This is a genomic window from Longispora sp. NPDC051575, from assembly GCF_040681875.1.
Taxonomy (GTDB): domain Bacteria; phylum Actinomycetota; class Actinomycetes; order Mycobacteriales; family Micromonosporaceae; genus Longispora.
This window is the reverse complement of record NZ_JBFAZP010000015.1, coordinates 56,409-100,483: the sequence shown is the minus strand read 5'-3', so window position 1 is coordinate 100,483 and position 44,075 is coordinate 56,409. Positions and strand designations below refer to the sequence as shown.

The 44,075-nt window shown below is 68.7% G+C and carries 44 protein-coding genes and 3 pseudogenes; 30 read left to right on the top strand and 17 right to left on the bottom strand.

Translation table 11 applies throughout. From position 1 onward, the window contains the following. Positions 1–241, bottom strand: a 241-nt coding sequence (locus tag AB0M43_RS36160) for a glycosyltransferase (protein ID WP_363731543.1), incomplete at its 3' end; no start/stop codon positions are given. A gap of 215 nt (positions 242–456) precedes the next feature. Between AB0M43_RS36160 and AB0M43_RS36155 the strand changes: the two genes are divergently transcribed. Genes AB0M43_RS36155 through AB0M43_RS36135 form a run of 5 tightly spaced genes read left to right on the top strand, consistent with a single transcriptional unit; the run spans position 457 to position 4,833 of the window. After that, complete coding sequence (locus AB0M43_RS36155) at positions 457–1,485, top strand: NAD-dependent epimerase/dehydratase family protein (protein WP_363731540.1); 1,029 nt, start codon at positions 457–459, stop codon at positions 1,483–1,485. Between the two features lie 5 nt (positions 1,486–1,490). Then, entirely contained in the window at positions 1,491–2,627 is a 1,137-nt protein-coding gene (locus AB0M43_RS36150) for a molybdopterin-dependent oxidoreductase (RefSeq protein WP_363731548.1), read from the top strand. Then, positions 2,624–3,199, top strand: coding sequence for a hypothetical protein (locus AB0M43_RS36145; protein ID WP_363731538.1), 576 nt, complete (start codon positions 2,624–2,626; stop codon positions 3,197–3,199). The genes AB0M43_RS36150 and AB0M43_RS36145 overlap by 4 nt, the downstream gene beginning before the upstream one ends. Then, positions 3,192–4,640, top strand: a complete 1,449-nt coding sequence (locus AB0M43_RS36140) for a glycosyltransferase family 87 protein (protein ID WP_363731535.1) — start codon at positions 3,192–3,194, stop codon at positions 4,638–4,640. Before AB0M43_RS36145 ends, AB0M43_RS36140 begins: the two co-directional genes overlap by 8 nt. Positions 4,641–4,665: 25 nt before the next feature. Next, positions 4,666–4,833 (top strand): hypothetical protein, encoded by a 168-nt coding sequence (locus tag AB0M43_RS36135; RefSeq protein WP_363731533.1) that lies wholly within the window; start codon positions 4,666–4,668, stop codon positions 4,831–4,833. Between the two features lie 650 nt (positions 4,834–5,483). On the opposite strand, the gene AB0M43_RS36130 is transcribed toward AB0M43_RS36135, so the two are convergent. Both AB0M43_RS36130 and AB0M43_RS36125 read right to left on the bottom strand, forming a co-directional pair. Continuing rightward, on the bottom strand, positions 5,484–6,440 hold the full coding sequence (locus AB0M43_RS36130) for a sporulation protein (protein ID WP_363731532.1): 957 nt from the start codon (positions 6,438–6,440) through the stop codon (positions 5,484–5,486). 86 nt (positions 6,441–6,526) lie between these two features. After that, positions 6,527–6,931: a MerR family transcriptional regulator gene (locus AB0M43_RS36125; RefSeq protein WP_363731530.1), complete on the bottom strand. Its 405-nt coding sequence runs from the start codon at positions 6,929–6,931 to the stop codon at positions 6,527–6,529. 162 nt (positions 6,932–7,093) lie between these two features. Here AB0M43_RS36125 and AB0M43_RS36120 point away from each other — a divergent pair, with 162 nt between their 5' ends. The 3 genes from AB0M43_RS36120 to AB0M43_RS36110 all read left to right on the top strand — a co-directional run bounded on the left by AB0M43_RS36120 (position 7,094) and on the right by AB0M43_RS36110 (position 10,894). Next, the gene (locus AB0M43_RS36120) at positions 7,094–8,443 is read left to right on the top strand and encodes a hemolysin family protein (protein ID WP_363731529.1); all 1,350 of its coding nucleotides are present in this window, start codon (positions 7,094–7,096) and stop codon (positions 8,441–8,443) included. After that, complete coding sequence (locus AB0M43_RS36115) at positions 8,440–9,513, top strand: hemolysin family protein (RefSeq protein ID WP_363731526.1); 1,074 nt, start codon at positions 8,440–8,442, stop codon at positions 9,511–9,513. Before AB0M43_RS36120 ends, AB0M43_RS36115 begins: the two co-directional genes overlap by 4 nt. A 295-nt stretch (positions 9,514–9,808) precedes the next feature. Further along, complete coding sequence (locus AB0M43_RS36110; RefSeq protein WP_363731524.1) at positions 9,809–10,894, top strand: sporulation protein; 1,086 nt, start codon at positions 9,809–9,811, stop codon at positions 10,892–10,894. Positions 10,895–11,008: 114 nt separating this feature from the next. Here AB0M43_RS36110 and AB0M43_RS36105 read toward each other — a convergent pair whose 3' ends face one another. Beyond that, positions 11,009–11,164, bottom strand: coding sequence for a hypothetical protein (locus tag AB0M43_RS36105; RefSeq protein ID WP_363731522.1), 156 nt, complete (start codon positions 11,162–11,164; stop codon positions 11,009–11,011). A gap of 200 nt (positions 11,165–11,364) precedes the next feature. Between AB0M43_RS36105 and AB0M43_RS36100 the strand changes: the two genes are divergently transcribed. From AB0M43_RS36100 to AB0M43_RS36090, 3 genes are all read left to right on the top strand, one after another. Continuing rightward, positions 11,365–12,261 (top strand): cation diffusion facilitator family transporter, encoded by an 897-nt coding sequence (locus tag AB0M43_RS36100; RefSeq protein WP_363731520.1) that lies wholly within the window; start codon positions 11,365–11,367, stop codon positions 12,259–12,261. Positions 12,262–12,362: 101 nt separating this feature from the next. After that, positions 12,363–12,890, top strand: coding sequence for a hypothetical protein (locus AB0M43_RS36095; protein ID WP_363731518.1), 528 nt, complete (start codon positions 12,363–12,365; stop codon positions 12,888–12,890). A gap of 163 nt (positions 12,891–13,053) precedes the next feature. Continuing rightward, positions 13,054–13,557, top strand: a complete 504-nt coding sequence (locus AB0M43_RS36090; RefSeq protein WP_363731516.1) for a hypothetical protein — start codon at positions 13,054–13,056, stop codon at positions 13,555–13,557. Positions 13,558–13,894: 337 nt separating this feature from the next. On the opposite strand, the gene AB0M43_RS36085 is transcribed toward AB0M43_RS36090, so the two are convergent. From AB0M43_RS36085 to AB0M43_RS36075, 3 genes are all read right to left on the bottom strand, one after another. Further along, positions 13,895–14,620: a LamG domain-containing protein gene (locus AB0M43_RS36085; RefSeq protein ID WP_363731513.1), complete on the bottom strand. Its 726-nt coding sequence runs from the start codon at positions 14,618–14,620 to the stop codon at positions 13,895–13,897. A 72-nt stretch (positions 14,621–14,692) separates the two neighbouring features. After that, positions 14,693–15,709 carry an acyltransferase gene (locus AB0M43_RS36080; protein WP_363731510.1) on the bottom strand — a complete coding sequence of 339 codons (1,017 nt, stop codon included), beginning with the start codon at positions 15,707–15,709 and terminating at the stop codon, positions 14,693–14,695. 108 nt (positions 15,710–15,817) lie between these two features. After that, positions 15,818–16,258 carry a hypothetical protein gene (locus AB0M43_RS36075; RefSeq protein ID WP_363731508.1) on the bottom strand — a complete coding sequence of 147 codons (441 nt, stop codon included), beginning with the start codon at positions 16,256–16,258 and terminating at the stop codon, positions 15,818–15,820. A 209-nt stretch (positions 16,259–16,467) separates the two neighbouring features. Here AB0M43_RS36075 and AB0M43_RS36070 point away from each other — a divergent pair. The 6 genes and pseudogenes from AB0M43_RS36070 to AB0M43_RS36045 form a co-directional block, all read left to right on the top strand. After that, a pseudogene (locus AB0M43_RS36070) lies at positions 16,468–16,689 on the top strand (ArsR family transcriptional regulator); the annotation flags it as partial. A gap of 4 nt (positions 16,690–16,693) precedes the next feature. Then, positions 16,694–16,951: an alkylmercury lyase gene (locus AB0M43_RS36065; RefSeq protein ID WP_363731506.1), complete on the top strand. Its 258-nt coding sequence runs from the start codon at positions 16,694–16,696 to the stop codon at positions 16,949–16,951. Positions 16,952–17,413: 462 nt separating this feature from the next. Further along, on the top strand, positions 17,414–17,719 hold the full coding sequence (locus tag AB0M43_RS36060; RefSeq protein WP_363731503.1) for a metalloregulator ArsR/SmtB family transcription factor: 306 nt from the start codon (positions 17,414–17,416) through the stop codon (positions 17,717–17,719). After that, positions 17,719–18,394: pseudogene (locus tag AB0M43_RS36055) on the top strand (MIP/aquaporin family protein); the annotation flags it as partial. The gene AB0M43_RS36060 and the pseudogene AB0M43_RS36055, both read left to right, overlap by 1 nt. A gap of 71 nt (positions 18,395–18,465) precedes the next feature. After that, positions 18,466–19,122, top strand: coding sequence for a three-helix bundle dimerization domain-containing protein (locus AB0M43_RS36050; protein WP_363731502.1), 657 nt, complete (start codon positions 18,466–18,468; stop codon positions 19,120–19,122). Next, positions 19,119–19,535 carry an arsenate reductase ArsC gene (locus tag AB0M43_RS36045; protein ID WP_363731499.1) on the top strand — a complete coding sequence of 139 codons (417 nt, stop codon included), beginning with the start codon at positions 19,119–19,121 and terminating at the stop codon, positions 19,533–19,535. Before AB0M43_RS36050 ends, AB0M43_RS36045 begins: the two co-directional genes overlap by 4 nt. A gap of 1,296 nt (positions 19,536–20,831) precedes the next feature. Here AB0M43_RS36045 and AB0M43_RS36040 read toward each other — a convergent pair. Beyond that, on the bottom strand, positions 20,832–21,719 hold the full coding sequence (locus AB0M43_RS36040) for a slipin family protein (RefSeq protein ID WP_363731498.1): 888 nt from the start codon (positions 21,717–21,719) through the stop codon (positions 20,832–20,834). A gap of 670 nt (positions 21,720–22,389) precedes the next feature. Between AB0M43_RS36040 and AB0M43_RS36035 the strand changes: the two genes are divergently transcribed. Beyond that, positions 22,390–22,881: a general stress protein gene (locus tag AB0M43_RS36035; RefSeq protein WP_363731495.1), complete on the top strand. Its 492-nt coding sequence runs from the start codon at positions 22,390–22,392 to the stop codon at positions 22,879–22,881. Positions 22,882–23,019: 138 nt separating this feature from the next. Here AB0M43_RS36035 and AB0M43_RS36030 read toward each other — a convergent pair whose 3' ends face one another. Next, positions 23,020–24,726 carry an acyl-CoA dehydrogenase family protein gene (locus AB0M43_RS36030; RefSeq protein ID WP_363731493.1) on the bottom strand — a complete coding sequence of 569 codons (1,707 nt, stop codon included), beginning with the start codon at positions 24,724–24,726 and terminating at the stop codon, positions 23,020–23,022. A 519-nt stretch (positions 24,727–25,245) separates the two neighbouring features. After that, a pseudogene (locus tag AB0M43_RS36025) lies at positions 25,246–26,516 on the bottom strand (IS701 family transposase). A gap of 2,114 nt (positions 26,517–28,630) precedes the next feature. On the opposite strand from AB0M43_RS36025, the gene AB0M43_RS36020 reads away from it, so the two are divergent. Beyond that, positions 28,631–28,987, top strand: a complete 357-nt coding sequence (locus tag AB0M43_RS36020) for an HPF/RaiA family ribosome-associated protein (RefSeq protein WP_363731491.1) — start codon at positions 28,631–28,633, stop codon at positions 28,985–28,987. A 65-nt stretch (positions 28,988–29,052) separates the two neighbouring features. Here AB0M43_RS36020 and AB0M43_RS36015 read toward each other — a convergent pair whose 3' ends face one another. Then, positions 29,053–30,861, bottom strand: a complete 1,809-nt coding sequence (locus tag AB0M43_RS36015; protein WP_363731489.1) for a glycoside hydrolase family 15 protein — start codon at positions 30,859–30,861, stop codon at positions 29,053–29,055. 605 nt (positions 30,862–31,466) lie between these two features. Here AB0M43_RS36015 and AB0M43_RS36010 point away from each other — a divergent pair. Continuing rightward, a complete protein-coding gene (locus AB0M43_RS36010; RefSeq protein WP_363731487.1) occupies positions 31,467–31,976 on the top strand; it encodes a DM13 domain-containing protein in 510 nt (169 codons plus the stop codon). Positions 31,977–32,002: 26 nt separating this feature from the next. Here the strand turns inward: AB0M43_RS36010 and AB0M43_RS36005 are convergent, their stop codons facing one another. The 3 genes from AB0M43_RS36005 to AB0M43_RS35995 form a co-directional block, all read right to left on the bottom strand. Next, a complete protein-coding gene (locus AB0M43_RS36005; protein WP_363731484.1) occupies positions 32,003–32,584 on the bottom strand; it encodes an SRPBCC family protein in 582 nt (193 codons plus the stop codon). 2 nt (positions 32,585–32,586) lie between these two features. Then, the gene (locus AB0M43_RS36000) at positions 32,587–33,294 is read right to left on the bottom strand and encodes a Crp/Fnr family transcriptional regulator (RefSeq protein WP_363731481.1); all 708 of its coding nucleotides are present in this window, start codon (positions 33,292–33,294) and stop codon (positions 32,587–32,589) included. Positions 33,295–33,464: 170 nt separating this feature from the next. Further along, positions 33,465–33,950: a hypothetical protein gene (locus tag AB0M43_RS35995; RefSeq protein ID WP_363731479.1), complete on the bottom strand. Its 486-nt coding sequence runs from the start codon at positions 33,948–33,950 to the stop codon at positions 33,465–33,467. A 108-nt stretch (positions 33,951–34,058) separates the two neighbouring features. Between AB0M43_RS35995 and AB0M43_RS35990 the strand changes: the two genes are divergently transcribed. From AB0M43_RS35990 to AB0M43_RS35965, 6 genes are all read left to right on the top strand, one after another. Continuing rightward, on the top strand, positions 34,059–34,511 hold the full coding sequence (locus AB0M43_RS35990) for a MauE/DoxX family redox-associated membrane protein (RefSeq protein WP_363731477.1): 453 nt from the start codon (positions 34,059–34,061) through the stop codon (positions 34,509–34,511). Next, positions 34,508–34,810, top strand: coding sequence for a DUF427 domain-containing protein (locus AB0M43_RS35985; RefSeq protein WP_363731475.1), 303 nt, complete (start codon positions 34,508–34,510; stop codon positions 34,808–34,810). Before AB0M43_RS35990 ends, AB0M43_RS35985 begins: the two co-directional genes overlap by 4 nt. Next, complete coding sequence (locus AB0M43_RS35980) at positions 34,807–36,429, top strand: radical SAM protein (protein ID WP_363731472.1); 1,623 nt, start codon at positions 34,807–34,809, stop codon at positions 36,427–36,429. The genes AB0M43_RS35985 and AB0M43_RS35980 overlap by 4 nt, the downstream gene beginning before the upstream one ends. Continuing rightward, positions 36,426–37,259 carry a methyltransferase domain-containing protein gene (locus AB0M43_RS35975; protein WP_363731469.1) on the top strand — a complete coding sequence of 278 codons (834 nt, stop codon included), beginning with the start codon at positions 36,426–36,428 and terminating at the stop codon, positions 37,257–37,259. Before AB0M43_RS35980 ends, AB0M43_RS35975 begins: the two co-directional genes overlap by 4 nt. A 124-nt stretch (positions 37,260–37,383) precedes the next feature. Continuing rightward, a complete protein-coding gene (locus AB0M43_RS35970; protein WP_363731466.1) occupies positions 37,384–37,935 on the top strand; it encodes a redoxin domain-containing protein in 552 nt (183 codons plus the stop codon). After that, positions 37,935–38,771, top strand: coding sequence for a cytochrome c biogenesis protein CcdA (locus tag AB0M43_RS35965; protein ID WP_363731464.1), 837 nt, complete (start codon positions 37,935–37,937; stop codon positions 38,769–38,771). Before AB0M43_RS35970 ends, AB0M43_RS35965 begins: the two co-directional genes overlap by 1 nt. A gap of 215 nt (positions 38,772–38,986) precedes the next feature. Here the strand turns inward: AB0M43_RS35965 and AB0M43_RS35960 are convergent, their stop codons facing one another. Further along, positions 38,987–39,433 carry a hypothetical protein gene (locus AB0M43_RS35960; RefSeq protein ID WP_363731463.1) on the bottom strand — a complete coding sequence of 149 codons (447 nt, stop codon included), beginning with the start codon at positions 39,431–39,433 and terminating at the stop codon, positions 38,987–38,989. 382 nt (positions 39,434–39,815) lie between these two features. Beyond that, positions 39,816–40,091 carry a hypothetical protein gene (locus AB0M43_RS35955; RefSeq protein WP_363731462.1) on the bottom strand — a complete coding sequence of 92 codons (276 nt, stop codon included), beginning with the start codon at positions 40,089–40,091 and terminating at the stop codon, positions 39,816–39,818. Positions 40,092–40,537: 446 nt separating this feature from the next. On the opposite strand from AB0M43_RS35955, the gene AB0M43_RS35950 reads away from it, so the two are divergent. Continuing rightward, on the top strand, positions 40,538–41,119 hold the full coding sequence (locus tag AB0M43_RS35950) for a PRC-barrel domain-containing protein (RefSeq protein WP_363731460.1): 582 nt from the start codon (positions 40,538–40,540) through the stop codon (positions 41,117–41,119). Between the two features lie 19 nt (positions 41,120–41,138). After that, positions 41,139–41,540 carry a PRC-barrel domain-containing protein gene (locus AB0M43_RS35945; RefSeq protein WP_363731458.1) on the top strand — a complete coding sequence of 134 codons (402 nt, stop codon included), beginning with the start codon at positions 41,139–41,141 and terminating at the stop codon, positions 41,538–41,540. A 250-nt stretch (positions 41,541–41,790) separates the two neighbouring features. On the opposite strand, the gene AB0M43_RS35940 is transcribed toward AB0M43_RS35945, so the two are convergent. Continuing rightward, on the bottom strand, positions 41,791–41,994 hold the full coding sequence (locus AB0M43_RS35940) for a hypothetical protein (protein ID WP_363731456.1): 204 nt from the start codon (positions 41,992–41,994) through the stop codon (positions 41,791–41,793). A gap of 254 nt (positions 41,995–42,248) precedes the next feature. Here AB0M43_RS35940 and AB0M43_RS35935 point away from each other — a divergent pair, with 254 nt between their 5' ends. Both AB0M43_RS35935 and AB0M43_RS35930 read left to right on the top strand, forming a co-directional pair. Continuing rightward, positions 42,249–42,710, top strand: coding sequence for a hypothetical protein (locus AB0M43_RS35935; RefSeq protein WP_363731454.1), 462 nt, complete (start codon positions 42,249–42,251; stop codon positions 42,708–42,710). Positions 42,711–43,332: 622 nt separating this feature from the next. Further along, the gene (locus AB0M43_RS35930) at positions 43,333–43,866 is read left to right on the top strand and encodes a hypothetical protein (protein ID WP_363731452.1); all 534 of its coding nucleotides are present in this window, start codon (positions 43,333–43,335) and stop codon (positions 43,864–43,866) included. Positions 43,867–44,075: the final 209 nt, after the last annotated feature.

Genomic DNA, 44,075 nt, shown 5'->3' with positions numbered 1-44,075 from the left:
CGTCGGCGTCCAGGAAGCACACCACCTCGGACGTGGCCGCCTCCAGTCCGGCGTGCGCGGCGGCGCCGAAGCCGCGTCGGGGCACGTGCACGACGCAGGCCCCGTACTCGGCGGCCAGCAGCGCGGAACCGTCGGTCGAGCCGTTGTCGGCGACGATCGCGCGGTAGCCGGCCGGGAGCCGGGTCAACACCCAGGGCAGTGCCTCAGCCTCGTCGAGGCAGGGCAGGATCACATCCACCATGGCCATGACCGTACGGCCGTGAGCTGCGCCGGAACCTTACGAACCGGAAACGCCGCGCCCACCTTACGAGATGGTTACCGGCCTTGACGCCCCGTCCGCATTGTGCAGTTGTGCCGGTTCTTACGAATCCGTGACAGCCACCCGCGAAACGGCTCGGCGGACCGTCCGCTGGCCTACGGTCGGCCCTGAGACCTCGAAGACCACAGGTGGTGACCATGCATGTGCTCGTGACCGGCGGGGCCGGCTTCATCGGCTCCCAGGTCGTGTCCGCGCTCCGTTCCGAGGGCTGCGACGTGTCCGTTCTCGACAGCCTGCACCCGGCCGCGCACGGACCCGGCCCGGCCCCCGACGGCGTCACCGTCGGCGACGTGCGCGACCCGGCCGTGGTGCGGGCCGCGCTGCGCGGGGTGGACGCGGTCGTGCACCAGGCGGCCCTGGTGGGGCTCGGGCTGGACCTGGCGGACCTGCCCGAGTACGTGGGCTGCAACGACCTGGGCACGGCGGTCCTGCTCGCGGGGATGGCCGCCGCCGGGGTACGCGACCTGGTCCTCGCGAGCTCCATGGTGGTCTACGGCGAGGGCCGGTACGCCTGCGCCGCGCACGGCCCGGCCCGCCCCGGTCCGCGCGCCGTCGCCGACCTCGACGCCGGCCGGTTCGAGCCGACCTGCCCCCGGTGCGGGGCGGTCCTGGCGTGGCAGCCGGTGGACGAGGACGCGCCGGTCGACCCGCGCAGCGTGTACGCGGCCACCAAGCTCGCCCAGGAGCACCTCGCCTCCGCGTGGGCCCGGGGCTGCGACGGCCGGGTGGCGGCCCTGCGCTACCACAACGTGTACGGCCCCGGGATGCCGCGCGACACCCCGTACTCCGGCGTCGCGGCGATCTTCCGGTCCGCCCTGGAACGGGGCGAGGCGCCCCTGGTGTTCGAGGACGGCCGACAGACCCGCGACTTCGTGCACGTCACGGACGTGGCGGCGGCGAACGTGGCCGCGCTGCGCGGACTGCGCCCGGGCCTGCGCGCGTACAACGTCTGCTCCGGGCTGCCCAGCACGGTCGGCGACGCGGCGACGGCGCTGGCGGCGGCGTTCGGCGGCCCCGGACCGGTCGTCACCGGGGAGTACCGGCTCGGCGACGTGCGGCACGTGGTCGCCTCCCCGCGACGGGCGGCCGAGGAACTCGGGTTCACCGCCCGGGTGGACGTGACGGCGGGGATGCGGGAGTTCGCCTCCGCCCCGCTGCGCGGGTGAGCGCCATGTGGCCCGAACGGCTACGGGTCGGCCCGTTCCGCCGGGGGGCGTTCACCTCCCGGCTCCGGTCACCGCGCCTGACCAGCCAACTCGGCCTGCTGCTCGCCGTCGCGTTCGGGGTGTGCTTCCTCACCGGGCTGCTCAGCCACCTCATCCAGCACCCGCCGTCCTGGTTCTGGTGGCCGTCGCGCCCCGTGTGGCTGTACCGGGTCACCCAGGGCCTGCACGTCGCGACCGGACTGGCCGCCGTGCCGCTGCTGGCCGCGAAGCTGTGGTCGGTGTTCCCGAAACTGTTCGCCTGGCCGCCGTTCCGCGACCCCGTCCACGCCCTGGAGCGCCTGTCGGTCCTCGTACTGGCGTCCTCGGCCCTGTTCCAGCTCGTCACCGGGGTGCTGAACATCGCCCGCTGGTACGACCCGATGCCGTTCGGGTTCGTCGCCGCGCACTACTGGACCGCGTGGCTGGCCATCGGCTCCCTGATGGTGCACATCTCCGTGAAGCTGCCGATCGTCCGCCGGGCACTGGGGGCCACGCCCCGGCCGACGCCCGGCGACGGACTCAGCCGGCGCGGGCTGCTCACCGCCGTCGCGGCCACGGCGGCGGCCGTCACCGTGGCCACCGTCGGGCAGACCGTGCGGCCGCTGCGGGACCTGTCCGTACTGGCCCCGCGCCGCCCCGACACCGGCCCGCAGGGACTACCGGTGAACACGTCGGCCGCCGCCGCACGGATCGTCGTACCCGTCGACTTCCGGCTCCTGCTCGTCGGCCCCCGGGCCCGGCACACCCTGAGCCTGGCCGACCTGGCCGCCCTGCCGCAGCGCACCGTGTCGCTGCCCATCACCTGTGTGGAGGGCTGGAGCGCCGACGCGACGTGGACCGGGGTGCGCGTCGCCGACCTGCTCGCCCTGGTCGGTGCGCCGGGCGAGGAGGTACTCGTCGAGTCGTTGCAGCAGGACAGCCCCTACCGGTCCTCCGTCCTCGCCCCGCCACACGCCCGCGACCCGCTGACCCTGTTGGCGTTGCGGCTCAACGGCGAGGTGCTGCACCCCGACCACGGCTACCCGTGCCGGCTCATCGCCCCCAACAGGCCAGGCGTCATGCAGACCAAGTGGGTGTCGTCCATGACGGTGGTGACCCCGTGATCCGCAGGGTCCTGCTCGCCGTCGGCGTCCTCGTCATGGGGTACGCGGTCTACGGAGCCCTCACCGACCCGGCCGCCCGCCCCGTGGGCCAGGTCGTGTTCCTGGCCACGGTGCTCGGCACCCACGACCTACTCGTCATGCCAGCCGCGATCGGCGTCGGCTGGCTGCTCAGCCGACTACTTCCCGGCTGGGCGCGCGGGCCGGTCCAGGCCGGGCTGTTCACCACGGCCGTGCTCACCACCATCGCCCTGCCCTTCCTGATCGGCAACGGACATCCGCCGGACAACCCGTCGGCCCTGCCGCTCGACTACGGCCGGGGACTGGCGATCGTCGTGGCGGCCGTGTGGGTGGTGGTGGGCGGGCTGGTCCTGCGTCGGCTCGTGATGGCGCGGACCCAGGCGGCCGTCGGTCCGGTGCCGCGAACGTCTGACCGTCCGGCACCGCGAGGCGCTGGCGGCTCGACACGGCGAGCGGCGAACCTCCCGGTACCGCCACGGACCGGCCGTCCGTCGCCTCGAGGTGCCAGCGGACCGGGGCCCGGCGGATCCGGGGCGGAGCACGCCGATGACTGACCGTCCCGCCGGCCGATGGTGGGCGGTCGGCGCGGCCGTCGCCGTCACCGCCCTGGCCCTGCTCACCTGGCTGGTGACCTCCGGAATGCTGCCCCAGCGGGTGGTCGTGCCCCTGGTCGGCGCGTCGTGGCTGGTGTTCGCCGGAGCGGTCCGGCTGGTCCTGCGCGCACCACGCCGGACGGCCATCGCCCTGATCCTCCTCGGCGGCGTGGTTCTCCCGGTACTCGCCGCGTCCGCGCCCCCGCGCAGCAGCGACGACCTGTACCGCTACGTCTGGGACGGCCGGGTACAGGCCGCAGGCGTCGACCCCTACGCCCACCCGCCGGCCGACCCCGCACTGCGCGGGCTGCGCGACGGCTTCCTGTGGCCGGCGGACGCCCCCTGGTGTCTGCCGGACGGGACGTGCACCCGGATCAACCGGCCGACCGTGCCCACCATCTACCCGCCCGTCGCGCAGGCCTACTTCCTGGGCGTGCACGTCCTGTCGCCGGCCGGCAGCCGTACCCGGCCCGTCCAACTCGCCGCCGCGCTGATCGCCGCCGCGACCGCCCTGCTCCTGGTGCGCGCGCTGCCCCGCTTCGGCCTGAATCCCCGGTGGGCGGCACTGTGGGCCTGGTGCCCGACCGTCTTCCTGGAGGCCGGCAACAACGCGCACGTCGACGTCCTGGCGACCTTCCTCGCCGCCGCCGCGCTCACCACCCTCGCGGGAGGGGGCGTCCTCGCGGGCAGGAGCGGCCGGGGCCGGGCGGTGTGGGGCGGCGTGCTGCTGGGGCTGGCCGTCGCGGTCAAGCTCACCCCGGGCCTGCTCGCCCCCGCACTGCTGCGCCGCCGGCCGGTCCTGGTCGCCCTCGCCGCCGCCGGCACGGTCGTCCTCGGTTACCTGCCGCACATGTGGGCCGTCGGCGCCGACGTGCTGGGCTACATCCCGGGCTACCTCACCGAGGAGGGCTACGCCTCCGGGCAACGGTTCGCCCTGCTCACCCTGGTGCTCCCGGTGGTCTGGGCACCCGTGGCCGCCGGGGTGGTCCTGGTGGCGGCGGCCGGGTGGACCGCGTTGCGGGCCGACCCCGACCGGCCCTGGGACGCGGCCGTGACGATGGTCGGCACGGCCCTGCTGGTGGCCACCCCCGGCTACTCCTGGTACGCGCTGCTCCTGGTCGTCCTGGTCGCGCTGTCCGGGCGGGGGGAGTGGCTGGCCGTCGCCGCCGCCGGGCACCTCGCGCTGTACGCCGCCGACCTGCACCTGGCCCCGGCCACCGGCCAGCGGCTCGGCTACGGGCTGGCGCTGGTGGCCGTGATAGCGGTCGCGGTGCGCCGGCAAACACGGCGGGGGTCCCCACGGGGCGCTGAAGGTGTGGGACCAGGGTGGAGCCTCCGGTGGCCCCCGCCGGACCAGGTCAGCGGGGTGCGGGCGAACACCCCGGGCAAGGATCGACCCTGATGACTGTGGGCGTTACCATGTCGCCATGGACGAACTCGCGCGTACCGAGGACGACCCCGAGGCGTTCGCCCGGGTGATGCGCGGGCGGATGCGCGAGAACCGGTGGGGCTTCGCGGAGTACGCGATGGCCTTCACCGCCGCCTCCTCCGTACTCGTCCTGGGACTGGCCATCGCAGCAAACCTCACACGGTGACCCGGTACCGCAGCCGACGGAGGCGGTAGGCGTCCCTGGACTTCAGCGAGATTCTGCCCGCTACCTAGCCCGGCTGAGCTGTCCCCTGTTTCAACGGCCGCTCTTGGGCCATCATGGAAGTGCTCCACCTCCAGCGGAGCAGGGGCGGTCCGTATCCGTGGAAAGCTGCGGACCGCCCCGCCAGGAGATTTGGGGGCCGCCGACGCGCCGACACTCCACCGCCACGCTTGGCCTGTGCGATGGCGGCCTCCCACACGTCGTTGGTGGTGCCCGTCGCGACACAGAGGTACTGAATCAGAGCGTTGCCTCTTGCCCGCCCCGCCACGGACAATGGCCGTCCAAGGTCGACTCGGCCTGCCCAGAGCCGCTGGCGGTCAGCGGCACAGTGGTGACGTCGGTAGCGTTCGTGCCGAGCCATACCACGACGATGGGTGGCGGGGAGGCATGGGCGCCACGGCTGCGGCTGCGGCGGGCACGATCTGGCGGTGGTGCGGCTCGACCCAGGGGTAGAGGCGCTGGCGGTACCCGTCGGTGACGGGCATGCTGATCGCCGGGGGCGCTAGTCGTTCGGGGCCGCGCCGTTGCCGCAGACGGGCAGAGCACTGGCGGTTCCGGCAACTGCCGTGGCCGGAACCGCCAGTGCCGTGTGGCTAGAAGTCTTCGTCGCCGCCGTCGAACATGTCGTCCATGATCTCCCCGGCCACGTACCCGCCGACGAGGCCCGCCGCGACGCCGCCGACGACAGCCCCGGCTCCCATGCCGCCCCGGTGACCATGACCGTGGCTGCCGTGCCCGCCGTGGCGGTAGCCGTGCCCACTGTGCCCGTAGGCGCCGTGGGCGGGGACGTGGGACAAGATCTTGCTCTGCAGCCAGGAGTCGATGTGGGCCGCCCAGTCGGTGCCGCTGTCGGAGTGGGGGACGTGGAGGTTGAAGTACACGTCGTGTCCGCCGGAGAACAGGCCGCCGCGTTTGTCGACCTCGACGACCACGTCCACGCCGGCGGTGCTGGTGATGAACGTGACCTCGACCTCGTTCAACGCGTGCGCGTAGGCGGGGCCGGCGTAGTACTCGATCTCCTGGTAGAACGGCAGCGTCTGCTGCGTGCCGCGGATGCGGCCGGCCTCCAGGTCGGCTTTCTTGAACCGGAAACCCAGCTGGCCGAACGCGTCGAGGATCGCCTCGTGCGCGGGCAGTGGGTGCACGCTCATGTCGTCGAGGTCGCCCTTGTCAATCGCACCTGCGATCGCGAGTTCGGTGCGTACGCCCATCACCATGCCGTGCAGGCGCTGCCCGCCGTGCACGTGGGTGATCGGGGTCTCCCAGGGCACCGGCAACTGGAACGGGATGGACTGCTTCTCCCCGGCCTTCAGGGTGAAGCGGCCGGTGACGGGCAGGCGGTGGAACTCCACCGTGCCGGAGTGATCGCCCCGGTCGACGCGGGTGACCAGGCTCAAGGTGACGTGCTCGATGTCGGCGTCGACGGTCCCGCCGACGATGTTCACGTGTCCGTCCAGGCTGAGGCCGGGGCGGGTGTTGGGGTTGGTCAGAACAGTGTCGACGGTCGGAGCGCCGACGCCGAGCTTGGAGAGCATCTTCTTAAAGACCACGAGCGTGTTCCCTCTCAGACAGCGGTTGTGTGCCGGGTTGTGGTGCGGGTGCGGGTGCGGGCTGGTGGCGGGGTGTCGGGCCGGGGTCAGGGGTCGGGGGCGGCGATGATGAGGTCGATGGCGGCCTGGATGAGGCCGTGGGCGCGGGCGGTCATCGCCGCTACGAGGCCGGCGATGTCGTCGGCGGCGTTGTCAGCGAGGTCGCGCAGGCTGCGGATGTCGCGGTCGATCTTGGCGAGGTCGTCGGTGAGGACGCCGGTGCCGGGTCGGGTGAGGGCGGCGGCGATGTCGTCGAGGCTGGCGCCGTGGGCTTCGAGTTGGCGGATCGCGGCGATGCGCTCGACCGTGGCCGGGTCATAGAGCCGGTATCCGGAGTCGGTGCGCTGGGCGGGGCTGATCAGGCCGAGGGTGGTGTAGTAGTCGACGGTGCGGGGGGAGACCCCGGCGTGGGCGGCGAGCTGCCCGATCTTGAGGAGCTTGTCCAACATCATCTCCTCTCCGGTCCCCGCCAGCTGACCCCAAGCGTACAGTGGGGCGTGCTACTTTTGGGACATGCCTGAGTGTTGCAGTATCGGGCCGGGCTTGGCCCGGCTGAGCGTTGTCGCGTCGTCGCCGCTGATGGCGACCACCCGGGGTGAGGGTGTGAGCGGCGCGTGTTGATTCTTTCCGGCGTGGCCGTGATCGTCGTGTTGACGGTGGCGACGGGCTGGTTCGTGGCGCAGGAGTTCGCGTTCATCGCCGTCGACCGCAACCGGCTACGCCAGCTCGCCAGCACGGGTGACGCGGCGGCGGAGCGGGCGTTGCGGGTGACGGGCCGGTTGTCGTTCATGCTGTCCGGGGCGCAGTTGGGCATCACCGTCACCGCCCTGCTCGCCGGCTACGTCGCCGAACCTCTGCTGGGTGAGGGCCTCGCGGCCGTGCTGGGGACGGCCGGGGTGCCGAAGGCTGCGAGCCTGTCGATCGCCTTCGCCGCGGCCCTCGTCTTCGCCACGGTCGTGCAGATGGTGCTCGGGGAGTTGGCGCCGAAGAACTGGGCGATCGCCAAACCCGAGACCCTCGCCAAAGCCCTGTCGCGTTCCACCCTGATCTACCTGGCGGTGGCAGGTCCGTTGATCCGGCTGTTCGACGTCGCCGCGACCCGGTTGTTGCGTCGGCTTCGGGTGGAGCCGGTGGAGGAGCTGCCTCAGGGCGCCACGGCGGAGGACTTCGGGCACCTGATCGCCGACGCCCACGACGGCGGGCACCTCGACGCTGACACCTACCGGCTCCTGGACCGGGGCCTGGACTTCCGTGCCCTGACCGCCGGCGACGTGATGGTCGCCCGCCCCGTGGTGACCACGATCGCCGCGACCGCGCCTGCGTCGCGGGTCATCGAACTCCTCGACACCGGGCACTCCCGGTTCCCGGTCACCGGCGCCAGCGTCGATGACATCCTCGGTGTCGTCGGCCTGGCAGAAGTCCTCGCCGTCCCCGTCGCAGACCGCGCGTCCACGCCGGTGGGGCGGATCGCAGGTCGGGCCGTCGTCGTCCCGGAGTCACTGCGCGTGCCGCGGGTGTTGGAGCGGCTGCGCACCGCCCACCGCCAACTCGCCGTCGTCGTTGACGAGTACGGCGGCTTCGCCGGTGTCGTCTCGCTGGAGGACATCGCCGAGGAACTCGTCGGCGAGATCCTCGACGAGGACGACCACGCAGAACCTACCGCCGTCCGGCAGGAGGACGGTTCGTGGCTGCTGCCCGGCCGGTTCCGCCTGGACGAGGCAGAAGACGCCACCGGCCTCGGGCTGCCCGACGACGAGGCGTATGAGACTCTCTCCGGCTTCGTCCTCGCCCGCCTCGGGCACGTCCCGTCGGTCGGCGAGGAGATCACGGTGCGGCTGCACGGGCCGTCGGACGTCGACACGGGCGAGCCGGGGCCGGTGACCGTGGTGCTGTTGACCGTCGTGTCGGTGACCCGGCACGTCCCGGACACCGTCGCCCTGCGCGTCGTGGACGGTGAACGATGAGCACGACCTGGGCTTTGCTCGTCTCCCTGGTGCTGCTGGCGGCGAACGCGTTCTTCGTCGCCGCCGAGTTCGCCCTCGTCGCCTCCAAACCACACCGCCTCGAAGCCGCCGCTGAACAAGGTTCCCGCGCCGCCCGTGCGGCACTTGCCGGGTCACGGGAGCTGTCGTTGATGCTCGCTGGTGCCCAGCTCGGCATCACGCTGTGCACTCTGGGCCTGGGCGCACTGGCGAAACCGGCACTGGCCGATCTGCTGTCCCCGCTGTTCGGGGCGCTCGGGATGCCGGATGCCGCCGCGTACACGGTGGCGTTTGTCCTGGCCCTGTCGGTGGTGGTGTTCCTGCACATGGTCGTCGGGGAGATGATGCCCAAGTCCTGGGCCATCACCCACCCCGAAGACTCCGCCCTGCTCCTCGCTCTGCCGTTCCGCGCGTTCGCCAGAGCCTCACGGTGGGCGCTGCGCGGCCTCAACGCGTGCGCGAACGCGATCCTGCGGCTCATCAAGGTAGAGCCCCAGGACGCGCTCGCCCATGCCCACGGCCCCGACGAACTGCTGCTACTGCTGGAAGCATCGCGTGAGCACGGCACGCTGCCGGGGGATCAGCAGGAACTGCTCACCGCGATGCTCGCCCTGCAGCACACCTCCGTCGCACAGGTCATGACCGCGGCTGTCGACATCTCCTGCGTGCCGGCGACCGCGGATGCGCACGCCATCGAAGACGCCAGCCGCACCGTCGGGCACTCACGCCTCGCCGTGTGTGACGACGACCGGTCGGTGACCGGGATCGTGCACGTCCGCGACGCCATGCGCGCCACCGCCACCGGCCGCACGACCACCGCCGCGGAACTGGCGGCGGAGCCGCTGCGCCTGCCCGAAGGCACCCCGGTCGCCACGGCCGTGCGGGTGATGCGCGAGCACCGCGCCCAACTCGCCGTCGTCACCGACCCCGACGGGGCCACGGTCGGGGTGGTGGCGATGGAAGACCTCCTCGAGGAGATCATCGGCGAGTTCGACGACGAGACCGACCCCATCCCCCAGGCCGCCCGCCCCCGCCCGCCCCGGGCCACCTGACCGCCGGTGGCCGGGCAGGGGCGCCCCTGCCCGGCCACCGGTCACCACCACATCCGCAGACCCGCGCGACCGCGAAGGAGGACAGTCCACAATGGTCTATCTCTCTGCGCAGGCACACCCCGGACAGTGTCGGACGCCCGTCGCGGGACGCCGTACCGGTCACGCCGCGGCCGACGTTCGAGGCGGCCCGGGTCACCGCCCGCATTCTCCTGGCCGTCCGCCTCGGGCGGGCTGGATCGGCACCACCGCACCACACCTGTCCTGATACGTCTGGCAAGGGAGTAGCGCAGCCGTCATGGTGTTCAACAAGTTCAAGTCCGCGTTCGGCGTCGGCGGTCCGTCCGTCGACACGGTGCTGACCAACCCCAACACCCGTCCTGGCCTGAGCCTGGAAGGCCACGTCCACCTCACCGGCGGCCAGGCCCCCGCCGACATCGAGTACATCACCGTGAGCCTGGTGACCCGGGTCGAGGTCGAGTCCGACGACGTCGAACACGACGTGAACAGCGAGTTTCACCGCGTGCAGGTCACCGGGGCCTTCCACCTGCCGGCCGGCGTCCAGCACTCCATCCCGTTTTCTCTGCCGGTGCCGTGGGAGACGCCGATCACCCACGGCCCCACCGCCCAGGCGCTGCACGGCATGACCGTCGGGCTTCGCACCGAACTGTCGGTGGCCCGAGCTGTGGACAGCGGTGACCTCGATCCCGTGTACGTGCACCCACTGCCCGTGCAGGAAGGCGTACTCGCCGGCCTTGCCGCGCACGGGTTCCGCGTGAAGTCCGCCGACCTCGAACGCGGGCACCTCAACGGCGTGCACCAGACGCTGCCGTTCTACCAGGAGATCGAGCACTACCCCGCCCCCCGGTACCAGGGGGTGATCAACGAAATGGAGGTCACGTTCGTCGCCGGCCCCCAGCAGGTCGAGGTCATCTTCGAGTTCGACAAGCGCGGCGGCCGGTACACCGGACACGACACATTCAGCCGGTTCACCGCCTACCACCACAACGCCGGCGAGGTCGACTGGCCGGCCCTGGTCGGCGACTGGGTCGGACAGTCCCTCGGCCGCTTCCAGACCTTCACACCCCACCACGGCCACGGCTTCGCCCCGCCCCCGCCGCCTGCCCAGTACGGTGCCTACCCGCCGGCCCAGCAGCACGCCTACCCACCGGCTCAGCACGGGTACCCGGCCCAGCACGGCGGTGGGCACGGCTACCGCCACGGCGGGCACGGCCAAGGCGGACACGGAGGGCACGGCGGGCCCGGGATCGGGGGCGTCGTCGGCGGGGTCGCCGTCGGACTGATCGGCGGCTACGTCGCGGGAGAGATCATCGACGACATCTTCGAAGACGACGAAGGCGAAGAGGGGGACGGCGAGGACTAGGCAAGCAGGGGCGCCGGGACCGCGTTCTGCCAGGACCGTTTAGCCCCCTGCGGCCTGATCGACGCGGCTGCGACCCGTACCCCGGCACGGCCGGCACCGTGGGGCGGCGGGCGGTCAGCGGCGGCGCCAGAAGTGTGAGACGGCGATGATGACGGCGACGGCCACCAGCGCCAGACCGCTGTAGATCAGCCACTCGCTGGGCTCGTCGAAACCGTCGGGAAGTTCATCGCCGACGGACCGCAGCGCCGATAGCTGCACAAGTTGCGTCACACGCACAGGTCCTCCTGGTCACGGTGTCGCGGGGCCGTCCCGGACGGTGTCCCTACCGTAGCCGCCTGTCGCCAGCCGACCCCACCTGGTTGATCTTCGGATATGCCAGACTGTTGCCGCCCCGCGGACATCGCGGGCGTCAACACGTGATGTACGGGGAGATGTGGTCGAAGATGGCGGGCGGCAGTACTAGGGCGGTCGTGACGGCACTGGTGGCGAACATGGGTATCGCGGCCAGCAAGTTCGCCGCCGCGTTCATCACCGGGTCGGCGTCGATGCTGGCCGAGGCGGTGCACTCGGTGGCCGACTCCACCAACCAGGCACTCCTGCTCGTCGGCGGCAGACGCGCCGCCCGCCCCGCTTCTGCGGCGCACCCGTTCGGGTACGCGCGTGAGCGCTACATCTACGCGTTCATCGTCTCCATCGTGCTGTTCACCCTGGGCGGTTGCTACGCGGTGTACGAGGGGGTCACGAAGCTGCGTGACCCGCACGAGCTGAATTCCCCTGTGGTGGCCATCGTGGTGCTGGTCATCGCCATCGCCCTGGAAGGCTGGGCGCTGCGCACCGCGCTGAAGGCCGCCAACGCCGATCGCGGCACCCGCTCGTGGTGGCAGTTCATCCGCCGCGCCAAGGCGCCGGAGTTGCCCGTCATCATCCTGGAGGACACCGGCGCCCTCGTCGGGCTTCTTCTCGCCCTGCTCGGGGTGGGCCTGACCCTGATCACCGGCGACTCGATCTTCGACGCCCTGGGCACCCTGGCGATCGGCGTCCTGCTCGTGGCCATCGCCGTGATCCTGGCCGCCGAGACCAAGAGCCTGCTCATCGGCGAAGCCGCCTCCGCCGAGGACCTCGGCGCGATCCGCCTGGCCCTGCTGTCCGAGCCCGACATCGACCGGGTCATCTACCTGCACACCATGCACCTGGGCCCCGAGGACCTCCTGGTCGCGGCGAAGATCACCGTCGGTGGCACCGACACCGCCCGCGACGTGGCCGCCGCCATCGACCGCGCCGAAGCCGCCGTACGCGCCGCGACCCCCGCCGCCCGCCTGATCTTCCTGGAGCCCGACATCTACCAGCCGCACCACCCCACCGGCTGACACCACCGGCCAGGTGGTGGCACGAACCGGGGAGCCCGCAGTGGCGACCGGCCCGTAATCTCAAGGCCCACACCACGGGAACGGGTAGGAAGCAGGCGGTCATGAGCGAGGACATCTTCGGCGGCGAGTCGGTCACCTCCGAGTTCAGCGACGGACACACCGAGACCGTCACCGACACCAACGGCGACGGTTTCGCCGACAGCGTCGCCGTCGACTACGACGGCGACGGGCACATCGACGCCGTGTTCACCCACAGCTCAGGCCCCGGGCACGCCCTAGACACGATGACCGTCGACAGCGACGGAGACGGACGCTTCGACACCGTCTACGTCGACTCCAACCACGACGGCGTGTTCGACCAGGTCGGCTTCGACCGCGACGGCGACGGGCACATCGACACGGTGTTCATCGACACCAACCACGACGGGCGCCTCGACCAGGTCATCGCCGACACCAACCACGACGGGCGGGCCGACTACGCCGCCGCCGACACCGATGGCGACGGACGCATCGACGTCGAGGTCACCGACACCAACTTCGACGGCACCTACGACACGGTCCACTACACCGAACACACCCATGGCGGCCTGACCCCGATGGGCAACACCGACCCCTACGGCGCCGTCTGAGCGCCCCAGCGCCTCGACGTGACGGTCACGGTCCGCGAGGATAGCAACACGGACCCGCACCGCGCGGGTCGCGTCTGCGGAGGTGCGTGTCGTGACGAGTGGCCGACGACTGGCGTGGATACACGGCGGCGGAGTGGTGCTGTGCAGCGCCCTAGTCTCGGCGGTGGTCACCGGCTTCGGGAACATCCTCGCCGCCGACACCGTGGCCGCCCAGGTGCCGGCCATGTTCGTTCCCACTCTCGACGGCGGAGGTAAGGGTCCCTTCACTGTCAAGAACTCGGCTATGGTCGATGTCGCCATCATCGACCCGACCCCCCGTCAGGTCCTTTATGAGGTGCTGACGGTTCTACCGACCGTGGTCATGATCGCCGTGCTGCTCGTGGCCCTTACCGCCCTTGCTCACCGCACCCGACACGCCACGCCCCGCTCCCCCGCCGTCCTGGGCAGGCTGCGCGCGCTCGCCGTCCTCGCGCTCGTAGGCGGCTGTCTGGCCGAAGGCGTCCAGATCGGCGCCCAGTACGCTCTCACCCGCTCCGTGGTCGGGGAGTTGGCATTCTTCAGGATCGGTCTCGAGCAGTTCGGTTGGTGGCTGCTTGTCGCCTTCGGGCTCGCGGCCTGCGCCGAGATCGCCCACCGCGCCGCCCGCACCCAACCCGCAGCCATCTGACGCGACGAAGACGGCGCGAACAAGCCTGAGACCACATCGCCCCATCGCGGCGGCCACCTCGCGCCTGCGGCGGAAGTGGTCGGCGAGAATCTGCCTGAGCAACACCCAAGCAGTGTGCCGTGGGCATGTCAGACAAGAGTTGATGGCTTCGTCAGATCAGCACCCGACTGACACTGCCCGGCCCAGGACTTCCCGGGGCCGGGCAGCATGTGCGCCTAGCAGATCACCTCGTGCGGATAACGGCGCACGGATCCGACCGCACGCATGTGAACTTACCCGAGCGAACCGTGATGTGCGGTCCGGCGGACGTCGATGACGGCAACGGTGTGCCCCGATGTCAGGGCCGGTCGATGATGACGTAGGCGTTGGCGAGGTCGCCGAAGAACTGATCGTTTCTCGCCCCAGGACCCTTGCCGCCGAACCGCAGTGGTTGATCCGTGTCGATGGACAGATTCGCGGGGACCCTACTGGAGGCGACCTGCGAGCCATCGACTGTCACAGTGAGGTCACCGCCGCGGCGGGCGCAGTCGACGCTGTGCCAGGTACCGTCGGCGACGCTGCGCGGGCCGAGGAGTGCCCAGATAGTAGGGTCCTCACCTACCAGGACACAGCTCGGTCGACCCTCGTAGCCGTCGACCTGCAGCTTGTACTGCGCACCGGTCACGGACCAGCCCTTCTGCAGCACGTTGGAACCCTTGCTGGTCTGCGACGGTTGCATGCGCAGCGTCACGCCGAACCGTAGATCGCGGGTGCCTGGATTGAGGTCATCGACCGAAGGCGCTTGTAGCACCACCCGGGGACAGTCGTCGTCGACCTCGCACACCGCCGGAAACTGCAAAGCGGTGAGGCGGCCGTCGCGCGTGACCGTCAACTCTCCACCACGCGTCGCGACAGCACGCAGCGTATGACCATGCCCAGAAAGGTCCTCTGCCATGTCCGAGCTGCCCGTACTCCCGAAGTCATACCGCGCCACGGTCACACCATGATCGTCCGCGTCCGCAGGAACGCAGATAGAAGCAATCGCCAGACCCACGGCGGCAGCACAGCCTGCCTTTTTCAACATGCCGGCAATTATGGTAAGAACAGACATTCCTCGCATGAAACGCGCTGAGCGACTAGATCATGACACCGCCGGTCACCGTGAACCAGGCACCGCCTGGATCGGGATGGGGAACGACCGTAGGACCCACCGAGCCGCTAGGTCCTCGACCCAGCCGAACGCCACCACCGCCACCGCCAGTATTAGCAGGACCAGCGACAGCACCTCTGGCCGATCCAGTGTGGCGCCCACGGCCGCCGCGAGCGTCAGGGTTGTCAGGATGGCCATCTGGTGCCACAGGTAGATCGTCATGGCCCGCCGGTTGAGGAACGCGACCGCGCCGGCGGCCCGGGGCCAGCGCTGAAGCGGGTCACGGCGCGGGACGAGCCGGAACATGACGAGGACCAGGGCCGCGGACCACAGGACGTTGCCGATCGGGATGTCGTTGAGGTCATAGCCGCGCGCCCCGGGGTGGGTGATGATCCACAGCAGTCCAGCGACTGCGAGGGCTCCGGTGAGAACCATGAACACCCGAGTAGGTACGGCCCGCAGTAGCCCGTCGTGGTGGGCGAAGCCGAGCAGCCAGCACGTGCCGTACAGAGACAGGTCCCACAGTTCGGCAGGTACCGAGCCGCCCCGCGCTCCGATCCCCGAGAACATGAGCAGCAGCGCGAAAGGGGTGATCAGCGCCGCCACCGGGTACCGGCGAAACACCCGAAGCAGCAGAGGGGAGAGCAGCATGAACCACAGGTAGGCCCTGATGTACCAGATCATGCTCAGCGCCGGGGCGAGGTGGCCGGCGATGTGCGGGGTCCGGAGCGGCAGCAGCCACCAGCCGAGCGACCAGGCGGACTCACCCGCCAGTAGCATCGCCGGCACGGCCAGGCCCGCCAGCGCCCAGACCGGCGGAAGGAGGCGACGCAACCGGCGGCCGAGCACGGTGCCAGCACTACCACCCTGGTCCAGCGAGGCAGCGGTCAGCGCCCCGGCCAGGGCGAACATCATCCCCATCGCAGGAAAGGCTACGGTGATCCAGGCCCAGCCCATGCTGTGATAGAGCACCACCCGGGTGAGCGCTGCGGCACGTAGCAGGTCGAAATATCCTGAACGCATCCTGGGATGATGCACGCCGACGCTAGGCATACCCTGAGTAAACGGTCAGCATCGGGTAAGGGCACTCAACTCGCATCGCGACGCTGGTGTCACCTCGGTGAAACCTGGTCACCCGACGCGCGTCGGGGTCGTGAGGAGCACCGGGTCTCCCGCAGGTCGACCGCAGCGGATACCCGTGTACGCCGGGTACAGCACCCGCCGGCCATGCCGCACCCGGGTACTCCACAGCAGGCAGGCATCCGGGTCCTGTCCATCGAGGCCCGCGGCGATCACGACCGCACGTCCGTTGACGAACGATGCCTTCACCCGAATAAGGTCACGGTCTGACACACCGTTGAGGCGTTGCAGGAAAATCGACTCGTAGTCCGCAGGCAGGCCGTCGGTGTCGAACAGTACCCGCAGCCCGGAAGGGTCGGCATGCACCAGCGCCGCCTGCAACCTCGCGGCCAACCCCCGCGCCTGGGCGGCATCAGCCGGCGATGCTTCCCCGACCGTGAGGCACACCGCTGCGATCCACACCGCCGGCAGCCACCAAACCCGCACACTCACCGCTCTGCTCCGTTCGACGCCGTCACCAACCGACGCCGACCAGACTTCCCGGCACACCACAGCTCACCTTACGGCCCCCACAACCCGGATGCCAGCGTAGATGCCCCAAGGGCTGGCTCTGCCGCGACTTTCGGTGGTGACGGTGGGTGACGTCAGCCGAGGCGGACGCGGTGGCGGGGAGGCGGAATCCGGCGTGTCCCGTCGTCGCCGAGGCGTGCGTGTGCGCCATCTCCGATTCCATCGACCTTTCCGGGCCCACGATCGCGCGCCACCTCAGGGTGCTGCGCGAGGTTGGTCTGATCGACGGCGAGCGGCGCAGCACCTGGGTCTGGTGCCGGGACACTGCTGGAGAAGATCACCGCCCTGTCGAGGCTGCTCAACCGCCACCACCGTCTGACCGCGCATCTCGCGGGGCCACAGGTGCAGGATGAGGGCATGCTGATCGAGCTACGGTCCGTGCCTGGCTGCCCGAATCTGGCGCCGGCCCGGGAACTGTTGCGTGCTTGCCTGGCCGAACTCGGGCTCGCGGCCGAGGTCCTTGAGCTCGTGGGCGACTACCCGTCGCCCACGGTGCTCGTCAACGGCACCGACGTCATGGGCTGCACCGGCAGTGGCGCTTCCTGCCGGCTGGATCTGCCCACCTTTGAGGCGATCCGCGCCGCCCTGGCCATCGCCACTCGGCAGGCAGGCTAAGGCGGCGATGCCCTGGACGGCGCTGGCTGGCGTCGCGGTGGTGGCAGCCGACGTGTGGGGCATCCACGCCCCGGACGCTGGCCGGTGGTTCGCCGTGGCAGTCGCCGTCCTCACCGCCGACGCCTCCGCCACTGGCCCCAGTGGCCGAGGTGGCACGCCCAGGGCATGGCGGGCTCGTTCATCGCGCTGCTCACCGGCTTCTACGTCGACTTCGGTCCCCCGTTGCCGATCTGGAATCGACTTCCGCACGCCGCGTAGTGAACCCTGCCGGCCGCCGTCGGCATCCCGCTCGCCCTTCACCCTACGCGTCCTGGCCCGATACCGCTCCGGCCATCTTCAGGTCCCAAAGCCGGGCACTGAGCCGCACAGGACCCGAGAACGGTAGTGGCCCTGCGGGTACGTCATCTGATGTTCATGATCGAGAATTTGACGGGCCGCGCCGCGACGCTGTGAGATCAGGGCATGCTGATATCAGCTCCTCCTGATGTGCTCCGCCTGCTCGGCGACCCGCTGCGTGCCCGGATCGCCGAGTTCCTGGCCGAGGGTCCCGCCTGCACCTGTCACCTCGTCGAGGGGCTCGACGCGACGCAGTCGAACATCTCCAACCATCTTCGGGTACTCCGCGAAGCCGGCCTCGTCGCCGCCGAGCCCAGGGGCAGGTTCACCTACTACCGGCTGCTGCCCGGGCCCCTCGAAGCCGCCGCCGGACACCTGACCGCGCTGGCCGCCCGCGCCCGGGACACCGCCGCCGTCCGCCAGGAGTGCTGATGACCCCGCCGTTGCCCCGCCGCCTGCTCGCGGAGTTCCTGGGTACCGCGCTCCTCGTCGCCGTGGTCGTCGGCTCCGGGGTCATGGCCGCCAACCCTGTCCCCGAACGACACGGGGCTGCAGCTCCTGGAGAACTCCACCGCCACGGTCCTCGGGCTGACCGTGCTGATCCTGGTGTTCGGCCCGGTCTCCGGCGCGCACTTCAACCCTGTCGTCTCCCTCGCCGACTGGTGGCTGCACCGGTCGACCGGCGGCGGACTCGCCGGCCGCGACCTCGGCCCGTACGTCCTCGCCCAGGTGGCCGGCGCGGTCGGCGGCGCGGTTCTCGCGAACCTGACGTTCGCCCTGCCCGCGGTGACGCTGTCGACGAAGCACCGCGACGCCGGGCACCTGTGGCTGGGCGAGACCGTGGCCACCGCCGGACTGGTCCTGCTCATCTTCGCCCTCGTCCGTACCGGGCGCGCGGCCCTGGCGGCCCCGGCCGTGGGCGCGTACATCGGGGCGGCGTACTGGTTCACCAGCTCCACGTCCTTCGCCAACCCCGCGGTCACCGTCGGGCGGGCGTTCACCGACACCTTCGCCGGCATCCACCCCGGCTCCGTACCCGCCTTCGTCGGTTTCCAGGTCCTCGGCCTGCTGATCGGCATGGCCGCCGTCGTGGCCCTCTACCCGAACCCGGCCACCCCCGTCACCGGGCACGAGGCCATCGACCCCGCCACCGACCACCAGCCCGCCGGGAGCACACCTTGAACACCCCCACCTCCCTGGAAGACCTGCCGTTCAGCGACGTCGACGCTGTCCTGCACCGCGCCGCCGAACGCCTCGCGACCCGCTTCGCCGGAGTCTTCAACCCCGAGACCGTCGAGCGCTACGTCCACGAGTCCCACACGGCCCTGTACCGCACCGCCCGGGTCCGCACCCACCTGCCGTCGCTCGCGGAACACTTCGCGTCCGACCGGTTGACCGCGCTCGCGCAGTCCAAGGGGGCCGTGGAGAAGACCGTGCCGGAGGTGCTGTTCCTGTGCGTGGCCAACGCCGGCCGCTCCCAGATGGCCGCCGCCCTCCTGGCACACCACGCCCGAGGCTGGGTACACGTGCGCTCCGCCGGATCCGCGCCCGGCCCCGACGTCGAACCCCACGTCGTCGCGGTGATGGCTGAGCTCGGGCTCAAGCTCGATGACGCCTACCCCAAACCGCTCACCGACGACGTGGTCCGCGCCGCCGACGTCGTCATCACCATGGGCTGCGGAGACGCCTGCCCCGTACTACCCGGCAAGCGCTACCTCGACTGGGCGATCGCCGACCCCGCCGGCGCCGACCTCGACCAGGTCCGCCATATCCGCGACGACATCGACACCCGAGTGAAGGCCCTCTACGCCGAACTGACCCAGGAGCGATCATGACCACCAAGCCGTCCGTGCTGTTCGTCTGCGTCCACAACGCCGGCCGCTCCCAGATGGCCGCCGGCTGGCTCCGCCACCTCGCGGGCGACGCCGTCGAGGTCCGGTCCGCCGGGTCCGCACCCGCGAACACCATCAACCCGGTCGCCGTCGAGGCCATGGCCGAGGTCGGCATCGACATCACCGCCAACAAGCCGAAGATCCTCGGCTACGAGACCGCCGAAGCCTCCGACGTCATGATCACCATGGGCTGCGGCGACGTGTGCCCCGTCTTCCCCGGCAAGCGCTACGAAGACTGGGTACTCGAAGACCCCGCCAGGCAGGGCATCGACGCCGTCCGGCCGATCCGCGACGAGATCAGGACCCGGGTCGAGAAACTGCTCGCGTCCCTCGACCTCACCACCCAGGCCCACTGACCCGCGCACCTTCCCTGCCGGCTCCGGAACCCACGGTTCGGCGCACGAAATCGACAGGGAAGGACAGCACCAACCCGCGAACAGCGCTGAGGCGGCTTCCGCGCCCTGGAACCAGCGCCCCTCGCGTCGCCCTAGGATGTGCCACTCGCAGTGACCCCCAATGCCCGGCTGAAGGGTTGGGAGAAGCTTTTCTGCCACGTATTCCCCCAACGTCGCTTCGCCGACGTCGAATGCCGTTGGACGGCTTCCTTAGGGCCCTTGCGGAAAGGCACACCAGACCGCTGGCCCTGCCTCCCGCCGGAAGCAGGGCCAGCGGCGATACATGCCGGCCGGAACCAACTCCGCTTCTCGGCGACTCAGTGTCTCACACCGACATTCCGAATCGCAGCGTCCAGCCATTGTGTCCGCCGAGCAAACAAGTCGCCTGTCTCCACGAGGAGAACCATCCTGTACACGCAGGGTCGACCTCTGCCGGCCGGGTTCAGGGTAGTACCCGTACAGCGGGCAGCACTCTAGCCGGCAGTCACCGACTTAGCTGGCAGCCGTCGATACTGGCCCCTACGCGGCCGTCCCGAGTGCCGACCCGTTGCGCCGCGGGCTCAGCATTCCCACCCACGATCGCGGGTGATCCGATCCAGCCAGGCGCAATCGCCATTCACGACACCGGAGTATCCATAGAACGCGGGCATCCGACCGACCGGATGTCGAGGGCACAATCGAGCCGGAGCCCGTCCGCGAATGCTGACGACGAACCTGCCGCCCTCGTTTTCCCATCGCTCCTGCGCCGCGTCAGAGTCCTCTTGAGAACATGTGGGCAAGGCAGGACGTCGTTCGGTTCGGCGTGTCCGTCGGTGCAGATCGCGGTCGGCACGGTCCTGAGGCTGTCAGTGGTGTGCCCGATGGTGACCGCACGGCCGGCTGTGATGACCTGATCGGGCTGAGTCTTCCAGCCTTCGGCGTTCAGGTGCAGCCGGACTCGGACGCCCCCGGGTGTCCGCACACGGGCAGGCGGATCCCCGCCTTTCTCATGTGGCTGCGGCCACCAACGGTCGGCAGGCATCATGCGGTGGTATCGGGTCGATGCCGACCGGGCGGACTCGTGCCCGGCCCGTGCCGACGTCAAGGCGAGACGTGTCACCGACGCCATCGGAGTCTCCCTCCGGTCAGGGCCCACGAGGACACAGACTCTGCCCCGATAACACGGGCTGTGACGAGGTCCGCGAGGGTCGCGTGCTGGCTACAACGGGCTTGCATCGGCGATGTGGCCCACACCAATTGCGCGTGGGAACAGGGTGGCTACCGTAGGGCTTCGTCTGTTCGAGTGGCGCCGTTGGGTGCGGGTGCTGCGGGTGCGGGTAGCGGTCCAACGGCGGGCGTCGTGGGGTTCTGCGCGGCTGTGGCGGTATCGGCGAGAGCTGTGGTGGCCTTCTCGAAGAAACGCAGCAACTCGACGGGAAACGGCATAACCAGGGTGCTGTTCTTCTCAGCTGAGACGTCAACGACGGTCTGCAGCAGACGCAACTGCAGGGCCCCGGGCGTTTCGGCCATGGCCCTGGCGGCCTCGGCCAGTTTCGCCGAAGCCTGGAACTCCCCCTCAGCGGCGATGACCCTGGCACGCCTTCCCCGCTCGGCCTCGGCCTGACGCGACATCGACCGCTTCATCTCGTCAGGCAAGGCCACATCCTTGACCTCCACACGCTCGATATGAAGACCCCACGGCTGCTCGGTCGGACCATCGATGACAGCCTTGAGCTCGGCGTTGATCTCATCACGGTTAGACAACAACGTATCCAGATCAGCCCTCCCGATCACCGCCCGCAACGACGTCTGAGCCACCTGCGAGACAGCGACCTTGTAACGCTCGACGTTGATGATGGCCTTGACCGGATCAACAACCCGGAAATAGACAACCGCGTCGACTTTCAACGTGACGTTGTCGCTCGTGATAGCCCCCTGAGCGGGAATGTCCATCACCACCGTCTGCATCGACACCCGGGTCATCCGATCCACGAACGGCACGATGAACCGCAGGCCCGGCGCGCGGACCACCGGCAACAGCCGCCCGAACCGCAACACCACTCCTCGCTGATACTGCTGAACCAACCGGACACTGGACACCGCCAACACGAACGCGACGACAACGATCAACAGGAATACGATCCCGAGAAGTTGAGACAAGGTCATGGCATAGCCCCCAAGACGAGCTGTCGACGAAGATCACCGCCACCAACCCCCGCCGACAGTACCGCCGACCGGCAACGCGCGGCGCCTGACGGACGCCGACACCGCCCCACAGGAGCTATGACAACGCGATAACCGCAGCACGACGAAAACGCGAACACACCAATCAGGCACGAACCCTGCAACAGGCGGGCAACAGCGAACCGAAACTGGGCGCCACCGGGGTCCTGAGCGACACCCCAACCCTACGCCCAAACCCAGCAAAGAACACCGCCAGACACCGACCGCCATCGTCTTCACAGACACCCGGCGGGTGACCGCCACCAGTTCTGCGGCCAACAAGGTCACATGCCAACACGAGAACGCCGTCGAGCCTCGGCGGGAATTCGTGCCCATCACAGAGATACGGTTGAAGATCCGGTGGTCCACCACGAGACAATGGCGTGAGCTACCTGGCAGCTGAGCAGGCATCACTGCCGGACAGCTGTGATCGACACCCGCAGTGCGGCGAGGGACCAGTGGTTGCCGGCCGCCGTGATCGGGTACTCGTTGAGTGCGCAACCTTCAGCCCTGCTACCCGAGTCTATGAGAACCCTGGGCGCCACGTTCCGTCGCGCACCGTGACATCACGGCGTACAGGCGGTCCTTCGTTCCACTATGCCGGGAGATATTCATGATGAACAACTTCGCCACAGCGGCGGGCCGCGACGATACGTTCTCTCCGGCCGGCGAGCAGGTGCCGCTGGGGTCCTACACCACGTACGGCGAGGCACAACGGGTCGTCGACCACCTCTCCGACCATCACTTCCCCGTCGAGTCCACCCAGATCATCGGCAGCGATCTGCGGATGATCGAACAGATCACAGGGCGGCTGACCTGGCCCCGGGCCCTGCTGTCCGGGGCTGCCAGCGGCGTGTGGTTCGGCCTGTTCGTAGGACTCCTGCTGGCCATTCTGTCCACCGCTGGTTTCGGCCGCGCGATGGGCTGGAGCCTGACCTGTGGTGTGGCATTCGGGGTAGCCTTCGCCGCGGTCGGATACGCGCTCACCAGAGGACGCCGCGACTTCACGTCCAGTAGTGCCACGGTCCCGAGCCGCTTCGAGGTTCTGGTCTCGGCCGAACACGCCGCCAAGGCACGGGCCGCACTCTCCGAGACGCACCGCTGACCGGCCGCGCTACGCAGTTCACGGACTTTCCAGGTGGGTCCGACATGATCGCGGCCTTCGCCCGCCTGCCGCTCCGAGGACGTCGGCCGGTGTCGGTGACGCAACCGCCGTTTCGTGGCGGCCGGCCAGGGGCTCTGACTATTGCATGCGCGGGGTGTAGCCGCCTTGGTGGTAGGCCAGCCGGGCGATCTCGTGGGTGTGTTCGTCGTCGTTGGTATCGATGCGATCGAATTGCCTGGTGACCCGGGCCGCGGCCCGGCCGCAGAACTGGGTGGTGATGTGCTGTTCCTGCCCGGAAGCTTCCAATCCTTGATCGTCGAGCAGGGCGCTGGTGCGTGACAGGGTTGCGATCTGGGCGTAGATGTCGGTGACCGCGCCAGCCAGTCGCTTCTGCTGCCGTTGACGCAGCTGGATGTCACCGCCGTGACGGCGCAGCAGCATCTCCGCCATGGCGCGCAACTGCCCGGTTTGGGCAGCCACGGTGTCGGCCTGGGTCTTCAGCGCCTCGTGGGCGCCGTCGAGCCGGTCGGGGCGCACGGCGCGGGCGACTCGCTGTGTCACGTAGTCGGCCAGGATCCCGACACTGCGCACAGGTTCTGCCAGGTTGACTTTTGCCAGGTCGGAGACTTCCCCTGCAACGGCTTTGAGTCCGGAGAGGGCGATGAAGGCGCGCAGGACGTCGTTGGCGCCTTCGAAGATCGGGAACACCCGGGCGTCACGTAGCGCCCTCGCCACCGGAGAATCTGCCATGTACCCTTGACCGCCGAACAGCTGGAACACCCGATTCACGGCGTACCAGTAAAATTCGCTACCGGCGACCTTGGTGATCGCCGATTCGATCGAGTAGTCCGACACCCCGGCATCGACGAGACCCGTGGTGAGGTAAGCCATTGATTCAAATCCATACAGGTAGGACACCATCCAGCTGATTTTGTCTTCGACCAGTTCGAACTCGGCAATCGGCCGGCCGAACTGCCGCCGACTGCTGGAGTGCTCGATGGCCAGTCTGATCAGATGTTTGGTGGCGCCGACGACACCGGTACCCAGGGACATGCGCCCGTTGTTGAGGGTGTGCATGGCGATGCGAAACCCGTCACCTGGCTCGCCGAGCACGTTGTCCTTGGGGACCCTCACGTCGCGGAAGGTGAGCCGGCGCAAGTCGTTTCCGCGCAGGCCCAGGGTGTCGAACCGGTCCGGTGCCTCGAAGCCGGGCATCCCTTTCTCCAGAATGAGGGCGACCATGCCGTTCGGGCAGCGGGCGAAAGCACACACGATGTCTTTGCCCCCGTTGCCGATCCAGCGTTTCTCACCGTTGAGGACGAACGAACCGTCAGCCTGCGGCTCCGCCCACGACTGAATCGACTCCACATCAGATCCCGCCCCCGGTTCGGTCAGCGCGAACCCGGCCAGCTTCCGGCCCGCCGCCAAATCGGGCAGGAACCGCGCCTTCTGGTCGTCGGTACCAAACAGATGAATCGGTTTCATGCCGATCGACTGGTGTACCCCGAGTACCACCGACAGTGATCCGTCGACACCGCCGAGGTCCTCCATGACCCGGCAGTACCCAGTCTGCGACAGGCCCTGGCCCCCGTACCTCGGGTCAACGTAGAGACCAAGCAGGCCACGTTCGCCCAACCCCGCGATGATGTCGTCACCAACCCACCGCTGGGCATCGACCCGGGCGGGGTCATAGCGCGCGTGAAGGAACTCCAGACCGTCCGCGGCCAGACCGGCACACCGGCGGGCCTCGTCAGGCGCCAGTCGAGGGTAGGGCATCACCATCTCCGCCGGTATGTGACCGGTGAACAGGGCCTTGGCAAACGATGACGGAGCAAGATCACTCACGGGATGCACCTTCCTCACACGGCCGAGACGGCAACAACGACGTGGCACACCGTTTCGCCGATCACGGCACGCCTTCTCAGTATTGGCCCCACTGGCCCGGTATGCGTCCCTAATCAACAACCGCGACGATCTGAGGGGCCATAGGCTGCCGGAACAGACCCCCTGGCATTTGGCCACAGCAGGCCGGCTGGCGACACGACCGCTGCCTGTGGAACGCGCCATCTGGTCGAACGACAGCGCCCATCCCTCAGTCCCTTGTACCGAAGCGCCCCGCACGTCGATCCCGGCCATGATTCGTCCTGCCGCAGGTGTGACAGGCACATCAGGGACGCATGTTTGAGTCCGCAGGAGCCTGCCTACTCCCCTGTTGGCTGGGTGCGCGTTTGGCCTGAGGGTCGAATGGCGACGAGATGCCTGAGGGATCATCCATGGGCGCGGCGACCCTCCCGCAGCGGGTGGCGCGCGTGCGAAGCCGATGGCCCCGGGTCAGTCCCGCGTGGGCACCCGCTCGCCTGGGAGCTAGTACTCCAGCAGCACTTCGCCGAGGTGACGTCTTCGCTGGTAGTGGCTGGTTTTCGCTCGGTATTGGTGGCGGCGTCGCCATCGTGACCATCGATGGATGAAGTCGCGGGTGCGGGCGATTGTGATCAGGTGTGCCAGGAGACGTCTGACCTCGGCGAGGGTGAGGTGGATGAGTCTGTCGCGGTCGGCGCGGGGTTGTCTTTTCCCGCCGTGGCGGCGGTGACGGTGAGGAATGCGTGGGCGAGCATCGCGAGGGTGACGTGTCGGTACCAGGCGTCGTAGCGGCGGACCTGGTACTCGTCCAAGCCGACCTGGCCTTTGGCGGTCTGGAAGCATTCCTCGATCGCCCAGCGGGTGCCAGCGACGCGGATCAGTTCCTCGTCGGCCGTGCCGGCTGGTCCGTAACACAGGTAGTAGGCCAGTTCCGACGGTTTGGCGATGCTGCGGCGGATCAGTAGCCAGCGGGTGAAGCCGTGCTCGGCGGTTCCGGTGTCGGGCAGGGTGGCCATCGCCCAGTCGTAGAGCCGCGGCCCCTTCGCGCCGGGGCCGCAGCTGCGCCGCTTCCAGGCCAGGGCGGGTGCGGCGGCTGCGAGGGCGTCGGCGCGGGCGCTGCCGGTCTCGGTGGGAACCTTCTGCCTGCACGGCACCGCGACCACGTAGCCGATCTGGCGCTGTTGGAGCCCGAGGCGGAACTTCGAATCCATGCCGTATGCCTCATCAGCGGTCACCCAGCTGGCTGCGAGCCCGCCGTCGAGGGCACGGGCAAGCATGCGAAGGCCCAGCTCGGGCTTGGTCGCAAACCGCACCCCGTCGACGACACCGGCCTCGGCGCAGCGTGCGGTATCCGCGCACCAACCTCTCGGCATGTAGAGCTCGCGGTCGATCAAAGTCCGCCCCCGCGTGCTGGCGTAGGCCACAAACACCCCGAGCTGACAGTTCTCCGTACGCCCGGCCGTGCCGGAGTACTGCCGCTGCACGCCTGCGGACTTGACGCCTTTCTTCAGGAAGCCGGTCTCGTCCACGACGAGGACACCACCCGGGTCGCCCAGATGGTCGGCCACATAGCCTCGCAGGTCGTCACGAACCTCATCCGCATCCCAGCGGGCCTTGACCAGCAGCCGCTGCATCCCCTCCGGGGTCGCGTCACCGGCAGTCTCGGCGAGCGGCCAGCTGTTCTTCCCAGACACCGGCGACAGCAACCCCAGGACATATGACCGGGCTCGACGGCGCGGCTCCGCCCGCCCGAACCGGCCCGCAACCCGCGCCATCAAGTCATCAAACCCCAGCGACCACCCGGCAATCTCATCCACGCTCACTGAACGAACATCCACAATGGCTCGCAACGGGCCGCGCCCATTACGGTCAAACACCACCCGACGCGCTCTAGCCATCGATGATCACGATGGCGAAAATGTCATCACCGCAGATCAAAAACACGCCACTACCAGCAGATACACCAACTCACCCAAGTGCTGCTGGAGTACTAGACCAGTCCACCATTGGCAGCACCGATCCACAGTGGCGCGACGGGAACGTGGGCAGATGCCGACAGGAACGTGCCCTCCACGGTGCGGGCGGTTGCGGCATGAGTACGGCCAGTACTTCGAGGATGGCCACGGTGGCGCCGACTCCGAATCCAGGCGGCGCTCATCCGGGGTGCGCGGCATGGCTTCGGCCTGGGATGGCCGGGGCCGAGTCCCCCAGGGGTCATGTGGGGTGCTGGTTGAGGACCTGGCGTATAGTTGGGTGACTCGCAGCCGGCATACTGCGGTCTCCGTTCACACCGACGCCATACGCCATCGCCGTTCAACGCCTTCCACGGCCGCCTCCGATACCTGATGGTTCCCGAGGCCGCAACAGGTCGATGAGGCAAGGACGGTCCAGGTCACCCGCAGCAGGTCCAAGGCGGCTAACCAGAACAAGCCTACCCTCCGCCACCGTCGCTGGCCGAATGCACGGATCCGTGTCAGTCAAGACGTCGCGACGGGTGGTAGGACCGAAGTACCCGGGCCGCGTGCCGGGTGGTGCTACCTTCACCCCTCGAGAGGGCAGCACCACCCGGCCCCATGGGGCCGTCGGGCCGGTATGGCAGATCCGCGCGCAGTTGTGTGACGGCGGCCGCCATGAGCCGGGCCGCACGCGATAGGGAGTGCCCAACGGTTGCGGCACTGTCACTTCGGGTCGTCGGTTCGCCGAAGCCCAGAGACAGGAGCCGCAGCTTGCGCGGTGAGCACCGTGTGGTCCCCGCGCGCGTCCTGTAGAGTTCTACGACTCCGCGTCCGAGATCTATGTAGCCGACGGCAGGTGCGCCCGGCTCGCCGCGCGGCGCATTGACCGCTGAGAGGCGATATGCCTGGGCGGCACCGAGCGCGGTCACCAGCTCATGGGCATCGACCCGCAGTCGGTTGGCTAGTTCCACCGTCGTGGGCTTGCGGCCGAGCCGTCGCGCGAGGGCGCTGGTGACGACGTCCACGGCGACGGACAGCTCCCGCACCGGACGGGGTACTCGCTGCCCCCAGGCGTTGCGCCCACGATGTGGGGTGCTGCCCAGGATGCTCCCGGTTGTGGCGGCGACCTGCTTGCTGTTCCCCGGGTCGCTGTTTTCCGCGGGAGTCGCCAGCTCAGGCGATACGACCTGACCATTGACGTCGGGCGACTCGTTCAAGCGCGCCTGCTGGCTCGGCACGCGGACGGTAGGCGGCCCGTCGGCGGTGATGGTCCTGGCGGGTGACAGGGAGTCGGTGCGGGCCCCTGGCGGCAGGACGGACAGCGCTTCATGGAACTGTGTGCCCGCATCCTTGACGGCGCGTACCTCTGGCGTCCGAGCGTGCGGGTGGCTCTGAGAGTCAGCCCGGCGGAGGACGTGATGGAGTGTTGCTGTAGTGGATTCATGATGCATCGCCCTTGGGCAGGACACGCCGCAGGTGTGCCCGCCGGACCGGCGCCTCGATTGAAGCGCAGGGAATGGCAGGTGATACCCGCAGGGTCTGGGCGGCGAGAGCATGCCCACCGTAGTGTGTCCAGCCGGTGGTTCGGCATGTCTCTTCTGATCACTCTACGCGGCGACAGCCTCAAAACAAGGGTTCCGGCACCCGTAACACTGCGGCACCTGCGGCCTGCGGCTCCGCCCTCGGCTGTAGCGCCCGGCCCGCGGGTCCAGTCTCGCGACGCCCATGGTGCACGAGTAGCTGTCTGCATACCGTCCAGGACACGGGCCCGGTGGCCTGCGCCTTCCTCCTGCAGGCTGACCAGCCGCGGCGGCGGGCCTGACTGGCCGGGATGCTTACTGGGTATAGATGGTGCGTGGGATCGGTTGGAGCCGGACTTTCGACCTCATCCGCACTACTGAGGTGGGGCAAGCGAGCTACAGGGAGGGATCTTCATGCAAGTACATTTGCACAGTGACAGGAACCTCGATATCAACGCCGGGTTGATCGAACGGGTCGAGGCTGAGCTCAGAGTTGCGGTGGCACGTTTCGGCGACCAGATCACGCGAGTAGAGATCCACGTGAGTGACGAGAACGCGGGCAAGGCTGGCGGCTTGGACAAGCGGTGCGTGGTGGAAGCTCGCCCCGCCGGACAGCCGCCGGTCGCGGTCACCCACCATGCGGCCTCGGTGTATGAGGCGTGCAGTGGTGCGGTCGACCGGCTCGTGTCGATGCTGGACAGCAAGTTTGGGCGGTCAGATGACCGAAAAGGAGGCGATTCCATCCGCCACCTGGAGGTCGAGGAGGGGTGACATGACGATGATCCGTGCCCTCTCCTGGCAGGTGGTTGTGACGCGTGAAGGGGTCTGCGGTCGTTTCAGTACTGGTCGTAGGTCGGCCGGGGCGTCGCGGTGTCGGTGGTGGTGCCGTCGAGGTGTCGGGCGGTGTTGATGAGGGCTTCCATGGTGAAGGCTTGGGGTGTGTTGCCGAGGTGGCGACCCGTGGCCGGGTCGTATTCCTCGCTGAGGAGGCCGACGTCGTTGCGCAGGTCGAGGAGCCTGTGGAACAGGTCCTCGGCTTCGGTGGTTCGTCCGGTGCTGTGCAGTGCGTCGGCGAGCCAGAAGGAGCAGGCGAGGAAGACTCCCTCGGCGCCGGGCAGCCCGTCGACGTTGCCGCCCGCCTGTGTGGGATAGCGGGCCAGGAGTCCGTCGATGGTCAGTTCCTGTTGGATGGCGGTGATCGTGCCAGCGACGCGCGAGTCGGCCCAGGGCAGGAATCCGACCCGCGGGAGCAGCAGCAGTGCCGCGTCCAGGGTGGTCGAGCCGTAGTGTTGCGTGAAGGTGTTGCGGCTAGCGTCGAAGCCCCGGGTGCACACGTCGGCATGGATCTGGTCGCGCAGCGCACGCCAGCGGCGGACGGGGCCGTCGAGGCGGTGCCGTTCGACCGCGGTGACCGCCCGGTCGAACCCGACCCATGCCATCACCTTGGAGTGTACGAAGTGTTGGCGTGTGGCGCGGATCTCCCACAGGCTGTTGTCAGGTCGCTGCCAGTTACTTTCCAGGAAGTCCAGCATGGCGCGTTGCAGGTCCCAGCCGGAACCGGTGGCCGCGATGCCAGCTTCGCGGCTCACGTGCATACCGTCGAGGACCTCGCCCCACACGTCCAGCTGGAACTGTCCAGCCGCGTCGTTGCCGACGCGGACCGGAGCGGAGCCTTCATAGCCGGAGAGCCAGTCCAGGTTGTATTCGGGCAACCGTCGAGTTCCGTCGATGCCGTACATGATCTGCAAATCGGCCGGGTTGCCTGCGACGGCGCGTAGCAGCCATTCGCGCCAGTCCTTGGCCTCGCTGACGAAGCCCGCGCCGAGAAGCGCCTGCAAGGTGAAAGTCGCATCACGTAGCCAGCAGTACCGGTAGTCCCAGTTGCGGGTGCCGCCGATCTGTTCGGGCAGCGAGGTGGTGACGGCCGCGACGATGCCGCCGGTCGGCGCGTAGGTCAACGCTTTGAGCGTGATCAGTGCCCGGCGCACGGGCGCCGACCAGCGGCCGGTGTAGGTGCACCGGCCGATCCAGTCTGTCCAGAACTGTTCGGTGGCGGCCAGCTCGTCGTAGGCGTCCACCGGGGCCGGGCGGGGCAGATGCGAGGGCTGGTAGGTCAGGACGAAGGCCACCCGCTCTCCCGCGCCGACAGTGAACTCCGCGACAGTGCTGTGATCATGGCCGCTCAGGTCGACGTCGGTACGCAGCCATACCGCGTCCGGGCCTGCCACTGCAGCGAGGTCGTCTCCGTCTCGGCGGACCCACGGCACCAGACTCCCGTAGTCAAAACGCAACCGCAATCGCATGCTCATGGCTACCCGACCGGACAGGCCCTCGACAACGCGGACCACGTCGGCGGCCTGATCACGCGGTGGCATGAAGTCCACGACACGGACGCAGCCGCCGGGGGTCTCCCACACCGACTCCAGGATCAGCGTCTCGCCCCGATAGCCTCGCCGGGTCGCATCCCCTGCGCCCGTCGGTGCGATCTTCCAGTGCCCGGCGCCCTCATCATGCAGCAACGCGCCGAAGCAGGCCGGCGAATCGAACCGGGGCAGACACAACCAGTCGATCGACCCGTCCCGCCCCACGAGCGCCGCGGTCTGCAGATCGCCGATCAACGCGTAGTCCTCGATCCGCCCGGCCATCGACCACTTTTCCGTTGGGAACCAAAACCATGTCAGGACGGCCCACCGTAGTGGCCACGTCAGGCGATCCACGCCAGGAGCCCTGTCGTCGTGCGCTGGGTGACGTCCCGTTACCGTAGGTGCCAAACCCCAGGATGCCGCCAGGCTCCACCCTCAGAAACCGCACCTCCTCGTGCTCCCGAGCGTCCACCGACAGGCTCGCTCCTTCGGCGTCATGCTCGGCCCGCCAGCATCCCGAGCGTGGCACCACTTCGAATACCCGCCACGACCTGTCGTCAAACCAGCGTTCGGTCGAGCTACCCGACGTCCAGCACTCATCCACCACAGAGCCCTCGATCACCCAGGTTCGCAAGAACCGACAAGGCCGCATCGGAGTCTTGGGGACAGTGTCGAGAGCCGGCTCGACTGCTTGGGCACTTCCTCGAGCGCCGGGGCGGGTCCCTCCCACAAGGACCCGTCCCACAACTCGGAGGACAGTGGCCCCAGCGCCGCAACGGCCTCTCGCAAGATTCGACGCCAGCCTGCCCGCCTTTGCTGAAACTCCCCCAGAAGGCGTCCCCAGTTCGTAAGATGCACGGTCGGCTTGAACACGGCATGCTGGGCGTATGCGAAAAGGAATTCTCCTGGCTGGCGTTGTGCTCGTGGTAGCGGTCGCGTTCGGTTTGTACTGGTTTCAGCCATGGAAGGCAATCGTCGACCGCCAGGTCGACGAGGCGATCCCGACGGTGGCCACGACCACCGGCCCCAGCCCTTCGCCGGGTGTCGCGGTCAAGGTGGACACGGTGCTGCTGCGCGGCACGTTCATCAGCCATGAACATCAGACCACCGGGGCCGTCGAGGTGATCGACCTGGCCGACGGTCGGCGGGTACTCGCTCTGCGCGACCTGGACACCAGCAACGGGCCCGACCTCTACGTGTGGCTGACCGACGCGCCGTCATCGGTCACCGACCTCGGCTCCACCCGCTACCTGGACCTGGGCAAGCTCAAAGGCAACAAGGGCAGCCAGGTGTATGAGATCCCCGCCGGAACCGACCTGGCCCCCTACAAGAGCGTGTCGATCTGGTGTAAGAGGTTCAGCGCCTCCTTCGGCGCGGCCGACCTCATACAAACCTGACGGCCCGCTCCACAGTCAGTCCAGCCTCATCGTCCGGGTCGAGTGGGACGTTCGGCTTCGGCCCTGACGGACTCGACGGTGGCTTCCACTGCGGCTTGCCACCGTCGGGCGACGATCAGGCCCCACCATGCCCCGAGGCTCCACCCGTCCGTGCCGAGTTCGCCGTGGTACTCCAGCCGGGTCCCGTCGCCGTCGATGGAGCTGAGGGTGAAGTGTTCGACGACGTGGGGCACAGGACCACGAAGAAGCCGGAAGTCGATGCGTTCGGGCGACGTGAAACGGACGGTCTCGACAGTGACAGCGGTGAGCCGGCCCCCGATGGGGGTGCGGTGGGCGGCCAGGACCATGTCCGTGGCGCGTTCGAGGACGTGGACCTTTTCCCGAAGGGCGCGGGTGGCGCGGCCGAGGTAGGGCTGGGTGAGCAGGGCGTAGACGGTGTCGCGGTCGGCGGCGATGTCGACGGTCAGCGGGCCGAGCGGTCGTAGTCTGCGGCCCCAGCCGGTGTCGACGGTCAGCGCCCCGGTGACTGTGCCGACGTAGATCGCCGTGACGGTCGCGATGCCGATCACGACGGCCGCGATGATCAGTAGTGCGATGAACAGAGTCATGGTCATGCCTCGTCGGCGAGTCGGAGGTGGTCGAGGATGGTGACCCTGCCGCGATGGAGTTTGATGACGCCGCGGTCTGCGAGGTCTCCCAATGCCTTGGTGACGGTCTCTCGGCTGGTGCCGACGAGTGCTGCGAGTTGTTCGTGGGTGAGGCCGATCGGACGGCTACCGAAGGCCAGGAGCCCGGGTTTGCGGGCCGGTTCGGCCGACAGGGCGATCAGGGTCGCGGCGACCCGCTGTGGAACGGTCTTGAACACGGCCTCGGACAGTCGCTGTTCCATGGCGGCGAGCCGGGTGCCGAGGATCGTGGTGATCCGGGTGGCGATGCGCGGGTCTGACAGCAGGAAGCGGTGCACGTCGTCGCGGCTCATCACGCACACCACGGCCTCGTCGAGGGCTTCGGCGTAGTTGTCGTACATCTGCTGGCCGAGGAGCACCATCTCCCCGAAGATCGTGCCGGGGGTGATGATCGCGGTGGTCAGTGCCCGGCCTTCGGCGGAGACCCGGAAGGTGCGCACCCTGCCGCGCCTGAGCATGAACAGCGCCTCGACGCGCTCGTGCGGGGTGAACAGCATCTCGCCCGACGCGTAGGTGCGCATGGGAGCGGCCTGGGCGATGGCCATCAACTCCGCCTCGGTCAGGTCGGCGAAGATGTCGACCTCGGCGAGCAGGCACAGCCGGTCGTCGAAGACGACTCTGTCACGGGACATGCGTTCCACGCGGCGGATCTCCTCGCGTCGTCCGGGCGCCCATGGGGGTGGCCGGTCGCCCCAGGCGGGGCTTTCCAGGGCGGGTAGCCCCTCCTGTAGACAGTACGACCCGGCGGCCTCCCCAGGGCCGGTTACACCCCCGGCCCCCGGGACGGAGGTGGCCATGGCGGCTATCCGCGCCGGGCCAGGCGGGGCGCGATCAGCGCGTAGGCCAGTCCCAGGATGAGCCCGAACATCAGATGACCCATCAGGGACTGCCACTGGGTCTTGCCGATCTGGAAGATCATGTCGGTCATGCCGAGCTTCGCGGGCATGATCAGCAACGCGCCGAGTACCCACCAGATGACGCCATAACCCATGCCCAGTGCGGCGCCGATCACGGGTTTGCCTGCCCAGCGGCCGAGCAGGACGGCGAAGCTGGCGCCGATGAACGCCGAGATGGCCAGGTGCACCAGCCAGCCGACCGCCATGCTGTCGCTGCCCACCAGCTTCGCGACCATGGGAATCATGTCCATCATCTGCATGAGCACGCCGAAGACGACGCCGCCGGCCAGGCCGCCGACGATTCCGGTGGCCACAGCGGGCACGAGCCGCGCGAGGGGTCCGCTTCCAGTCTGCCCGACGCTGTGTGTGGTCATGGCGACCAGCTCCTTCACCAAGTGTTGTTCGCGTTCAGGTCACCGTGACCGTAGGACGCGCCCGGGCCACGGTTCGGTGATGGCGGTTACAGAACGTCCGACCATGACGGCCGTAGCGTCGCAGGGGTGATGTTGCGGATGATTCTCGGCGCGGTGTACACGGCGATGGCCGTCGGGCAGGCCGCGTCCTGGCGGCGGATGTCCGGCATTCTCGACGCCTACGACCTGCTGCCGGCAGGGGTGTCGCCCTGGCTGGCGGGCGTGGTGATCGCCGGCGAGGTGGTGTGCGGGGTGTGGTTTTTGGCCCGGCCCCGCTCGCACGCGCTGACCCCGGTCTGGGTGTACACGGCCGTGTCGGCGGTGTGGGCGATCCTCGGCGCGCAGGCGTATCTGCGGGGTGTGTCGGTGGCCAACTGCGGTTGCTTCGGGATCTATCTGTCGCAGCGGCTCAGCGCCTTCGTCCTCGCGCAGGACGCCCTTCTGCTGCTGTACGCCGCGATCATGATCCGTTCCGGGCTACGTGCCCGGCACGCGGCGGCCAACGCCGCCGCCGATCGAGGAGAGGTGACAGCGCGATGAGGGTACGGGCAGTGTTCAACGGTGTGGTGCTGGCAGACAGCGACGACACGGTGGTGGTCGAGGGCAACCGCTACTTCCCGCCGGAGTCCCTACGCATGGAGCACTTCACCCCGGCGAGGACCCGTTCGATCTGCCCGTGGAAAGGCATCGCCTCCTACTACACGATCACGGTGGACGGTGTGGTCAATCCCGACGCCGCCTGGTACTACCGGCACCCGACCCCCTTCGCGCGGCGGGTCAGGAACCGGGTCGCGTTCTGGAACGGCGTCACCGTCGAAACCGTTGAGGAGACCACATGAGTGCGCCCCAGCCTGCCAAGCGCGACCGGGACGAGGTCTTCGTGGAGTACACGAAGTCGATCTGCCCGGTGTGCAAGGTGGTGATCGACGCGCAGGTCAACATCCGGGACAACAAGGTGTACCTGCGTAAGCGCTGCAAGGAACACGGCCCGTTCGAGGCCCTGGTCTACGGTGACGCCCAGATGTACATGGACTCCGCGCGGTTCAACAAGCCCGGCACGATCCCGTTGACGTTCCAGACCGAGGTCAAGGACGGCTGCCCGTCGGACTGCGGGCTGTGTCCGGAGCACAAGCAGCACGCCTGTCTGGGGATCATCGAGGTCAACACCGGCTGCAACCTGGACTGCCCGATCTGCTTCGCCGACTCCGGCCACCAGAGCGACGGGTACTCGATCACCCTCGCCCAGTGCGAGGCCATGCTCGACGTGTTCGTCGCCAGTGAGGGTGAGGCGGAGGTGGTGATGTTCTCCGGCGGCGAACCGACCATCCACCGGCAGATCCTCGAGTTCATCGACGCCGCCCAGGCCCGCCCGATCCGGGCCGTGAACCTCAACACCAACGGCATCCGCCTGGCCACCGACAAGAAATTCGTCACCGCGCTCGGCGAACGCAACCGCCCCGGACGCGCCGTCAACGTCTACCTGCAGTTCGACGGCCTCGACGAACGCACCCACCGCGAGATCCGCGGCCGGGACCTGCGCGCCATCAAACAACGCGCCCTGGACAACTGCGCCGACGCCGGCCTCACCGTCACCCTCGTCGCCGCCGTCGAGAAGGACCTCAACGAGTACGAACTCGGCGCGATCATCGAACACGGCCTGGCCCACCCGGCCGTGCGGTCGGTGGCGTTCCAGCCGGTCACCCACTCCGGGCGCCACGTCGAGTTCGACCCGCTCACAAGGCTGACGAACTCCGACATCATCCACGCCATCGCCGCCCAGCGCCCCGACTGGTTCCAGGCGTCGGACTTCTTCCCCGTCCCCTGCTGCTTCCCGACCTGCCGGTCGATCACCTACCTCCTGACCGAGGGCACCCCCGGGCAGCCGGACTTCGGCGTGGTGCCGATCCCGCGCCTGATCAACGTCGAGGACTACCTGGACTACGTGTCCAACCGGGTCGTGCCCGACTACGCGATCCGCGAGGCCCTGGAGAAACTGTGGTCGGCGTCGGCGTTCATGGGGACCGGCGCCACCGATGACCGCCTGGCACAGGTCGCGGCGGCACTGGACTGCGCCGACGCGTGCGGCGTCAACCTGCCCGAAGCGATCGCGCACCTCACCGACCGCGCGTTCATGATCGTCATCCAGGACTTCCAGGACCCCTACACCCTCAACGTCCGCCAACTCATGAAATGCTGCGTCGAGGAGATCACCCCCGACGGCAGGATGATCCCATTCTGCGCCTACAACTCCGTCGGATACCGCGAACAGGTCCGCGCCCAGATGTCCGGCGTCGACATCGCCGACGTCGTCCCCAACGCCACCGGGCTCCAACCGATCCTCACCGACTCGCCATACGGGTCGAAGATCGCCACCGTGCCCACTCCCGTCCGCGATGAGGACCGAAGCGACGGACCGATCACACCCGACACCACCAACACCGGTCAGAGCATCCGATGAACGACCCGACGCCGGACGCCGCGGAGACCAAGGCGTGTTGCGCGGCCGTGTACGGCTCCGACGTGGTGGCGCTGCTCCTCGGCGACGCCTACCACCCCGGAGGGCTGACCCTCACCCGCCATCTCGCCGCCACCCTGGCGCCCCCTTCCGGGGGTAGGGTCCTGGACGTGGCCTGCGGGCGGGGCGGCACGGCGCTGCTGATGGCGGCCGAGTACCAGATGAGGGTCGACGGTGTTGACCTGTCCGCCGTCAACATAGCCCTCGCCCAGGGTGCCGCCGCCGCGGCCGGCCTGGACCCCCAGGTGTCTTTCACCGTCGCCGACGCCGAGGACCTGCCCTACGCCGCAGGCACCTTCGACGCGGTGCTGTGCGAGTGCGCACTGTGCACGTTCCCCGACAAGCACACAGCGACCGCCGAACTCGCCCGGGTCCTACGCCCCGGCGGCCGGCTCGGCATCACCGACGTCACCGCCGACCCCGACCGACTCCCACCCGAACTGACCACCCTCTCCGCCTGGATCGCCTGCGTCGCGGACGCCCAGCCCCTCGACGAATACGCCGAGCTCCTCACCACCGCGGGCCTCCGCGTCACCCACGTCGAACGGCACCACCGCGCGATGAGCCGCATGATCGACCAGATCGAAGGCCGCCTCACCCTCGTGCGCATCACCGCCCGTGAGCGGGCCGAAGCTCTCGGTGTTGACTTCGCGCGGGCCGCACCCATCCTGGCCGCGGCCCGCGCGGCCATCACCGACGGGACACTCGGCTACGGACTCCTTATCGCAGAAAAGCCGGATGTCATGACCGACGTCGCGAGCACCAGCCCATGACACCCGAGCCGGTGCGGCGAACCTCGGCGGACGCCGTTGCCGCTTCGTAAGATCTCGCCTCGGCAGGGTCCCGCAGGCATCGCATAGGCTGGGCTTGAAGCAATGAGTCGGAGGAGTCGGGTTGATGAGTGCTCACCGTAGGTTCGCGTCTCTGGTGCTCACCGGTCTGCTCGCCCTAACCGGGTGCGGCACCGGGGAGGCAGGCGGCACAACGCCCGATCCGGGCACTTTGGCCACTGTCGCCAGCCAAACGGCGACACCAGCACCCAACTCCAGCGCCGCTGTACCCGAGCGGCTGGCGTTCACCGCCAAATCCCTCGACGGCAAGGAGTTCGCCGGGGCGAGCCTTGCCGGCAAGCCAGCAGTGTTGTGGTTCTGGGCGCCGTGGTGCCCGAAGTGCCGGGCCGCCGGCCCCGACGTGGCCAAGGTCGCCCAGACAGTGACGGTCGTCGGCGTGGCGGGCCTGTCCGAGGACACCGCGTCGATGCGTGATTTCGTGTCCGCGACGAAGACCGGCGGCTTCACCCACCTCGGCGGCGGCAGCACCGAGGTATGGAAACGCTTCGGGATCACCAGCCAACACACCTTCGTACTCATCGACTCCGCAGGTGCCGTCACCTACACCGGCTCCCTCGACGCCGCAGGACTTGCCTCCCGGGTCGCCGAGCTGCGCTGATGGGCGCAGACGTCGGCCTCGCGCTCGCCGCAGGCCTGATCGCCGCAGTCAATCCGTGCGGATTCGCGCTCCTGCCGGCGTACATGTCGTTCCTGATCGTCGACGGGTCTACCACCCGCCAGGCTGCCCTGAGCCGGGCGCTGCTGCTCACCTCGGCGATGACCGCCGGGTTCATGGCAGTGTTCGGAGTCTTCGGCCTGCTCATCGCTCCGTTCGCCGGGCAGATCGGCAAACATCTACCGATCGTCACCATCATCATCGGTGTCGTGCTCGCAGCACTCGGCGCTTGGCTGCTCGCCGGACGTGAACTGCCCGCCGTCGTCCCGAAGCTGGGCCGGGCCCCCACTGTCATCCGCTCCTGGTGGTCCATGGCGATCTTCGGAGCGGCATATGCAGTCGCGTCACTGGGCTGCACCATCGGCCCGTTCCTGGCCGTCGTCGCGGCCAGCTTCCGCTCAGGCTCCACCCTCAGCGGCATCGGCCTTTTCATTGCCTACGCCGCAGGCATGGGCCTGGTCATCGGAGCCCTCGCCGTCACCCTGGCCGCAGCCCGGTCCGCATTACTCAACCGACTCCGCCGGGCGCTGCCGTACATCTCCCGCACCGCCGGTGGTCTCATGCTCCTCGCCGGGATCTATGTCGCCTACTACGGCTGGTACTCCTACCGGATCTTCACCGGCGACCTGCGCCACGACCCGATCATCGACACCTTCGGCACCATCCAAACCCTGGTCTCCGACTGGCTGACCGCCATCGGACCCTGGCCGGTCCTCGCAATCCTCCTCATCGCCGGCGCCATCACCTTCGGCGTAGCCCGGGCCCGATGTCCCAGGTAACCCGCTCAACCACGGGTTGAGGACGGTCAGGCCCGCCACACCGCCTCACGAGGCAGGTTCAGCTGGTCGACCAGGTCCAGGGCAGCGCGGCCATGGAATTCACGGACCGCGATGGCCCGGCTCAGCGTGCCTACGCAAGGCCTGTCCCGAGCCCCACATGTTGACAGCGGCCCGCCCGCCCCGCCACACGCGGACTGAAAGCCAAGCTCTGGACGCTAGCTGGTCAAGGTCAGCAACAGGGCCGTAAGGCGGTCAAACGCTGGACGGCTCTGCCCGCAGCCCGTCAGCTCATACCGGCCTGAGCCAATCTGCACGGAGTAGCTGAAGGCGTCGGAGCATCCAGAATTTCCGAGCTTGCCCAGCTCGGTGAGCAGCTCGGGGTTGGCTAACTGGGCGTTGAGCTGTTTCACCTGCTCGGCGGTAACTTGCCCGGACCGGGCGGCCTGGCCGCGGCTGGTGGCCTGCCAGCGCCCGCTCACGTCGACCGTCCACGTGTCCTGCACGCCGGCAAGACCGCCGGTGCGGGTCACGGTGATCGGCTGTGTGACGACATGGGGGGCTGTCGTGCCGGACGTCTGAGCTGAAGTCGAACGGGACGGGTCGACGGTCGGCGCATCCGATGAAGGTTCCTCGGCGCCGCAGCCCGAGAGGGCCAGGGACACCAAGCCAGCTACCAGGAGAATTCGCAGGGGACGCATCAGTGCCGCTCCTAGCAGTCGTCATCGAGTTGTCGGGGCGAAGCCGGACGTCCACCCGTCGAATTGCTCCGGCGGAGCCTGCCGATCCGAGCCGCCGAATCGGATGGTTGGCCATGTGCGCCAACCAGGCAACCGTGGCACGCAGTGACCTGAGGTTCCCGCCTTGACTGCGGTCCAACCACGACGAGTGTGGTCGTCGAACGCACCCGGGTCAAGGGAGCGGGGCCCAGCGGGCTGGCCACGACGGTCGGCTCGTGTCGGGACACACCTCCATCGAGCCCGCCGGCCACCCCTGGGCGTAGCTGGGCACTGGCCGACCTCGGTGGCCGACAGCCGACTGGGTCGATCAGTCCGTCCGCAGGGACAACTGCCAGACGCGCTCGGCAGTCGCGTCAGCGTCAAGAACGGCGTCGCCGAGAGCCGCGGTGGCTTCACGGTCGAGATACAGTTGCGTCCCAGGAACGCCGACCGCGACGTCTCCGGCTGAGGGCTGCGACACCAGGGCGAACGCGAACCTACCGGGCCGTCCATGAGCCGCGATGCGCAATCCCGCACCCGGGTACACCCGCGTGTTGGTCATCCTCCTGATGGCGGCGGCAGCGCCGCCGGTCACTGTGATCATGGCGTGCTCTCCGTTCATTGTGGATCAATGTCTCCTTCTTCGAACATAGCCCCGACCCCGGCACACGGCCACGATACGGGCCGGACGTCATCGAACTGTCACGGCAACGCAAACATCGTCACACGACCGCACGCCACATAGCCGTCGCTCCCCGGCTACTGCGTTGACGCGCACTCATGGTCATTGGGATCACATCGCCGGTCCGACTGACCTCGATCACTGTGGCTACGAACACCGCTGGGGCGGTAAGGTTGTGGTGTCGGCCACATCGGCGCGTACCGCGTGGGTGGGTGGGCGTGGAGGCGTGCGATGCAGTGGTGGGTGTGGTTGATCATCGCCGTCGTCGCGGCGGGTGTGGTGTTGGGTGGTGTTCTCGGGGTACAGGCCCGCCGTCGTTCTGGCGGGGTGATCGCTCCCCGCGACCGGTCTGGTCCGGGTGACGGGTCATGACGTTGCTGGTGCGGGCCTCGGATCTGGTGAAACGCCCAGTGGTGACGTTGGCTGGCGAGGATGTCGCACAGGTCAAGGATGTCGTCTTCGACGGCTCCAGTGGAGAGGTCAGCGGGTTCACCCTGAACGGGCGGGGTGTTTTCGCGGGCCCGTTGCGGGTGGCGCTGCCGATCGCCGCGGTCACGGCCATCGGCGGTGACGCTGTGATGATCACCGACGAGGCGGTGCTGGTGGAACGCGGCGATGTCGCCCACGCCACCGATCTCGCCGAGCGTGACGTTCTCGGCGACAGGGTCCTGACAGACACCGGAGTCGACCTCGGCACCGTCGTGGATGTGATCCTGCAGGTGGGAGCCGCGACGGACGTGGTCGGCTACGAGGTCAAAACGGCCCCCGCGTTGCACCACGCGGGCCGCAGAGTACTGATCCCGCTGCCGGACACGCTGTCGGTGTCGGGAGAGGCTCTGATCGTGCCAGCCAGGGCCGTGGAGTTCGTCGCCCAGGACCTCGCCGGGTTCGGGGCCGCGATCGAGGCGTTCCGCACCCAGCTGAGAGGTGACGGCGATGCTGTTCAGTGACGCGCGGAATCATCCCGTGATGACCACCGACACCGCCAGCACCATCGGCAAGTTGTCGGCCCTGATCGTCGATCCGACGATCGGCCAGGTCCTCGCCCTGCGGTTGAGGAAGACCACCGGCCCGGGCGACACGCTGCACTGGGAGGACCTGACCGCTTTCGGACCCGACGCCGTCACGATCCCCACAGCCGCCGCGGTCACGTCCGCACGCGACCGGGCCGCAGAGCTGGACGACAAGGCCGCCGAACTGATCGGCAAACGGGTCCTCACCGACACGGGCAACGACCTCGGCGCCGTCGCCGATATCGACTTCGACCCCGCCAGCGGGACCATCATCTCCCTGGTCACTCCCGGCGGGCCGGTCTACGGCGACCGGCTACGCGGCTGCGGCTCCTACGCAGTTATCGTCACAGACACCTGATCTGCGTCTCGCACCTTCGGGGTGCTGGCAGAGCCCGGGCGGCTCCTACGCAGGTGCCGCACGCTCCCACTACTGCGGACGGACCCCCTCCCCCACCCTGCGACCTTGTGCTGACGGCCCGGCTCAGCGCCAGGTCCGACGCGGTGCGCGCCACCGCCGTCCTCGACGAGGCGTTCTGCCTGAACTGACCCGGGGCCACCGAGGCCTCCCGCCTGAACTGGCAGCCAGGACGCCACGACGGCGGTGCCCGTCACCCTCGCCCGGCATCGTCGTCCTGATGTGGGCCTTCCTGGCTGCGCCGGGTGGCATTGCCGTCCAGCCACAGGGTGTCGAAGGCGTCGCGGTGTGAGCCGGTGCAGGCAACGTGCTTCGCGTCGATCAGGTGCCCGCCGGTGGCGCCCGGATCTTCGCCGACGATGTGCGCCGCGACCGCTTTGGGGCATCCTCCGCCCATGGACCCGACGAGTGGTTGGGGCCGTGGCGGGACGGGTATCAGACCAGGACACGTGCCCGTCCATCCCGGCCACGCCTGCCAGGAAGCAGGGACTGTGGCGATCGCGGCGCCTGACTGGGCGGGGTTGGGCGCATACTGGCCTCGTGGGGCGTTTCTGGTGCCATTCGCGGCTATGATGCGCGACGTCGCCCCGGTGCTGCGGTACCTGTTTTCCACTTCGTCCAACGTTTGACGACCAGCGAGGAGCAGCACAGATGCGTGCACTACGAGTCTTCCTAGTCGGGGGACTGGCCGCGTTAGCCCTTGCCGCTTGCGGTACCGGCGACTCGCCCACCACCACCGCGCCCACCGCCATGGGCACGCCGAAACCCTCCACTCAGGCCATCGACCATCCAATCACCGTGAGCCGGACCGGCGGCCTGGCCGGCGTCCAGGACACGTGGACGGTCGACGCGAACGGACTCTGGCAAACGACCAGCCGTGACCAGGCCGCCCGGTCCGGTCGTCTCACCTCCGACCAGGGCGCCCAACTCAACACCTTGCTGTCCGACCCGGCGCTGCTCACCGACCTGAGCCAGCCCGGCTCCGCAACCTGCTCAGACGCATTTCACTACTCGATGTCAATGGGCACCCGACGGTATGAGATGACCGGCTGTGGAGAAAACAGACCCACGTTCGACAAGCTGATGTTAGTGCTACGGAATTCGACGCAATAGCGCTGCCCGCCAACTGCGCCCCATCGGCCGCGACGGTCGCCCCTCACCCGGCTGGTTCGAGATCCGGCCGGTCCACCGCCGAATGCGACCGACGCGGTCCAACCCCGTGTCGGCGTCCACTACCGAGGTGAACGTCCAGGCGTCCTACTCCGTCCAGCAGCACTGGGCCAGCCGAACGAAGCCCCTCGACTTTGCCTTTGGTGCGCTGCCCCCAAGTCCGGGGTTCGTGGGCGCGAACACCGTCCGGTACCGACAGGACTCCAGCCTCGGTGAACCGAGTATCTCGGGCGTCGCGCTCGTCGCCGTCCTGGTCTTCTAGACCACCCAGCACTGTGACCGCCCAGCTCGGGCCTGGCGGTCGCAGTGTCGGGTCAGCAGTTCGCAGCGGCCGGAGACCTCAAGTTCGCGGCGAGCTGCTACTCAGGTTCACCTCGACGGACGTGGCCGTGACATACAAGGTCTGGGAGCTGCGGCGGCTGGAACCACCCTCGACGGCCCGCTCGATGATGGCCAGAGTTCACTCCAGGACTGGCGGCGAGGGTTGGCACTTCGAGGCGGTGCAACGACTGTCGAGTACCTCGGGGTCTGTTCCGCCGATGTCCATCGTGCCAGGATCGTCAGTATGTCTGAGGATGACCCGCGGTATGGGTACGGCAGCTACGCCTGGCCGCTGTGGAACGAACATGACCGCAGCGGAGAGAGTATCCGCAAGGTCCTGCGCCGGGCGGGGTTCCACGACTTCGGGGAGCACAACGGCACCGCCAACACGACGGGTTTCGTCGTGGAGGGCGGCAACGACGGAAAGCCGTTCTCCGTCTGGTGCTGCGACGAGACGCAGCGGGAGGCCGGTCACCCCGAGCTCTACGCCGTGGCCCTGACCGCCGCAGGCTGGATCATCAGGCTCGACCCGGGACTCGATCAGGTCATGGAGGTATGCCGTGCCCCGGCCGGGCCGCCCGCCAGCGCGATGCCCCTGGACCTGGACCTGACAACGTGGCTTCTGCTAGCCGCGGTCCTGTTCGGCGGTGTCGTCCTATCGGTCCTGGCGTTCACCGCCGACCTGCCCGAGTTCGCCCGGCTGTTCGTGTTGGCCGTCGCCACTGTCGGTGTGCTGGCCGCCGTGGTCGGCCTGTGGGCCCTGCGCGTCACTCGGTAACCCCGCCCGCGACGCGGACGAGGGCAACCCTTTGCCTGTAACAACCGTTGTGGGCGCTGCGCTGGTTTCGTTGGGTGCGATGGCCGCGTCCAGCGCGGGCCCGAACAGTCCGGCCTCGGCATGGGCGAACAGCGTCCGCTCCACATCCGCCGCTCCAGCGAGTACGTTCCGATCAAGCCTTCGCGGTCGGGTGCTTTCCACGTTGGCCC

Bases quoted from the DNA above. Each gene is read 5' to 3' on its own strand.
- AB0M43_RS36155 (WP_363731540.1), top strand. From the start codon at position 457: ATGCATGTGCTCGTGACCGGCGGGGCCGGCTTCATCGGCTCCCAGGTC.
- AB0M43_RS36150 (WP_363731548.1), top strand. From the start codon at position 1,491: ATGTGGCCCGAACGGCTACGGGTCGGCCCGTTCCGCCGGGGGGCGTTC.
- AB0M43_RS36140 (WP_363731535.1), top strand. From the start codon at position 3,192: ATGACTGACCGTCCCGCCGGCCGATGGTGGGCGGTCGGCGCGGCCGTC.
- AB0M43_RS36135 (WP_363731533.1), top strand. From the start codon at position 4,666: ATGGACGAACTCGCGCGTACCGAGGACGACCCCGAGGCGTTCGCCCGG.
- AB0M43_RS36125 (WP_363731530.1), bottom strand. From the start codon at position 6,931: ATGATGTTGGACAAGCTCCTCAAGATCGGGCAGCTCGCCGCCCACGCC.
- AB0M43_RS36115 (WP_363731526.1), top strand. From the start codon at position 8,440: ATGAGCACGACCTGGGCTTTGCTCGTCTCCCTGGTGCTGCTGGCGGCG.
- AB0M43_RS36110 (WP_363731524.1), top strand. From the start codon at position 9,809: ATGGTGTTCAACAAGTTCAAGTCCGCGTTCGGCGTCGGCGGTCCGTCC.
- AB0M43_RS36095 (WP_363731518.1), top strand. From the start codon at position 12,363: ATGAGCGAGGACATCTTCGGCGGCGAGTCGGTCACCTCCGAGTTCAGC.
- AB0M43_RS36085 (WP_363731513.1), bottom strand. From the start codon at position 14,620: ATGTTGAAAAAGGCAGGCTGTGCTGCCGCCGTGGGTCTGGCGATTGCT.
- AB0M43_RS36080 (WP_363731510.1), bottom strand. From the start codon at position 15,709: ATGCGTTCAGGATATTTCGACCTGCTACGTGCCGCAGCGCTCACCCGG.
- AB0M43_RS36065 (WP_363731506.1), top strand. From the start codon at position 16,694: ATGCTGATCGAGCTACGGTCCGTGCCTGGCTGCCCGAATCTGGCGCCG.
- AB0M43_RS36060 (WP_363731503.1), top strand. From the start codon at position 17,414: ATGCTGATATCAGCTCCTCCTGATGTGCTCCGCCTGCTCGGCGACCCG.
- AB0M43_RS36045 (WP_363731499.1), top strand. From the start codon at position 19,119: ATGACCACCAAGCCGTCCGTGCTGTTCGTCTGCGTCCACAACGCCGGC.
- AB0M43_RS36040 (WP_363731498.1), bottom strand. From the start codon at position 21,719: ATGACCTTGTCTCAACTTCTCGGGATCGTATTCCTGTTGATCGTTGTC.
- AB0M43_RS36035 (WP_363731495.1), top strand. From the start codon at position 22,390: ATGATGAACAACTTCGCCACAGCGGCGGGCCGCGACGATACGTTCTCT.
- AB0M43_RS36020 (WP_363731491.1), top strand. From the start codon at position 28,631: ATGCAAGTACATTTGCACAGTGACAGGAACCTCGATATCAACGCCGGG.
- AB0M43_RS36015 (WP_363731489.1), bottom strand. From the start codon at position 30,861: ATGGCCGGGCGGATCGAGGACTACGCGTTGATCGGCGATCTGCAGACC.
- AB0M43_RS36010 (WP_363731487.1), top strand. From the start codon at position 31,467: ATGCGAAAAGGAATTCTCCTGGCTGGCGTTGTGCTCGTGGTAGCGGTC.
- AB0M43_RS36005 (WP_363731484.1), bottom strand. From the start codon at position 32,584: ATGACTCTGTTCATCGCACTACTGATCATCGCGGCCGTCGTGATCGGC.
- AB0M43_RS36000 (WP_363731481.1), bottom strand. From the start codon at position 33,294: ATGTCCCGTGACAGAGTCGTCTTCGACGACCGGCTGTGCCTGCTCGCC.
- AB0M43_RS35985 (WP_363731475.1), top strand. From the start codon at position 34,508: ATGAGGGTACGGGCAGTGTTCAACGGTGTGGTGCTGGCAGACAGCGAC.
- AB0M43_RS35980 (WP_363731472.1), top strand. From the start codon at position 34,807: ATGAGTGCGCCCCAGCCTGCCAAGCGCGACCGGGACGAGGTCTTCGTG.
- AB0M43_RS35975 (WP_363731469.1), top strand. From the start codon at position 36,426: ATGAACGACCCGACGCCGGACGCCGCGGAGACCAAGGCGTGTTGCGCG.
- AB0M43_RS35970 (WP_363731466.1), top strand. From the start codon at position 37,384: ATGAGTGCTCACCGTAGGTTCGCGTCTCTGGTGCTCACCGGTCTGCTC.
- AB0M43_RS35965 (WP_363731464.1), top strand. From the start codon at position 37,935: ATGGGCGCAGACGTCGGCCTCGCGCTCGCCGCAGGCCTGATCGCCGCA.
- AB0M43_RS35955 (WP_363731462.1), bottom strand. From the start codon at position 40,091: ATGATCACAGTGACCGGCGGCGCTGCCGCCGCCATCAGGAGGATGACC.
- AB0M43_RS35950 (WP_363731460.1), top strand. From the start codon at position 40,538: ATGACGTTGCTGGTGCGGGCCTCGGATCTGGTGAAACGCCCAGTGGTG.
- AB0M43_RS35945 (WP_363731458.1), top strand. From the start codon at position 41,139: ATGACCACCGACACCGCCAGCACCATCGGCAAGTTGTCGGCCCTGATC.
- AB0M43_RS35940 (WP_363731456.1), bottom strand. From the start codon at position 41,994: ATGGGCGGAGGATGCCCCAAAGCGGTCGCGGCGCACATCGTCGGCGAA.
- AB0M43_RS35935 (WP_363731454.1), top strand. From the start codon at position 42,249: ATGCGTGCACTACGAGTCTTCCTAGTCGGGGGACTGGCCGCGTTAGCC.
- AB0M43_RS35930 (WP_363731452.1), top strand. From the start codon at position 43,333: ATGTCTGAGGATGACCCGCGGTATGGGTACGGCAGCTACGCCTGGCCG.